The sequence below is a fragment of the Finegoldia sp. BIOML-A4 genome (assembly GCF_009679635.1).
Lineage (GTDB): Bacteria > Bacillota > Clostridia > Tissierellales > Peptoniphilaceae > Finegoldia > Finegoldia magna.
In genome coordinates this window covers 1-57,671 of record NZ_WKZC01000008.1, presented here as the reverse complement: position 1 = coordinate 57,671, position 57,671 = coordinate 1, and the positions used below count along the sequence as shown (strand labels likewise).

57 protein-coding genes, 1 pseudogene and 2 other annotated features (1 of these 60 running past the window's edge) are annotated in these 57,671 nt (G+C 32.2%); of the genes and pseudogenes, 4 read left to right on the top strand and 54 right to left on the bottom strand.

Translation table 11 applies throughout. The features are described 5' to 3' along the window. Positions 1-200 (bottom strand) — a binding site (T-box leader) (it extends 39 nt beyond the left edge of the window). 92 nt (positions 201-292) lie between these two features. The 26 genes from rplL to GKG01_RS06875 all read right to left on the bottom strand — a co-directional run bounded on the left by rplL (position 293) and on the right by GKG01_RS06875 (position 17,972). Further along, positions 293-664 carry a 50S ribosomal protein L7/L12 gene (gene rplL, locus GKG01_RS07000; RefSeq protein WP_094205474.1) on the bottom strand — a complete coding sequence of 124 codons (372 nt, stop codon included), beginning with the start codon at positions 662-664 and terminating at the stop codon, positions 293-295. 29 nt (positions 665-693) lie between these two features. Then, on the bottom strand, positions 694-1,236 hold the full coding sequence (gene rplJ / locus GKG01_RS06995) for a 50S ribosomal protein L10 (protein ID WP_154271924.1): 543 nt from the start codon (positions 1,234-1,236) through the stop codon (positions 694-696). A gap of 20 nt (positions 1,237-1,256) precedes the next feature. Further along, positions 1,257-1,381, bottom strand: a sequence feature (ribosomal protein L10 leader region). 43 nt (positions 1,382-1,424) lie between these two features. Beyond that, positions 1,425-2,570: an AI-2E family transporter gene (locus tag GKG01_RS06990; RefSeq protein WP_094206964.1), complete on the bottom strand. Its 1,146-nt coding sequence runs from the start codon at positions 2,568-2,570 to the stop codon at positions 1,425-1,427. A gap of 59 nt (positions 2,571-2,629) precedes the next feature. Beyond that, a complete protein-coding gene (rplA, locus tag GKG01_RS06985; RefSeq protein ID WP_002838605.1) occupies positions 2,630-3,331 on the bottom strand; it encodes a 50S ribosomal protein L1 in 702 nt (233 codons plus the stop codon). A 38-nt stretch (positions 3,332-3,369) separates the two neighbouring features. Then, entirely contained in the window at positions 3,370-3,795 is a 426-nt protein-coding gene (rplK, locus tag GKG01_RS06980) for a 50S ribosomal protein L11 (RefSeq protein ID WP_002835316.1), read from the bottom strand. Positions 3,796-3,883: 88 nt separating this feature from the next. Beyond that, positions 3,884-4,465, bottom strand: coding sequence for a transcription termination/antitermination protein NusG (gene nusG, locus GKG01_RS06975; protein WP_002838609.1), 582 nt, complete (start codon positions 4,463-4,465; stop codon positions 3,884-3,886). Between the two features lie 18 nt (positions 4,466-4,483). Next, entirely contained in the window at positions 4,484-4,702 is a 219-nt protein-coding gene (secE, locus tag GKG01_RS06970; RefSeq protein ID WP_094205471.1) for a preprotein translocase subunit SecE, read from the bottom strand. A 9-nt stretch (positions 4,703-4,711) separates the two neighbouring features. Next, positions 4,712-4,861, bottom strand: a complete 150-nt coding sequence (gene rpmG / locus GKG01_RS06965; protein WP_002835319.1) for a 50S ribosomal protein L33 — start codon at positions 4,859-4,861, stop codon at positions 4,712-4,714. A 76-nt stretch (positions 4,862-4,937) separates the two neighbouring features. Then, complete coding sequence (gene efp / locus GKG01_RS06960; RefSeq protein WP_094206963.1) at positions 4,938-5,495, bottom strand: elongation factor P; 558 nt, start codon at positions 5,493-5,495, stop codon at positions 4,938-4,940. Positions 5,496-5,552: 57 nt separating this feature from the next. After that, entirely contained in the window at positions 5,553-6,041 is a 489-nt protein-coding gene (locus GKG01_RS06955) for a MogA/MoaB family molybdenum cofactor biosynthesis protein (protein ID WP_002835321.1), read from the bottom strand. 72 nt (positions 6,042-6,113) lie between these two features. Continuing rightward, positions 6,114-6,461, bottom strand: a complete 348-nt coding sequence (locus GKG01_RS06950; RefSeq protein WP_002835322.1) for a YraN family protein — start codon at positions 6,459-6,461, stop codon at positions 6,114-6,116. Further along, complete coding sequence (locus tag GKG01_RS06945; RefSeq protein WP_154271923.1) at positions 6,436-7,059, bottom strand: ribonuclease HII; 624 nt, start codon at positions 7,057-7,059, stop codon at positions 6,436-6,438. The genes GKG01_RS06950 and GKG01_RS06945 overlap by 26 nt, the downstream gene beginning before the upstream one ends. After that, a complete protein-coding gene (ylqF, locus tag GKG01_RS06940) occupies positions 7,046-7,903 on the bottom strand; it encodes a ribosome biogenesis GTPase YlqF (protein ID WP_154271922.1) in 858 nt (285 codons plus the stop codon). The genes GKG01_RS06945 and ylqF overlap by 14 nt, the downstream gene beginning before the upstream one ends. A gap of 51 nt (positions 7,904-7,954) precedes the next feature. Beyond that, positions 7,955-8,302 carry a 50S ribosomal protein L19 gene (gene rplS, locus GKG01_RS06935; protein WP_002835325.1) on the bottom strand — a complete coding sequence of 116 codons (348 nt, stop codon included), beginning with the start codon at positions 8,300-8,302 and terminating at the stop codon, positions 7,955-7,957. Next, positions 8,302-9,003 (bottom strand): tRNA (guanosine(37)-N1)-methyltransferase TrmD, encoded by a 702-nt coding sequence (gene trmD / locus GKG01_RS06930; protein WP_002835326.1) that lies wholly within the window; start codon positions 9,001-9,003, stop codon positions 8,302-8,304. The genes rplS and trmD overlap by 1 nt, the downstream gene beginning before the upstream one ends. Next, a complete protein-coding gene (gene rimM, locus GKG01_RS06925; protein ID WP_154271921.1) occupies positions 9,003-9,491 on the bottom strand; it encodes a ribosome maturation factor RimM in 489 nt (162 codons plus the stop codon). Before rimM ends, trmD begins: the two co-directional genes overlap by 1 nt. After that, positions 9,491-9,721 carry a KH domain-containing protein gene (locus tag GKG01_RS06920; RefSeq protein ID WP_002835328.1) on the bottom strand — a complete coding sequence of 77 codons (231 nt, stop codon included), beginning with the start codon at positions 9,719-9,721 and terminating at the stop codon, positions 9,491-9,493. The genes rimM and GKG01_RS06920 overlap by 1 nt, the downstream gene beginning before the upstream one ends. A 21-nt stretch (positions 9,722-9,742) precedes the next feature. Then, positions 9,743-9,994: a 30S ribosomal protein S16 gene (gene rpsP / locus GKG01_RS06915; protein WP_002835329.1), complete on the bottom strand. Its 252-nt coding sequence runs from the start codon at positions 9,992-9,994 to the stop codon at positions 9,743-9,745. Positions 9,995-10,013: 19 nt separating this feature from the next. Beyond that, a complete protein-coding gene (ffh, locus tag GKG01_RS06910; protein ID WP_154271920.1) occupies positions 10,014-11,354 on the bottom strand; it encodes a signal recognition particle protein in 1,341 nt (446 codons plus the stop codon). Next, complete coding sequence (gene ylxM, locus GKG01_RS06905) at positions 11,344-11,709, bottom strand: YlxM family DNA-binding protein (RefSeq protein WP_002835331.1); 366 nt, start codon at positions 11,707-11,709, stop codon at positions 11,344-11,346. The genes ffh and ylxM overlap by 11 nt, the downstream gene beginning before the upstream one ends. A 115-nt stretch (positions 11,710-11,824) precedes the next feature. After that, the gene (locus tag GKG01_RS06900) at positions 11,825-12,784 is read right to left on the bottom strand and encodes an NAD(P)H-dependent glycerol-3-phosphate dehydrogenase (RefSeq protein WP_154271919.1); all 960 of its coding nucleotides are present in this window, start codon (positions 12,782-12,784) and stop codon (positions 11,825-11,827) included. Between the two features lie 11 nt (positions 12,785-12,795). After that, on the bottom strand, positions 12,796-13,170 hold the full coding sequence (locus GKG01_RS06895; protein WP_154271918.1) for a hypothetical protein: 375 nt from the start codon (positions 13,168-13,170) through the stop codon (positions 12,796-12,798). Positions 13,171-13,294: 124 nt separating this feature from the next. Continuing rightward, on the bottom strand, positions 13,295-14,767 hold the full coding sequence (locus GKG01_RS06890) for an aspartate ammonia-lyase (RefSeq protein WP_154271917.1): 1,473 nt from the start codon (positions 14,765-14,767) through the stop codon (positions 13,295-13,297). 164 nt (positions 14,768-14,931) lie between these two features. After that, positions 14,932-16,224, bottom strand: a complete 1,293-nt coding sequence (locus tag GKG01_RS06885) for an NAD(P)-dependent oxidoreductase (RefSeq protein WP_154271916.1) — start codon at positions 16,222-16,224, stop codon at positions 14,932-14,934. Further along, positions 16,225-17,448 carry an NAD(P)/FAD-dependent oxidoreductase gene (locus GKG01_RS06880; RefSeq protein ID WP_094224523.1) on the bottom strand — a complete coding sequence of 408 codons (1,224 nt, stop codon included), beginning with the start codon at positions 17,446-17,448 and terminating at the stop codon, positions 16,225-16,227. It abuts the gene before it with no gap. A 287-nt stretch (positions 17,449-17,735) separates the two neighbouring features. Further along, positions 17,736-17,972, bottom strand: a complete 237-nt coding sequence (locus GKG01_RS06875; RefSeq protein WP_035109230.1) for a glutathione S-transferase N-terminal domain-containing protein — start codon at positions 17,970-17,972, stop codon at positions 17,736-17,738. A gap of 83 nt (positions 17,973-18,055) precedes the next feature. On the opposite strand from GKG01_RS06875, the gene GKG01_RS06870 reads away from it, so the two are divergent. Next, positions 18,056-18,376, top strand: a complete 321-nt coding sequence (locus GKG01_RS06870) for a hypothetical protein (RefSeq protein ID WP_094206955.1) — start codon at positions 18,056-18,058, stop codon at positions 18,374-18,376. A 14-nt stretch (positions 18,377-18,390) separates the two neighbouring features. After that, on the top strand, positions 18,391-20,478 hold the full coding sequence (locus GKG01_RS06865) for a molybdopterin-dependent oxidoreductase (RefSeq protein WP_154271915.1): 2,088 nt from the start codon (positions 18,391-18,393) through the stop codon (positions 20,476-20,478). Positions 20,479-20,526: 48 nt separating this feature from the next. On the opposite strand, the gene GKG01_RS06860 is transcribed toward GKG01_RS06865, so the two are convergent. The 5 genes from GKG01_RS06860 to dnaX form a co-directional block, all read right to left on the bottom strand. Beyond that, a complete protein-coding gene (locus GKG01_RS06860) occupies positions 20,527-20,829 on the bottom strand; it encodes an AzlD domain-containing protein (RefSeq protein ID WP_002838595.1) in 303 nt (100 codons plus the stop codon). Next, on the bottom strand, positions 20,822-21,514 hold the full coding sequence (locus GKG01_RS06855; RefSeq protein WP_110058348.1) for an AzlC family ABC transporter permease: 693 nt from the start codon (positions 21,512-21,514) through the stop codon (positions 20,822-20,824). The genes GKG01_RS06860 and GKG01_RS06855 overlap by 8 nt, the downstream gene beginning before the upstream one ends. A gap of 78 nt (positions 21,515-21,592) precedes the next feature. Continuing rightward, positions 21,593-22,201, bottom strand: a complete 609-nt coding sequence (recR, locus tag GKG01_RS06850; RefSeq protein WP_094205457.1) for a recombination mediator RecR — start codon at positions 22,199-22,201, stop codon at positions 21,593-21,595. Between the two features lie 16 nt (positions 22,202-22,217). Continuing rightward, on the bottom strand, positions 22,218-22,559 hold the full coding sequence (locus tag GKG01_RS06845) for a YbaB/EbfC family nucleoid-associated protein (RefSeq protein ID WP_002838638.1): 342 nt from the start codon (positions 22,557-22,559) through the stop codon (positions 22,218-22,220). Between the two features lie 8 nt (positions 22,560-22,567). Then, complete coding sequence (gene dnaX, locus GKG01_RS06840) at positions 22,568-24,184, bottom strand: DNA polymerase III subunit gamma/tau (RefSeq protein WP_154271914.1); 1,617 nt, start codon at positions 24,182-24,184, stop codon at positions 22,568-22,570. Between the two features lie 160 nt (positions 24,185-24,344). On the opposite strand from dnaX, the gene GKG01_RS06835 reads away from it, so the two are divergent. Beyond that, positions 24,345-25,121 (top strand): ZIP family metal transporter, encoded by a 777-nt coding sequence (locus GKG01_RS06835; RefSeq protein WP_094206949.1) that lies wholly within the window; start codon positions 24,345-24,347, stop codon positions 25,119-25,121. A 43-nt stretch (positions 25,122-25,164) separates the two neighbouring features. On the opposite strand, the gene GKG01_RS06830 is transcribed toward GKG01_RS06835, so the two are convergent. Further along, positions 25,165-26,502 carry an FAD-dependent oxidoreductase gene (locus GKG01_RS06830; RefSeq protein WP_154271913.1) on the bottom strand — a complete coding sequence of 446 codons (1,338 nt, stop codon included), beginning with the start codon at positions 26,500-26,502 and terminating at the stop codon, positions 25,165-25,167. Between the two features lie 180 nt (positions 26,503-26,682). On the opposite strand from GKG01_RS06830, the gene GKG01_RS06825 reads away from it, so the two are divergent. Continuing rightward, complete coding sequence (locus GKG01_RS06825) at positions 26,683-28,635, top strand: fructose-1,6-bisphosphatase (protein WP_154271912.1); 1,953 nt, start codon at positions 26,683-26,685, stop codon at positions 28,633-28,635. A gap of 46 nt (positions 28,636-28,681) precedes the next feature. Here the strand turns inward: GKG01_RS06825 and lepB are convergent, their stop codons facing one another. The 22 genes and pseudogenes from lepB to GKG01_RS06715 all read right to left on the bottom strand — a co-directional run. Then, a complete protein-coding gene (gene lepB, locus GKG01_RS06820; RefSeq protein ID WP_002835354.1) occupies positions 28,682-29,209 on the bottom strand; it encodes a signal peptidase I in 528 nt (175 codons plus the stop codon). Positions 29,210-29,313: 104 nt separating this feature from the next. Next, positions 29,314-30,600: a dicarboxylate/amino acid:cation symporter gene (locus GKG01_RS06815; RefSeq protein WP_154271911.1), complete on the bottom strand. Its 1,287-nt coding sequence runs from the start codon at positions 30,598-30,600 to the stop codon at positions 29,314-29,316. Between the two features lie 314 nt (positions 30,601-30,914). Further along, the gene (locus GKG01_RS06810; protein ID WP_241684757.1) at positions 30,915-33,188 is read right to left on the bottom strand and encodes a molybdopterin cofactor-binding domain-containing protein; all 2,274 of its coding nucleotides are present in this window, start codon (positions 33,186-33,188) and stop codon (positions 30,915-30,917) included. Then, a complete protein-coding gene (locus GKG01_RS06805; protein ID WP_102164385.1) occupies positions 33,175-33,636 on the bottom strand; it encodes a 2Fe-2S iron-sulfur cluster-binding protein in 462 nt (153 codons plus the stop codon). Before GKG01_RS06805 ends, GKG01_RS06810 begins: the two co-directional genes overlap by 14 nt. Then, positions 33,633-34,406: an FAD binding domain-containing protein gene (locus GKG01_RS06800; RefSeq protein WP_102164384.1), complete on the bottom strand. Its 774-nt coding sequence runs from the start codon at positions 34,404-34,406 to the stop codon at positions 33,633-33,635. Before GKG01_RS06800 ends, GKG01_RS06805 begins: the two co-directional genes overlap by 4 nt. Before the next feature lie 78 nt (positions 34,407-34,484). Next, a complete protein-coding gene (locus tag GKG01_RS06795) occupies positions 34,485-35,702 on the bottom strand; it encodes a glycosyltransferase family 4 protein (protein ID WP_154271909.1) in 1,218 nt (405 codons plus the stop codon). Continuing rightward, positions 35,702-36,796 carry a UDP-N-acetylglucosamine 2-epimerase (non-hydrolyzing) gene (wecB, locus tag GKG01_RS06790; RefSeq protein ID WP_154271908.1) on the bottom strand — a complete coding sequence of 365 codons (1,095 nt, stop codon included), beginning with the start codon at positions 36,794-36,796 and terminating at the stop codon, positions 35,702-35,704. The genes GKG01_RS06795 and wecB overlap by 1 nt, the downstream gene beginning before the upstream one ends. Before the next feature lie 197 nt (positions 36,797-36,993). Continuing rightward, positions 36,994-38,454 carry an amino acid permease gene (locus GKG01_RS06785; RefSeq protein WP_154271907.1) on the bottom strand — a complete coding sequence of 487 codons (1,461 nt, stop codon included), beginning with the start codon at positions 38,452-38,454 and terminating at the stop codon, positions 36,994-36,996. Positions 38,455-38,552: 98 nt separating this feature from the next. Then, the gene (gene pepT, locus GKG01_RS06780) at positions 38,553-39,764 is read right to left on the bottom strand and encodes a peptidase T (RefSeq protein ID WP_154271906.1); all 1,212 of its coding nucleotides are present in this window, start codon (positions 39,762-39,764) and stop codon (positions 38,553-38,555) included. 9 nt (positions 39,765-39,773) lie between these two features. Next, on the bottom strand, positions 39,774-40,946 hold the full coding sequence (locus GKG01_RS06775; protein ID WP_094223311.1) for an NADP-dependent malic enzyme: 1,173 nt from the start codon (positions 40,944-40,946) through the stop codon (positions 39,774-39,776). 129 nt (positions 40,947-41,075) lie between these two features. Beyond that, positions 41,076-42,362, bottom strand: a complete 1,287-nt coding sequence (locus GKG01_RS06770) for a 2-hydroxycarboxylate transporter family protein (protein WP_094205443.1) — start codon at positions 42,360-42,362, stop codon at positions 41,076-41,078. A 63-nt stretch (positions 42,363-42,425) separates the two neighbouring features. After that, complete coding sequence (locus tag GKG01_RS06765; protein ID WP_154271905.1) at positions 42,426-43,343, bottom strand: AEC family transporter; 918 nt, start codon at positions 43,341-43,343, stop codon at positions 42,426-42,428. An 85-nt stretch (positions 43,344-43,428) separates the two neighbouring features. Continuing rightward, positions 43,429-44,247 (bottom strand): ABC transporter ATP-binding protein, encoded by an 819-nt coding sequence (locus GKG01_RS06760; protein ID WP_154271904.1) that lies wholly within the window; start codon positions 44,245-44,247, stop codon positions 43,429-43,431. Next, on the bottom strand, positions 44,240-46,579 hold the full coding sequence (locus tag GKG01_RS06755) for a hypothetical protein (protein WP_154271903.1): 2,340 nt from the start codon (positions 46,577-46,579) through the stop codon (positions 44,240-44,242). The genes GKG01_RS06760 and GKG01_RS06755 overlap by 8 nt, the downstream gene beginning before the upstream one ends. Positions 46,580-46,609: 30 nt before the next feature. After that, positions 46,610-46,903: a hypothetical protein gene (locus GKG01_RS06750; RefSeq protein ID WP_154271902.1), complete on the bottom strand. Its 294-nt coding sequence runs from the start codon at positions 46,901-46,903 to the stop codon at positions 46,610-46,612. Between the two features lie 226 nt (positions 46,904-47,129). Next, the gene (locus GKG01_RS06745; RefSeq protein ID WP_154271901.1) at positions 47,130-47,729 is read right to left on the bottom strand and encodes a class C sortase; all 600 of its coding nucleotides are present in this window, start codon (positions 47,727-47,729) and stop codon (positions 47,130-47,132) included. A gap of 46 nt (positions 47,730-47,775) precedes the next feature. After that, a complete protein-coding gene (locus GKG01_RS06740) occupies positions 47,776-50,823 on the bottom strand; it encodes an SHIRT domain-containing protein (protein ID WP_154274625.1) in 3,048 nt (1,015 codons plus the stop codon). Next, positions 50,784-56,378: an SHIRT domain-containing protein gene (locus tag GKG01_RS06735; RefSeq protein WP_154274624.1), complete on the bottom strand. Its 5,595-nt coding sequence runs from the start codon at positions 56,376-56,378 to the stop codon at positions 50,784-50,786. Before GKG01_RS06735 ends, GKG01_RS06740 begins: the two co-directional genes overlap by 40 nt. Before the next feature lie 349 nt (positions 56,379-56,727). Then, positions 56,728-56,949: an SHIRT domain-containing protein gene (locus tag GKG01_RS09035; RefSeq protein WP_172975106.1), complete on the bottom strand. Its 222-nt coding sequence runs from the start codon at positions 56,947-56,949 to the stop codon at positions 56,728-56,730. 24 nt (positions 56,950-56,973) lie between these two features. Then, positions 56,974-57,366 carry an SHIRT domain-containing protein gene (locus GKG01_RS09115; protein WP_154271900.1) on the bottom strand — a complete coding sequence of 131 codons (393 nt, stop codon included), beginning with the start codon at positions 57,364-57,366 and terminating at the stop codon, positions 56,974-56,976. Beyond that, complete coding sequence (locus tag GKG01_RS06720) at positions 57,329-57,547, bottom strand: MucBP domain-containing protein (RefSeq protein ID WP_154274622.1); 219 nt, start codon at positions 57,545-57,547, stop codon at positions 57,329-57,331. Before GKG01_RS06720 ends, GKG01_RS09115 begins: the two co-directional genes overlap by 38 nt. Before the next feature lie 48 nt (positions 57,548-57,595). Continuing rightward, positions 57,596-57,671 (bottom strand): annotated as a pseudogene (locus tag GKG01_RS06715) (elongation factor Tu); the annotation flags it as partial.

The window sequence follows — 57,671 nt, the reverse complement described above, 5'->3', positions numbered from 1 at the left end:
ATATAAAATATTCTCTCATTGTTTGGCACTTTAATGCCTAGCATTTGATAACGGATGCTCCCGGAAAAATTTAAAAGCATAAGCTATTCAACTTTTCAAACTCAAAGACCATATTCTGCAATAATCTAATATCCTATTCCACCAAACTAAGACTCTCTTTAAAAAAAATTATTACATACTCATCTCATCATAGTCATTTTATCAATATATTAAAATAATATCATAAACAAATGATTTGTCAAGCAATCAAAAAGAGAGGCTATTATACATAACCTCTCCATAAATTTATCGACTATTTTAATTCGATAGTAGCTCCAACTTCTTCAAGTTTAGCTTTTAATTCTTCAGCTTCTTCTTTAGAAGCGCCTTCTTTAATTGCTTTAGGAGCTTCGTCTACGATAGCTTTAGCATCTTTTAATCCTAATCCAGTTAAGTCTTTAACTGCTTTGATAACTTTCATCTTAGCGTCACCAACTGATGCTAAAATTACATCAAATTCTGATTTTTCTTCTGCTGCTGCTCCACCTGCTGCTGGTGCTGCACCTGCTGCTGCTACAGGAGCTGCTGCTGATACTCCAAATTTTTCTTCTGCTTTTTCTACTAATTCATTTAATTCAAGAACAGTTAAGCCTTCAACTGCTTCTAAGATTTCATCTATTGACATTTTTTACCTCCAAATTTTATTTTAATTAATTATTCTTCTACTGTTTCAGTAGTTTCGTTTGATTCAGCTTCTTCTGAACCTTCAGCTTTTGATTTAGCAATAGCATCTGCTAAATATACAAATTTTGATACTGGAGCTTTGAAGCTTCCAAGCATTTTTGTAAGAAGAACTTCTCTTGAAGGGATAGATGCGATTTTCTTCACACCTTCAACATCTAAGAATTTGTCTCCTAAATAACCTGCTTTAATTTCTAAATTTTCGTGATCTGACGCGAATTCTTTAGCTATTCTAGCTGCAGCGATTGGATCATCCATACTGAATGCAACCGCGTTAGGACCAGATAAGTAATCTAAGAATCCATCAAATCCCAATTCTTTAAAAGCAAAATTCATCATTGTGTTTTTGTATACTTTGAATAATACATTTTCATTTCTGAATTTTTCTCTTAATTCTGTTGCTTCGCTAACATCTAATCCTCTATAATCAACGATAACCATTGATTTAGCATCATTAATGTGTCCTTTAATTTCATCAACAACAGCTTTCTTTTGATTTAAAACGTGTTCTTTCATTATTTCACCTCCATGAAAAAGGCTACACTAAAAAAGTCTTTCCATCCAAAGACAGAAAGACTGATAAACTCATATCTTATGCTCCTCTGTAGGATGATTAAACTTTAATAGTCCCTACTGTCTTCGGTAGCCCAAATTAATTACTTAATTATTATATCATATTCTATAAATATGTCAACACTTTTTTATTATTTTTCTTCAATAATACAGATGTTTTTATCTTTCAATTTCTTTTCCTTATATCTGTACAATAATTCATAAATTGTAGCAAATATCGGAACAAAAATAAGCATTCCAACAATACCGCTTAATGCTGCACCTATAGTAACCGCAACTAGTACCCAAATAGATGGTAGCCCTACAGATGATCCCACGATTCTAGGATAAGTTACATTACCATCAAATTGTTGAAGTACAATTATGAAAATCACAAACATAATAGCTTTTGAAAAAGATTCGATTAAGATAATCAAAGCTCCCAATGCAGCTCCTAAAATAGCTCCAACCAATGGAATTAATGCTCCAAAACCAATTAGCACACTAACAGTTGCAGCGTTTGGCATTTTGAGTAGATACATTCCTATAAAGCACATAAATCCAAGCATAAACGCTTCGATAAATTGACCTTTGAAAAAAGAATAAAATTTTTCGTAAGCCACCTTAAAGAAAATTAAAATCTTGTTTGCAGTTTTTCCACTAAAGAAAACATAAGCCAATTCTGTAAATTGTCTTCTCAAAGTTTCTTTTGAAAATAATAAATAAATAGCAAATGTGAACGACACTACAAAACTAAGTACAACAGAAAACACTGTGCTAATTCCAAAAAACACATTGTTCAATATATCCAATCCATTTTTGGTTAAGTAAGGTTTCAATTTTACAACCAAATCATGAGTATTTGTGATAGCGTATGTGTCGTAAATTTTATCTAATTGTTTTGCAACCTCTGGATATTTTCTTAGCTTTTCAACCAATACCGGAATCCCTTGGATTAGTGATTTAATAGCTTCAAAAAAATTAGGAATTATAAGTATCACTACAAATGCTATTATTGCACTAACTATTACTAAACTTATTAACAGGGATATTGCTCTTTTTAGACCCGGTTTCGAAGTCCATTTTTTAAAAACTTTATTCTCAATAAAATTCATAGGCATATTTAGGACAAAAGCTAATGCCGCACCAATAATAAATGGGGATATAATCGCCATAAAAGTGCCCAATGCATTTCCTATAGATTTCCCATTGAACAAAAGATATGCCAAAATAACTGGAACAATTAATATAATTATCCCTATTTGAATTTTCTTTTTATCTTCTTTTAATAATTTCATTTTTCCCTCTGTATTTAAGAAAAGCCACCTTAACGGTGGCTAATAAATTCTTGTTTATATTATTCTTTTGCAAATTGTAATGGATTAACCTTGATTCCAGGGCCCATTGTTGAAGCAATTGTTAAAGATCTAATATATTTACCTTTTGATGAAGCTGGTTTTGCTTTCAATATTGCTTGCATTAACGCATTGATGTTTTCAGCAATTTTTTCTTCTCCGAAAGAAACTTTACCAACTGGAACGTGAATAATATTGCTCTTGTCAGTTCTATATTCAACTTTACCAGCTTTGATTTCTTTGATTGCACTTGTAACATCCATAGTTACTGTACCAGCTTTAGGGTTTGGCATTAAACCTTGAGGTCCTAAGATTCTACCAATTCTACCTACTACACCCATCATGTCTGGAGTAGCTACTGCAACATCAAATCCTAACCAACCTTCTTTTTGAATTTTTTCTGCTAAATCTTCTGCTCCTACAAAATCTGCTCCTGCAGCTTTTGCTTCTTCAGCTTTTTCACCTTTTGCAAATACAGCTACCTTTTGGTCTTTACCTGTACCATGAGGAAGTACGATAGTACCACGAACTTGTTGGTCAGCGTGTCTACTATCTACACCTAATTTTGCGTGTAATTCTACTGATTCGTCAAATTTAGCTTTAGCAGTTTCAACAACTAATTTACTTGCTTCGTCTAATTTATATTCAACTGTTCTATCAATTAATTTTGCACTTTCTTGATATTTTTTACCTTTTTTTGCCATATAATCCTCCTTGTGGTTCTAACGAACTAAATCTCCCACTATTCTTCTACTGTAACTCCCATACTTCTTGCTGTACCTTTAATCATACTCATAGCAGATTCTAAGTTTGCTGCATTTAAGTCAGGCATTTTAATTTCAGCAATTTTCTTAACTTGTTCTTTAGTTAATTGTCCAACTTTAGTTTTATTAGGTTCTCCTGAAGCAGAATTTAATCCTAATTCTTTTTTAATAAGAACTGGTGCTGGTGGAGTTTTTGTTATAAATGTGAATGATCTGTCTTGGTATACAGTCATAACAACTGGAATAATCATTCCCATTTGGTCTTGAGTTTTTGCGTTAAACTCTTTTGTAAATTGCATTATATTAACACCGTGAGGTCCAAGTGCTGTACCTACTGGTGGTGCAGGTGTTGCTTTACCTGCAGGAATTTGTAACTTTACTATTGCTTGTACTTTTTTAGCCATATTAGTTCCTCCTTAAACTATTGTGGTTATCGGGGCTAACCTCCCACATCGATCTATATGAAATTAATTAAATAACTTATATTCAAATTTATATTTTTTCGATATCATCAAAGCTAATTTCAACAGATGTGTCTCTGCCGAACAAGGAAATTAAAACTTTACAGATAGCTTTTTCAGTATTTATTTCTTCAATAATACCTACTTGATCGCTAAATGCTCCAGAAACAATATTCACATTGTCTCCTACATTAACATCAATTTCTTTTTTAGAGTAAGATTGATTTTTAAGAGCGAATTTTTGGATTTCCTTTTCACTAACTGCTACAGGTTTGGATTCTGGTCCTACAAATCCTGTAACACCTCTGGTATTTCTAACTAAATACCATGAGACATCGGTAATTGTCATCTTAACGAAAACATAACCGGGGAAGATCTTTCTTTCTTTTAACTTTTTAGCTCCACCGACCTCTGAAACATATTCTTCAGTAGGTACTACTACTTCAAATATATCGTCGATATAACCACGATTTTCTACCATTTTTTCAATATTAACTTTTACTTTACCTTCGTGTCCAGAGTAAGTATGTACTACATACCATTTTCCCTCTTTGGCACGTTCCTTAAAATCTTCAGTTGCATTTTCAATAAATGTGTTATTTTTTTCGGTCATTGTGGATACTGTTCCTTTCTAAATAAATAGTCCAATTAAACGTTGGAACACAGTATCTAATCCGTATACGATTAATGCAACTATAAAGGAAATTATAACTACTACGATTGAGTATTCTAAAGTTTCCTTTGGTGTCGGCCAGACAATTTTATTCCATTCAGTCTTCACGCCTTTCAAAAATCCTTGATTTTTTTGGGCTGATTTTTGATTAGAATTTTGCGTATTTTTCGCTGCCATAAGCTCCTCCTATCTTGTTTCCTTGTGTAGAGTGTGCTTTTTACAGAATTTACAATACTTGTTAGTTTCCACTCTATCAGGGTGAAGTTTTTTATTCTTTTTAGTAGTGTAATTTCTGCTCTTGCATTCAGTACATTCTAAAATTACTTTATCTCTCATATTAGACCTCCTCTATTAGTATGGACAAAATCCACCGTACTACTTTATCATAAACATGTTGAAAAGTCAATAAATACTAAACTCTTGACAAATATTCTCCAGTTCTTGTATCTATCTTGATTTTATCTCCTTCATTTACAAATAAAGGTACGTTAACTGTAGCGCCTGTTTCTACAGTAGCTGGTTTTGTAGCTCCTGTTGCAGTGTTACCTTTAATACCAGGTTCTGTTTGAGTGATTTCTAACTCAACAAAGTTTGGTGGAGAAACTTGGAATGCTTTACCTTTGTAAAATTTGATTGTTGCCATATCATTTTCCTTTATATAAAGAATAGCTTCTTCAACACTAGCTTTATCAATTGGTAATTGTTCATAAGATTCTGGGTCCATGAAATAATATAAAGTTCCATCGTTGTATAAGTATTGCATTTCTCTTGTTTCAATTCTAGCTTCTTCATATTTTTCGTTAGGATTGAATGTCATGTCTCTGTTTGAACCAGTCATAACTGATCTGATTTTTGTTCTTACAAAAGCTGCACCTTTTCCTGGTTTAACGTGTTGGAAATCTATAATTTGCCATACATCTCCATCCATTTCAAAAGTTGTGCCTTTTCTAAAATCTCCTGCTTGTATCATATATACCTCCTACAATTATCTATCATATATTATACATTACTAATTAATTATGAACAACTATTTTCTCGCACATTCTGATGCATCGCCTTGTAAAATTTTCAAAGCGTGATCTAACGTATCAATTATGTATTCCAAACTTTCTTCAACAGCCTTAGGACTACCCGGCATATTTATTATGAGGGAGTTTTTTCTAATAACTGAAACAGCTCTTGAAAGCATTGCTCTTTTTGTAATCGTCATCGAATAATTTCTAATCGCTTCACTAATTCCCAAACAAAGTTTTTCTGAAACTTCTAATGTAGCCTCAGGAGTTACATCTCTTTTTGAAAATCCTGTTCCACCCGTAGTCAAAATCAACTCAATATTTTCATTGGAATACTCGATTAATTTTTCTTTTATAAGTTCTTTTTCATCTGCTACAATATCATATTTTTCTAATTTATAGCCGTTTTTTTCGATAATTTCTATAATTTTTTTACCACTTAAATCTTCTCTTTTGCCTTGAGAACCCTTGTCTGATACTGTAAGCACTGCTACTTTATACATATTAAAACCTCTTTGTGTCAATATATTTGCTTGACCTTGATATTATATAAAAATACTAGCCCATTGTCAATATTAAAATGCGTCAATATAGTGATTTAATTTGAAATTATCCAAATAAATTTCTATCACATCAAATCTAGGCTGATAATCGTACAAATCATTTTTGTCGATATAAATTTCTGTTGTTTTTCTTATTCTGTCTTGTTTTCCCAAAGTTACAAAATCAGAAGGAGCACCGAACTTGTCATCAGTTCTTGCTTTTACTTCAACTATCACCAAATAATTTTCGTAAGTGCAAACTATGTCTAGTTCCCCAATTCTCTCGGAATAATTTCTGTCAATAATTTCGTAACCTTTTTCTATTAAATATTCACAAGCGTAATCCTCGGCAAATTTACCTCGGTTTTTTTCCATTTTCATATAATTTCCTCAAAAAAGTTTTTCTGTGAAGCGGACATTCTCCATGTTCAAGTATCATTTCTCTGTGAAATTTAGTTCCATATCCCTTGTGTTTTTCAAAACCGTATTGTGGATAAATAGTAGCCATATCCTTCATGTACTCATCTCTTATAACCTTTGCTACAATTGATGCACAAGAAATCGGATATAATTTTTCGTCACCTTTGACAAATGACATTTGTTTAATATCTGTGTCAATAATTTCTGCATCAATTACAATCAAATCAGGTTGTATGAATTTATTGTCCTTTGTTTTCAGACTTTCTACAGCTCTTTTCATAGATAATCTCGTGGCTTGCTTGATGTTAATCTCATCAATCACACTTTGATCCACAAAATTTACACTGCATGCCAAAGCTTGATCCAAAATCATATCCTTGAATTTAATTCTCTTTTTTTCAGAAAGCTTTTTTGAGTCGGTGACTCCTTCTATTATCTCACAATTTTTAGGCATAATAATAGCACAAGTTACAACAGGACCTGCTAATGGTCCTCTTCCAACTTCATCTACGCCACAAATTAATTCTTCCTCAAATTCGTTATAATCAATCGCAAACATCTTCTAATGAAATTCTTCCCAACTTTGTTTTTCTAAATTCATCTATAACTATTGATGAAACTTTAGAATAATCAATATTTTTTCCTCTTAACAAACAGCCACGTCTTATAGCAATATTATCCATAATTTCGATTGTTTCCTTGTTTTGTGTATCAACCGAATATCTTTTTTCTAAAATTTGTGGATCAATACTCATTAGTTTCTCGATGAGTTTGTACGCTAAGTTTTCTTCATCCAAAATTTCATCTTTGATAGCTCCAGTAAATGCCAAATTCAGGCCAATTTCATTATCTTCGAATTTTGGCCACAAAACACCTGGTGTATCCAACAATTCCATCTTGCCTTTTATTCTAATCCACTGATTAGTCCTTGTAACACCTGGAGTGTTCCCTGTTTTAGCAGATTGTCTGTTGGATAATTTGTTGATTATAGTAGATTTTCCAACATTTGGTATACCAACTATCATCATTCTAATAATTTCTGATTTTATGTTTTTGTCTTTTCTATTAGCAAGTACATCTTCTAAAATCTTTTTAGCTGTTGGCTCAATTTTATCCAAATTTTTACCGTTTTTGCTGTCAATTGGAAGTGCTGTTATATTTTTCTTTGCAAAATAATTAATCCAGTTTTGTGTGATTTTAGGATCTGCCATATCCATCTTGTTCAATAAAATCAATTGCGGCTTATCCTTTAAGATATCTTCTATAACCGGATTCATGGATGATCTTACAATTCTGCTATCCACAAGAACCAAAACTATGTCGACAAGTTTCATGTTTTCTTTTATCTTGTCAATAGCTTTTTTCATGTGCCCTGGATACCAGTTTATATTATTAATGTCCATGTTATTTCCTTTCCATCTAAAAAAAGTACTGAGAAAACCTCAGCACTCAATTTAGAATTTTTGTTTTTCTTTAACTTTAGCAGCTTTACCTTCTCTGTGTCTTAAGTAGAATAATTTTGATCTTCTTACTTTACCTTCTCTAACTAATCTTACGTTAGTTACTCTTGGTGAGTTGATTAAGAAAGTTCTTTCTACTCCTACACCGTAAGCTAATCTTCTTACTGTGAAAGTTCTTCTAAGTCCAGTTCCTTGCATTTTAATTACAGTTCCTTCATAAACTTGAACTCTTTCTTTGTTACCTTCTTTGATAAGGTAGTCTACTTTTACAGTATCGCCAACATGAAAGTCGAACTTATTTTCTCTTAATTGTTCATCTTCTAATGTTTTTATAATATCCATTATGATCCTCCTTGGTTTTTTTCTTTCAGATATTTCTGATATATATCTTCTCTTTTAAGTTTAGTGTTGTTTAGTCTTGATTTTTCTCGCCACTGTTCGATTTTTTCGTGATTTCCTGATAATAAAACTTCAGGAACTTCATATCCGTTAAATACTCTGGGTCTTGTGTAGGAATCTTCCTGTAGCAATAAATTGTAGTGCGAATCTGTTTTATAACTTTCATCATTTCCCAAAACATCGTTAATCATTCGGCTTACACAATCTATAAGAACCATAGCTCCTAATTCTCCACCAGTCATCACATAATCTCCAATAGAAATCTCCTCATCACAATAATGATTGATGATTCTACTGTCGACACCTTCGTAATGGCCACAAAGAATGACTATTTCTTTTTCTTTTGAAAGTTCTATACACTTTTGTTGATTAAGAACTTTCCCTTGAGGAGACATAAACACAACTTTTGATTTGTTTTTGTTCACATCTTCCAAGCAGTCATAAATTGGTTGGCAAGTCATAAGCATCCCAGCTCCGCCACCATATATCTCATCGTCTACCTTTTTGTGTTTATTTTTAGTGTAATCTCTAATATTAACCACTTCAAGTTCAATGAGATTGTTTTGGACTGCTTTTCCTATGACGCCGTATGATTTTAAGTAATCAAAACTTTCTGGAAATAATGTGAGAATTATAAATTTCATCACATACCCTCAATTATAACTACATCGATTAATCCATTTTCTAAATCTATTTTTTTAATGAACTCTTTTACAGCAGGTATCATAAATTCTTTTTCATCATTTTTAATTACATATACATCATTACTATAAAAGCTCAAAACTTCAACCAAATCTCCGATGTATTCACCATTACTATAAGCTTTCAAGCCTATCAAATCGTCAATGTAAAAGCTTCCATCTTTCAATTCGTATCTGTCTTTTTCATCTATATATAAAAACTGTTTTTTGAATTCAAGAACTTCATTAATATCGTTAAATTCTTCAAAATCAATGTACAAAAAACCCTTGTACATTCTATAATTTTGAATATTGACCTTAACTTTTTTATCCCCGAGATAATAACAAATATCTTCGTCAAATCTTTCGATATTATCAGTCAACGGTCTCATTTTAAGACATCCTTTAATACCGTGAGTATTGAGCACTTCTGCTACAGCTATATATTCCATTATTGCAAAATATCTACGACAACTTTTTCGCCACTCTTAATAGCCGCTGCCTTAGTAATAGTTCTAATTGCCTTGGCAATCTTCCCTTCTTTTCCTATAATTTTCCCCAAATCTTTGGAATCTGCTTTAATTTCTATAATAACCGTATGTTTGTCTTGTCTTGATGTTACTTCAACTGCTTCTTTGTTATCAACTAACGCAGTAGCAATTGTTTTAACTAATTTTTCCATGACAACTCCCAACTTGTATTATTATTTTGCTTCGTAAACTCCATTATTTTTGAATAATCTGTCTACTGTATCTGTAGGTTTTGCACCGTTTTTAATCCATTGTTGAACTTTTTCGCTGTCAACTTTAACAGTTTTTTCTTCAACTAATGGGTTATAATATCCGATTTCTTCGATGAATTTACCATCACGAGGACATCTTGAATCTGCGACAACTATTCTATAAAATGGTTTCTTCTTTGCTCCCATTCTTTTCAATCTAATTTTTACTGACATAATTTACCTCCATAACTTATTATCTAAAAAAAGGCATTTTCATTTTACCTTTTTTACCAAATTTCTTTTGTAGCGCTCCCATATTTTTCATCATAACTTTCATTTCTTTGAATTGTTTCAAAAGCTTGTTAACCGCTACTTGATCTTGACCGCATCCTTTAGCAATTCTTTTTCTTCTAGATATACTAATGATATCTGGATTTTCTCTTTCTTCTTTGGTCATAGATTTAATAATTGCTTCAATCTTGTCAAATTCTTTGTTATCGAAATTCACTTGTTTAAGCATCTTACTATCCACGCCAGGAATCATTGCAAGAATATCTTGCATAGGTCCCATTTTTTTGATTTGCTGCATTTGGTCAAGAAAATCATTAAAGTCAAAACTTTGAGCTTTAATCTTTTCTTCTAATTCTTTTGCCTTCTTCTCGTCAAATTGATTTTGTGCTTTTTCGATAAGGCTAAGAACATCTCCCATACCCAAGATACGTGATGCCATTCTATCCGGATGGAACGGCTCTAAATCTCCAAGTTTTTCACCTACACCTATAAATTTAATAGGCTTATCAGCTACTTGTCTGATTGATAAAGCAGCACCACCTCTTGCATCACCGTCTAACTTAGTAAGGATAATTCCTGTAATATCCAAATCCTCGTTAAACTTAGCTGCAACATTCACTGCATCTTGTCCAGTCATAGCATCTACAACTAACAAAATATCTGAAGGATTCACTTCTTGTTTAATATTTTTCAGCTCATCCATCAAAGTATCGTCAATATGAAGACGACCGGCAGTATCTATAATTACATAATCAATGTTCTTTTTCTTAGCTTCTTCGATTGCTTTTTTTGAAATTTCAACGGGATTTGTCTGTCCCATTTCAAATACTTCTACCCCTACTTTTCCACCAACAACTTGAAGTTGTTTAATGGCAGCAGGTCTGTAAATATCACACGCTACAAGTAAGACGCTTTTGTTTTTGTTTTTCAACTTCAATGCAAGTTTTCCGGCATGAGTTGTTTTACCTGCCCCTTGCAAACCACAAAGCATAATTACTGTAGGTTTCATTGGTGAAACGTTAAGTTTTTCTTCCTTTTCACCCATCATTTTAGTTAATTCTTCATTAACTATTTTAATAACTTGTTGACCTGGAGTAAGACTTTCTAAAACAGAAGAATCGATAGCACGTTCTTTTACTTGAGATATAAAATCTTTAACAACTTTATAGTTAACGTCCGCTTCCAATAAAGCAAGTTTAACTTCTCTCATTGCAACATCTATATCTTTTTCCGTCAACTTTCCTCTGTTGGTCAATTTTGACAAGGCATTTTGTAATTTATCGGACAAATTTTCAAATATCATTTTCCACATCCTCTAAATCATTTAAGAAATCTTCTATATCTATAATGATATTTTCAATTTCTTTGCTTTTGATTTCTGGTGACAAAGAGAAAAGATCATTTCTGATTTTTCTAAGAAATTGATGACTCTTTTTTGATTTTTCAATTAAGCCAAGTTTTTGTTCGTATTCATAAAGCTTATTTTCAGCTCTTTTCAAACTATCACTTACAGCTTGTTTTGAAATATCACAAATTTGAGCAATTTCATTTAATGACAAATCCTCATTGTAGTATTTGTCAATTACATCGTATTCTCTTTTCGTAAGCAATTTACCATAATAATCAAACATCATGGTAATATTTAATAATTTTTCCATTCAATCACCGTCAACCTTTTTACTTGACTTGTATATTATATAAACTTAAAATCCATTTGTCAAGCATTTTAATCAAAAAAAGAAGTGCTTTTTTGCACTTCTAATTTGTTTTTCATTAATAAAATTCTTTTTTCAAACTTCTACTGAATAATTTGTCGATTTCTTCTTCGCATTTTGAATTTTCGTACAAAACTTTGTACACTGCATTGTTAATCGGTAAATCCAAATTCATTTTGTCCGCTTGTAATTTAATAGCTTTTACAGTGTAGTATCCTTCAGCTAATTTATCGTATTTTTCTGATTTCGCATACATTTCTCCAAACATTCTGTTGTGAGAGTATTGTGAGAACACTGTAGCCTCATAATCTCCCAAGTGACAAAGTCCGTACGCGCTGAGCTCTTTACCTCCCGAAGCTTTAATAAACCTTGCAACTTCTCTACAACCTCTGCTCATTAAAGCTCCCTTCAAAGAACTTATTTTCATTCCATCCAACATTCCCGCAGCAATTCCAATTACGTTTTTGTAAGCTGCGCCGATTTCATTTCCAATCAAATCTTGGCCATAATAAAATCTAATCAAATCTGAACTGTAATTTTCAATCAACAATTCTTTCACATCTTCATCTTCCGAATCAATTACCATACAATTTGGAACATTGCGGTAAAATTCTTGTGGATGACCTGGGCCAATCCAAGCTGCGACTTTGTTAGATCCATCCATAATTTCTTTGCAGACTTCTGATAATCTTTTTCCAGACGAAATCTCAATTCCCTTCATATTAGTAACGATAATTTTATCCTTAATTCCAATTGACTTAAGTTCTTCACACACATTTCTAAAACCTTGTGCATTTATACTAACATGAATAACATCACATTCTTTTGATCTTGTGATATCATCGGTTAATTCCAAATCATCTTGCAAAGTAATAATTCCATTGCTACGACTTTTCTTAAAGTTTTCGAAATCTTCAGTTCCATTCAAACCATACAACAAAACTTCATGACCAATTTTTTTTAAATACCAAGCGATGAAACTTCCCCATCTGCCAGGCCCTATAACCATAATTTTCATTATATACCTCTTTATTTCTTCTTATTAGATTTCTTATTATTTTCTTTATTAATAGCTCTTATTCTAATCATATTCATCCACAAAAGTGTGTTGTAAATTAAAAATGTAAGATATGTTAAGAACACATATACCTTATTAGGATGGTAATAAATCAACATAAAACCTATTAACAAAACGATAAAACTTCCGTATTCGAATTTTGTTCTTTTTCTTTCAAGACTTTTTGGTAAAATCATTTTATTTTGCGACGCATAAACTGCCCACGCAAGTAAAATTAACAACGATATTATGTTGTGGCCTCTAAGCAAAGTAGATACGAAAACCACCATCAAAACATTTGATATCGCCAATATAACATTGTCTGCATTTTTAGTATTATTTTTCATCATATCACCTAAATAAATTATAACATATTAGCAAATTTAAAATAATGTAAATTTTTGTCCGAAATTATAAAAAGCCCATTACCAAAGATTTACTTTGATAACAGACTTTTTTGAAAATTTTAATTTATTTTTTTGCTTTTTGTTCCTTGTCTTCTAGTTTCTTTTTTTCGATGTAAGCTTGTTGTTTTTGTTTAATCAAATATTCTGCTGCAATTCCTGGCATTGTCATTGCAATTGGATCAAGGATTTCTTTTAATTCATCTTCTGTTAAGATTTTTTCGTCCAATACGATATTTCTAACCGTGATTCCTGTACTCAATGCACGTTTTGCGATTTCAGCAGATTTTTTGTATCCGATATGAGGAACAAGTGCTGTAACTATTCCTACAGATTTTTCGACGTCGTTTGAAAGTTTTTGTCTGTTTGGTTTGGTACCAATTATGCAGTTTTCTCTGAATGTTTTCACTGCATTAGTCAATATAGATATAGATTCAAATAAACTATCGAACAAAACCGGCTCGAATGCGTTAAGTTCCAATTGTCCGTGTTCTGCACACATTGTAATTGTATTATCGTTACCAATAATTCTGAATACAACTTGGTTAACAACTTCTGGAATTACAGGATTTACTTTTCCTGGCATAATTGATGAACCGTTTTGTCTTGCTGGAAGTTCAATATCTCCTACCATTGTTTTTGGTCCTGAACTCATTAATCTCAAATCACTTGCCATTTTTGACAAACTTACGGCTGTTGATTTTACTGCTGAAGATATTTCTACAAGACCATCAAGGTTATTAGTTCCATCTATTAAATCTTCTGCTTGATGCAAATCAAATCCAGTTAATTCTGCTAGAATAGGAACTATATTTGTGAAGTAAACTTTGTCTACATTTACTCCCGTACCAATCGCAGTTGCTCCCATATTTATCGATTCAATTTGATCTGATGACCTTCTAATTCTTTTGATATCTCTCTTGATTACTGAATAATAGGCGTGGAATTCTTGTCCCAATCTAATTGGAACTGCATCTTGAAGTTGAGTACGTCCCATTTTAAGTACATCATCAAATTCCACTGATTTATTTAACAAAGAAATCTCTAATTGCTTTAATTCATTTAAAGCTTTTATTAGTAGTCTTAAAGTTGCAATCTTACCAGCAGTTGGAAAAACATCGTTTGTAGATTGGCTCATATTAACGTGATCGTTTGGATGAACATATTCATAAGTTCCCAATCCGCCGCCAAGTTTTTCATTGGCAATGTTTGCAATAACTTCATTTGCATTCATATTTGCAGTTGTACCTGCTCCACCTTGAATTGGATCAGTCAAAAATTGATCGTGATATTCTCCTTGAAGAATTTTGTCGCATGCGTAAACGATTGCGTTTTTGACATCCTCTCTCATGATTCCTGCTCTGTGATTTGCTATAGCACAAGCTTTTTTAACTATTGTCAATCCATAAATTAATTCTTCATGTAAAGTTCTTCCTGTTATTGGGAAATTTTCCATTCCTCTTAAAGATTGCACACCGTAATATGCATCTTTTGGAACTTGCTTTTCACCAACACTATCAGACTCTAATCTGTAATCCATATTAACCCCCAAAAACGTTTATTTATTACATTACAAATTGATATTAACACTTTTGAAATCCATTGTCAAAAATTTATAAATTTTTATTTTCAAAATAAAAACCAGCCGATATTTCAAAGTCTGAAAAACTTTTTATCGACTGATAATAAATTTATTTTTTAATTTTATAATCCCAATTCATCTTGTCTCTTACGAAGTTTTGTAATTATATGATCTTCATCTAAATTTACCATGTCGTAAGTAATCAATGTGTCTTTTGGTATATCAACTTTTGCTGTTGTTTTTTCTGTTATGATTGGCATTGGCAACAAATTATTTTCCATTTGATGTTTGTGAGATGTAATTTTACCGAAACAATCGTGTCCACCAATACCTTCGATTTTTTGACCTTTTTTGATATCTCTTTTTGCAACTGTAATTGTATCGGAAACCTGTCCGTATTTTGGATAAATTGTCGGTTCTTTTTCTACAATTGCATCATAAATTGTAAGAGGAGTTTCCAAACTTGTCAAATGATATGGTCTGTACAAAGTATAGTTAGGTCCTTTACCCATTGACAAATATTCCATTAAATCGTGAACTTCGTTAGTATCGTGAGTTACAATTGCAAAAACTCCTGGCGCAACTCCAAATGCAAAATCAACTATATTGTAATTATTTAAAATTCCGCCTTGTTCTTTTAATTTAAATTCATCTGCGATATCGTGAATATTTGTTGTAATTCCATGACAACCCAAAACATCAGGAGTAAATCCCAACGCATTTGCCACAGCAGTAAGTTCGATCATAGTATTAGTTCCATCTACAAATGATGTCAACATTTTTGGAACCAATCCTTTTGACAAAGCTTCTTCTCTCAAAATATCTTCATTAGTATAATTATCCAATGGATTATTCTTGCCTTTACCTACAGCTAATAATTTAAATCCCAGCCCAAGTGCAAAATCCGACAATTGAATTATAGCTCCTGGCTCATCTCCTGCAGATCCTGTGTATACAACACCTTTTTTCTTCGCCATTTCGTTTAAGATAGGTCCCACAACAGCATCACATTCTACATTTAATAAAATAGTATGCTTTTCGTGTTCAATACTTTCTACTGCAAGTTGTGTTCCAAATGGAGGATTTCCTGTCGCATCGATTATTCCATCAATCATATCTAATTTGTAACTCAAAGTATAATCATCACTTACTACAAAAGAATTATTTTTAATAGCATTTTCTGCAACTTTCAAATCAGTTGTTTTGATAATATCCACATCTTTTACACCTGCTTTTCTCAAAGCATTCACGCACTTGTCGACGTGTCTGTCTATAATAACGGAAGGTCTCATTCCTTTGATTCTACTCAACTGACTCACAAGACCAGATCCCATTTTGCCACAACCAACCAAACCTACTCTAACTTTTTGACCGTGGTTATCTAAGTCAATAAGTTTTCTTTGCATTTTATTCATTTAGTTCTCCTTTTTAATTATAGACATCGCACAAGAATACGCCGACGAAAAAGCCCATTGAAGATTATATCCACCACAATCCCCGTCGACATCCATAATTTCACCAATAATATACAGATTTTTAATTTTTTTTGATTCCATAGTAGAAGGATTGATTTCATCTGTGTCAACTCCTCCGCAAGTTATCTGACCAGAATCTTCATCCTTGTATCCACTAACACTAAATTCCAAATTTTTAAGAGTGTGTGCTAATTTGTAGATTTCTTCCTTACTAAGTTCACACACATTAATATCGTATTCGATATTCGCTTGATTCAAAACTTCTTCAATCAAATTGTCGTTAATCAAACCGACCAACAGCTCATTTATTTTCTTATAATAATTTAAAGATATTATGTAGATTAAATGCTCATACAATTTGTTTTCATCCAAATCTACAGTGTCAATTCTTATTTTGACATCTAATCCCTTGTTTTTAGCTCTGATTGCTTCTCCTGATAATTGCAAAATAGTTGGCCCACTAATTCCATAATCAGTGAACAAAACATCATGATAAAATTCGAAAACTTCCTTCTCATCTACAACTAACTTTGCATTAGCTTTGAATTTGGTGCCGCTCATTTTCTTGAAACTATCTCCATTAAGTCTCAATTGCACAATTCCTGGATGAGTTTTCACGATATTGTGTCCCAATTTCTCCATCAGAATGTATCCATTACCATCGGAGCCACTTTTTTTGTAAGCCTTCGATCCACAAGCTATTATCAAATAATCAAACTTATATAATGAACCGTTGGATTTTACTTCAAATACATCTCCGTTTTTTCTAACGTCATCAACAAAACTATCGAAAATAAATTCTACTTCGAGATGATTTGCCAAGCACATCATTTGTTTCACTATTGATGAAGCTTGCAAACTTTTTGGAAAAATTTTTCCATTTTCAAGCTCAACTTCAGGAATTCCCATATCATTGAAAAATTCTATAACATCGTAATTATCAAACTTTTTAATAGCACTTATTGTGAATTTTGGATTTTCGCCATGATAATTCTTATACGATACATTTCTGTTAGTAAAATTGCACCTACCATTACCAGTTGCATAAATTTTCTTCAAAGCATTGGCGTTTCTTTCAATAACGGTCGTGTCTATGTAATTTTGTTTTAAAATTAATGCCGCAAAAACCCCACTAGCTCCTGCTCCAATAATTCCTACTCTCATATTCCCCTCAATTCCCTAAATCGTAATAAATTTGTAACTTATTAAGTTTAATTCTATGATATTATAATGATAAGAATAAATGGTTGTTCATCCTCCTAATATGAACTTGCCAATGTTATTTAAGTAGCAAATCTATCCCAAAGATTTGCTACTTTTTTTATTACGATATTTATTCTATCACAAATCATGTGAATTTTTAAAAATGACGATTAATTGTAATAATTTTTGATTTTGACAAACAAAAAGCTCCCACAAATGTGAGAGCAAAATTTCTATTGTTCAAAATTTTATTGGAATTTTTCATCCAAGAATTTTATAATATCCATTGATTCATACATTGGTTTGCCATCAATAAAAAGACAAGGTACTTGGTCTTGTCCACCTTTTTCAATAAGGTATTTTTCATTAGCTTCGTCAGCTTTGATGTCTACTAATTCAACATCCTTAATTCCTTTTTTTTCTATAAATCTTAAAACTTTCTTGCAGAATGGGCAAGTTTCTTTGTAATACAATTTTAAATCCATAATAATCTCCTTTTCGTTAAATTCTTTGATAAAATATATATACCCGAACGAAAAATATATAAACATGAACAAAAGGAGTTTTTATGATAACTTATAAAGTAGATGTGTACATACCAGAAGACTACATAGATTTGTTAATAAGAAAACTAGGCGATGAGAAAATTATAACCATAGGAAATTACGATTATTGTTATACAACATCGAAAGTAAAAGGTCATTTTATGCCCAATGATTTAGCAAATAATTTTTCTGGCGAAAAAAATATTATCAACCAAGTTGACGAAATCAAATTAGAATTTCGCACAACAGAAAATAATATCAAAAAATGTATACAAATTATCGAAAATATTCACCCATATGAAGAATGCGTGTATTATATTTTCGAAATAAAAAATTTTAAATAATAATAGGAGATGCAATGGGAAAAATTAAAACTATTTGTGGAATTTGTCCAGGTCAATGCCATGTAGAATGCGACATGGACGCTAGAAGGATAAAATCCATCAAAAAATCAGATGAAAAACCTTCCGCTCTTTGTTTAAGAGGATTGTATTCAGACGAAATATTAAACTCAGAAGACAGATTGACTGATCCTTTGATCAGAACTGGTGAGAAGGGAACACTAGAATTCAAAAAAGCTTCATGGGATGAAGCGATGGAACTTATTAAAGAAAAATGTTCTAAAATAATCGAACAATATGGCGCAAAATCAATTGCAAGCCATTTTGGTAGAGGTGCATTTGATACAACTACGAACGATTTTATTTCAATTCAAATGCCTAACAGTGATAACGGAGGATTTTTGTCTCCAATTGGAAGTCCGAACAACGGATCAGTTGGCTCATTATGTTTTGTATCGTTTGGCATATTTGCTCCTCAAACAGTTTTTGGATTAAGTGCACCAAATCTAGTTTGCGATTTGCAAAACACTGAAATGCTTTGTGTGTGGGGTGCCAATCCTAAAACAGATTCCCCTCCATTTTTCTACAATAATATGGTAAAAAGAAAAAATGAAGGAATGAAAATCATAGCCGTTGACCATTATAATTCAGATATTATCGAATATGCTGATTACAAATACATCGTCAATAGCGGAACTGATATGGTACTAATCCTCGGAATACTAAATTACTTAAAAGATAAACTCGACCAAGATTTTATCGAAAAACACACTTACGGATACGATGAATTCAAAGAATATTTTAAACAATTTGATTTGGAAAAAACATCAGAAATCACAGGACTTGAAGTTGATAAGATAAAAGAGTTGGCAAACTTACTCTTTGACAACACAGTTGCTCTTAAATCATACACAGGACTCGAATATTCACATTGCGGAGTTCAAACAATACGTTCAATGTATATTTTATGGAGCTTATTGGGAAACTTAGATGTCAAGGGCGGACTTTTGATTAATAAGAACAAGCCAATTAAGAGGGTACAAAACCCACCAAACAACGCACAAAATATCGAAAAAATCGGTTCAAAAGAATTCCCTCTTTTTGATAAATTAATCGGTCAACCACAATTTACGAAACTTCCACAAGCAATATTAGAATCCGATCCTTATCCAATAAAAGGTCTAATTAATTTGGGCTCATGTATGTCTGTAAATTATCCTAACAGTCAACTTTATAGAGAAGCGTTAAAAAGTTTGGATTTCTTCGTAACTTGCGACAGATTTATGACTGAAGATGCATACTTTGCAGATGTCATCCTCCCTGCTACAACTTATTACGAAGAAGACCGCTACGCAATATATCCCGACCACATCGAAATCACAGAAAAATTAGTCGAACCTTTGGGCAATTCTCTTCCAAATATTTTTATTTTGAAAAAAATTGCAGATGCATTAGGATTTGGTGAATATTATCCAGAAAATTTCGATGAATTATTAGATAAATCTTTTTATCACACACCAGAAATTTTAAAAGAATTGAAGGAAAATGGTGTATATCATTTCGACAAAAAACCTGAAGTGTCTTATGAAAAATACGATTCATTTAATACAGAAACCGGGAAAATCGAAATCCACTCAAAACTTTTAGAAAAGTATGGATTTTCACCTATTCCTGTTTATGAAGACGGATTTGAAAATGAGCAAGAAAAATCAGATAAATTATCCAAATATCCATTTACTATGAACACAGGCGCAAGAATTCATACGACATTTAGAACACAACACTTAAACATCGATGGATTATTGAAACACCAAGAATATCCACAAGTTATAATGAATGAAGATGATGCGAAAGAATTGGGAATTGAAAATAAGGATTTAGTTGAAGTCTACAACGATAGAGCAAGTGTAATCCTCCAAGCAGTTACTAATAATATGTCAAATCGTCACGATTTGGAAATAAATGTCGGCGGTGGTTCATTTATTCAAGATGACAAATGGAAAGATGCGAATATTAATATGTTAATCGACAACGAAATCTTTGATCCAATTTCGGGATTCCCAGTTTTCAAAAGACAACATTGCAATATAAGAAAAGTAAAATAAAAACAAAAACCTTCTGCGGCTCGAATTTGAGCTACAGAAGGTATTTTTTTAGAAAAATTTCAAACAAACAAATGCTGTTAGAACTGCTAATATAATTGTTAGACCAACATTTTCTTTCAAATAAGCTATAATAATCGCTACGATTGAAGCTACAATTGTAGGAATTAACATTTCACTTGAAGCTGTCAGAATTCCTCTTATAACCATAATACTTAATGATGTATATGGTATTATGTTTAAAAATTCAGCGGTTTGTCTAGAAAGTTGTTTTCCTTTTAAATATTTAAGAGGTATTATCTTAGGAACAGCTGTAACTAAGCTACATAATAAAATTAAAATTATATTATACATTTTGACCTCTTTTCATAATTACTTTCAACCCGATGTATGATGATAATAAAATTGCTAAGATTATATCCCATCCAGATGGTATAAATTTCAAATAAAAAATAATTGCATAAGTTACAACGCCTATCAAACTAACTACCAAACCATTGGAACTTTTCTTAATAGATGGTACTACAAGTGCGATAAACATCGCAGTAAGTCCTACTTCTAATGATGTTTGGACTGATTTTGGCATTAATTGTCCTATCAAATATCCAACTGGCGTAAATATTCCCCAAGCCAAATAAGGTCCTAATTCTACGGCCAACGCAAATTCTGTGTTGAGCTTTTCTTTATTAAAACTCATTACCGAAAATGCTTCATCTGTCAACATAAATCCTATTACAGGAAGTGCTTTCGGATTTATTTTTTGTGTATGAATTCCCAAAGATGTCGACATTATGAACAATCTCAAATTTAATAAAAATACCGACAACACGATGGAAAACATACCTACTCCAGCACCCAATAATTCAACTGCCATGAATTGTGCTGCTCCAGAATAGAAAACAAAAGAAAACAAAGTCGAATCCAACATGCTAATGTTTTGACCTTTGCACAACAAACCAAAAGCCATCGCTATAGGAATATATCCCAACATAATTGGAGACGAAAATTTGATTGCTTCTTTAATTCTATTTGAATCCATTAAATTTTCCTCCATTCCATTTTTATTACAAACATTTAAACGTAAGAAATCATAATCTACAAGAATTGCAGATTATGATTATTTTATTTCTCTTCTATCCAAAATAGCTTTGTACAAGCTCATTTCGTCATAATATTCCAAATTAGCTCCCAATGGTACTCCCATCGCAATTCTAGAAACTTTTACGTTATATTCTTCATTTTTAAGAACCTCTATTATGAAGTTAGTTGTCAAATCTCCGTTAGTTGTTGGTGATAATGCTAGGATAACTTCCTTTACATAATCTTTTTTACATCTCAAAAACAAATTTTCCAAATTCAAATCCTGCGGAGCAATATTATCTCTTGGAGATAATAATCCTCCTAATACGTGATATTTCCCATTGTATTCGCCAGTTTTTTCAATTGATATTACATTCATTGAATCTTCAACTACAGTTATGACACTGTTATCTCTTTTTTGATCGGAACAAATATCACACAATTTTTTATCAGTAAGATTTCCACAATTAGCACATGGTCTAATATTAGTCTTCACATTTACAATACTTTCTACAAGCTCATCGACTTTCTTCGGATCCATATCTATAATTCTATAAGCTAATCTTTTCGCACTTTTTCTGCCAATAGTTGGCAAATTAGACAAGTTTTTAATCAATTCGTCCATTGCTTTAGGGTATAGTGACAAAATTATCCCCCCTTATTTAGAATCCTGGAATATTAATTCCTCCAGTGATTTTACCAAGTTCAGACTCACTCATGTCCAATACTTTTTTGATAGCGTCATTAACAGCTACCATAACCATATCTTGAAGCATTTCAACATCGCCATCTTTTACCAAATCTTCATCTATTTTAATAGAAACTATTTCTTTTTTTCCGTTTGCTACAACTTCAATAGCTCCGCCACCACTAGTTGCAGTAACTTCAGTTTCTTCTAATCTTTTTTGAGTTTCTTCCATTTGTCTTTGCATTTTTTGCATTTGTTTCATCATGTTACCCATGTTTCCCATACCAGGCATTCCGCCTCTAAATTTATTTCCCATAATTCCTCCTATTTTTCGATTATTTGGAAATTATTTCCAAACAAATTTTGTAATTTTTTAACATTTTCATTTGCTTTTTTCTCTGCTTCATCATCAATTTGTAAATCTAAAACCTTGAAATCGTAATGAGGTTTTAGTAATTGTTCGATAACTTTTTTGTGAGGAAGCAAAGTGTACATATACAACTGGTTAGTTTTCAAAATCAACTTATCATTATCCAAACTAGCTTTAATATCATTAGCTAGTTCTTTTGGAATTTTGTCGAAGTCTCTTAAAACTTCTCTTAGTTTTACAAATGAATCCTCATTTTCGACAATTTCGTCTTCATCCGTGTCGTCGATTTTTTCATCAGTCTTTATTATATCATTTTTATTGGATAATTCATCTGATTTTTCTACTTTTTCTGAAGATTTTTGTGAAATTTCTATGTTTTTATCGATTTTTTCATCAAATTCGACTAATTTTTGTGAAGAATTGATTTTTATCCCATTTTGTTCAATATTTTTGAGCTTATCTTCCAAAGTATTCACTCTGGCAATCAAATCATCGTAATCAATGTAATCTATTAGGCGCATTACCAAAATTTCAAGCAGAGCTTTTTGATTGTCTGCCTGTTTAAGTTTTTTCTGATGCTCTATTATAATCGACATACTTTCGACTATTTGCCTATTCGTAATCAATTCAGATTGCGCATTATACTCAACATTGTATTGAGTGTTGTTCTGTCTGATATTGTCAAGGCCATTTTTTGATAGCAACAAGTTTCTAAAATGATTTAACAATTCATCCATAACATTTTCTACAGGCTTGTTGTGTGATATTGTATACAAATTATCCAAAACTTCTGTTGCATCTTTTTTTATGATACTATTTACAAGCTTGAAAATTCCTGTATTGTCGACAATACCAAGTATATCATTTATATCTTGTTTTGTTATATTTTCTTTTTCAATGCTTAAGACTTGATCTAAAATAGATAATGCATCTCTCATTGCACCATCAGCTTTGTTTGCAATGAGTTCTATCGCATCGTCGTCCATTTTTCTGTTCAAATCATTCAGAATATATTTGATATTGTCTGAAATATCCTTAGCATTAATCATCTTGAACTCATAGCGTTGACATCTTGATAAAATTGTTTGAGGAATTTTATCGATTTCTGTCGTAGCTAATATGAACACCAAATGTTTTGGTGGCTCTTCCATGATTTTAAGTAAAGCGTTAAATCCTTCATTAGTAATCATGTGTGCTTCGTCTATAATATAAACTTTGTACTTTAATTTTGTAGGTGGATAAATTACTTTATCTCGCAGTTCTCTAATATCGTCAATTCTTCTGTTACTAGCAGCATCCATTTCTACGATATCTAATGTGGATTCTTCCAAAGAACTCATACAATTCTCACATTTATTGCAAGGATTTCCATCTTGTAAATTCAAACAGTTGATAGCTCTTGCAAAGATTTTCGCACAACTAGTTTTACCTGTTCCTCTTGAACCAGAAAAAATATACGCGTGAGAAATATTTTTCGTTTCGATTTGATTTTTTAAAATATCAGTTATATGTTTTTGACCGTAAACTTTATCAAAAGTATCTGGTCTATATTTTCTGTAAATAGCTTGCATAAATACCTCGTTTCATTTTTCAAACTACGAGTAATTTTTTGAAATTTTTCATTCAAAAATATCCTAAATCTTTTAATATTATATCATATTTGATATTTCTTGAATTCATAGTAAAATAGTATTAGAAATTTTATTTTTAAAATTTTTGAAGGGGGATTTAATGATGAAAAATATTGACCCATTTTTATTGACAATGTTAGGGTTAATAGTTCCTGGTCTTCTAACCGGAGTAGGAGCAATCCCTGTTTTTTTCACAAGAAATGTAAGTCAAGGTAAGTTAGATGTATTTTTAGGGGCAGCTGCAGGTGTCATGCTTTCTGCAACTTGTTTTTCTCTGATTTTACCTAGTATTGAAGAAAACGGTGGAGGCTTTAGAGGGGTTATAATCTCTTCACTAGGAATTTTAGCGGGAGCTGTGTTTTTGGATATAATCGACAAATACTCTCCGCATGAGCATTTATTAGACAAAAGAGTTGAAGGAAATCCTTCAGATTCTTTGAAAAAAATATGGTTGTTTGTAATTGCGATTACAATTCACAATTTCCCAGAAGGTATGGCAACTGGAGTTGGCTTTGGTGGAGATTCAGTGGCAAATGGTCTTCCAATCGCAATAGGAATTGGTTTACAAAATATGCCTGAAGGTTTGGCTGTAGCTTTGTCTTTGGTTAGAGAAAATTACACAGTCAAAAAAGCATTCTTAATTGCATTATTTACAGGATTAGTAGAACCAATCGGTGCGTTTTTGGGTTACGGACTTGTAACTTGGTTCTCACCTATTCTAGGATTTATTTTGGCTTTTGCCGGAGGCGCAATGCTTTTTGTAATTAGCGACGAAATCATTCCTGAAACTCACAGCAACGGCTATGAACGCCAAGCAACTTATGGAATTGTAATTGGATTTATTATAATGATGATTTTGGATGTTGCTCTTGGCTAAATAAAAAAGCGGCTACTAATTAAAGTAGTCGCTAAATTTTTTATTATAACGCTTGAATAGCTGCCATAGTTACATAGTTGTATGGTTGGTTGTAATGTGGCAAGAAGAATATATCAGTTAGAGCTAGTTTGTCGATTGTAACGTGTTCTTGAATTGCCAAGCTGAACATGTGAATCATCATTGAAATATCATATTCACTCATTATTTGACATCCTTTGATTTCGCGTGAATTTTTGTCGTAAACAATTCTGATAGTAACTTCTTTGTTATTTTCTTCCATAAATGGTGGCTTTTGTAAATCTGTGAAATCAGTGTATTCAACTTCCATTCCCAATTTTTCAGCATTTCTAACTGTCAAACCTGTTGATACCATGCACAAATTGTAAATCTTAATTCCGTTTGAACCTTGCACACCGTTTGATTCTAATTTTGTTCCACAAACATTGTGACCAGCTACTATACCACTTCTTACAGCGTTTGTAGCTAATGCAACGTATTCAAATTTTCCTGTTGCGTTGTTGAAAATAACTGTTGAATCTCCAACTGCAAATACATTTTCATCAGAAGTTTGTTGATGTTTGTCAGTGATTATTGCTTTTTTATCGTTTAATTTCAAATGATCTTGTGCAAGTGAACTGTTTGGTTTGAAACCAATTGACATTATTACCATGTCACAATCGTATTCACCTTTATCAGTTATAACCTTATTTACTTTTCCATCAGTTCCTTCTAGTTTTACAACTTCTTCATTAAATACTAAATTAACGCCGTGATCTCTTAGATTATCTTCCATTTTTTTGCAGAATTTATCATCGTAATAACCTCTTAACACTGTATCTCCGTGTTCAACCAATGTAGATTCTTTTCCTAATCTCTTGAAAGCTTCTGCAAGTTCAGTACCTATGTAGCCAGCTCCTACCACTACAACTTTTTTGATTTCTTCGTGATTTATCTTGTCAATGACTGATTGTGCATCTTGGAAAATTTTAACTTTTTGAACATTTTCCAAATCAATTCCTTCTATGTCTGGTAAAATTGGTTGAGATCCTGTAGCTAACACCAATTTGTCGTAAGATTCTTGAATTTCTTTTCCGTCTTTGTCCTTTGCATAAACAATTTTTTTGTCGTAGTCAATGTTGTCTACTTTTGTTTCCATGTGAACCGTAGCACCTTTTTGTTCGAAAACTTCTTTGCTACAATAAAATAATTTTTCTGGACCTTTAATTTGTTTTCCAATCCACAATGCCATTCCACAACCTAAGAAAGAAATATTGGAATTTTGATCAAAAATTACTAATTCTTCATCTTTGTAGTTATCCAATATTGTGTTCGCACAAGCTGTACCTGCATGATTAGCTCCAATTAAAACTATTTTACTCATTATGTTTCCTCCTTTTTTATTTCCTACTAATATTGTAGGATTAATAAGTAAAAAAATATTTGTTTGTTATTTAACAAATCTTTACGCTTATAATTATATCAAATTTGTAATCATTTTTCAATAGGCAAACTATTTCTTTTTTCCAAAGTTCATATATAATAGTATTATGGAGGTAGAAAATTGAACAATTTAAAATACTTGAAATTACTTGCAAAAGAATTTCCTACGATTGAACAGGCTGCTAACAAAATAATAAGTTTGACTTCTTTGTCTGTGTTGCCAAAAGGTACAGAGTACTTTTTATCTGATTTACATGGACAATACGATAGTTTCAATAGAATTATTAAGAGTGCTTCTGGTAATACCAGAATTAAAATTGACCTTGAATTCAAAGACAAATTATCTGAATCAAGAAAAAATCAGTTGGCCAATTTAATTTACGATCCTAAAACAATAATCAATATTACAAAGGAAAACGATGAATATACAGAAACATGGATTAGAGATACTATTTTTTATCTGATAAGAATAGCAAAAAGGGTTGCCAGTAAATATTCTAGACAAAAAGTCAGAAATCAAACTCCCTTTTACTACAGAGATTTGATAGATGAAATGCTCAACATTCAATACGAATCTTTGAATAAAAAAGAATATTTTAATCAACTTTTAGATAGCATCATTAAAATAGAAGTTAGTGAAGATTTTATAATAACTTTGTGTGAATTAATTCAAGATTTGAATATCGACTGGCTGCACATCGTCGGTGATATTTTTGACAGAGGAAAAAGGCCGGACATTATTATGGATACTCTTATTGCTAAAAAAGATGTGGATATTCAATACGGTAACCACGATGTTACATGGATTGGAGCGTATCTTGGTAGTTATGTGAATGCGTGTAACGTAGTTAGAAATGCAATAAGTTACAATAATTTTCAATCTTTGGAAGATGGTTACGGAATTAATTTGAGATTATTGTCGACATTGGCAGATGAATCATATTACGATGATCCATGTGAAAGATTCAAAGTTAGAATCTTAGATGATAACAAACACTCAGAAACTGACTTGCTTCACGCAGCAAGAATGCACAAGGCAATTTCTGTAATTCAATTCAAATTAGAAAACCAACTTTTTAAGAGAAATCCAGAATTTGAACAATTAGACAGATTATATCTTGAAAGAATTGATTTTAAAAATGGAATTTACAAAGATGCAAATGGCAAGCCTCATGCGCTCTTGGATATTAAATTCCCTACAATTGATCCTGAAAATCCTCTCGAATTAACACCAAGTGAACAAGAAGTTATCGAATGCATTTCAAAATCATTCAGAACAAGTCACAGATTAAAAGAGCATATGGATTTTTTGTTCTCGTACGGTTCAGTGTACAAAATCGCAAACAGCAATTTGCTTTTCCATGGATGTATCCCTATGAATAAGGACGGTAGTTTCGAAGAATTCACATATCAATCCAATACGTACAGTGGTAAATCACTTTTGGATTTCTTCGAAGGAATTATAAATTCAGCGAAAAACATGGATGATAATGACCCAGACAGACAAACAGCGTTGGACTTTTTCTGGTATATGTGGTGTGGCCCAAAATCTCCTATGTTTGGAAAAAGTAAAATATCAACATTTGAAAACTTCTTCATTACTGACAAAGATGTTAGAAAGGAAGTAAGTAATCCTTATTTTAATTTAAGTAAGATGGAAAAATATGCCGACAAAATATTTGAAGAATTCAATATGAATCCCGAAACATCTCATATAATTAACGGACACGTTCCTGTTAAAAGCATCAATGGAGAAAAACCAGTATCAGCTAATGGAAAAACTTATGTAATAGATGGCGGAATTTCAGAAGCTTACCAAAAGAAAACAGGTATTGCCGGCTATACGTTGACATTTAACTCGCATCACTTAGCAATAGCAAAACACAAGAATTTCAAAGTTATGGAATCAGTTCACGGCGCATACACTCCAGAAGTTACAATAACAGAAGAATTTCCAAAAAGAATGCTCATAAAAGATACAGACGAAGGAGAAGAAATCCTAGAACTTATCGAAGATTTGGAAAGTTTAATTGAAGCGTACAGAAGTGGTACAATTCAGCAAAATTCAAACTAATACCAATTGAAAAAACTAATCTTGGAAAATCCAAGATTAGTTTTTCTTATAATACACCGAATTTATTAAATGGAAAATATCTCAAAAAAGCTCTACCAACTATCGCCTTTTTCTTTATCGGTCCGAATATTCTGCTATCGTTTGATTCTCGAGGGAGTCTGTTATCCCCCAATACAAAATACTCATCTTCTCCTAATTCCCATTTTGTTTCATTTCCTGAAACAAGAGTCGTTTGACTACTTGTATAATTTTCATTCAATTGTTCATTATTAACGTATACTTTATTGTTTTTTAATTCAACAGTATCTCCTGGTAATGCTACAATTCTTTTGATATAGTCACGACCAGATTTATCCGGTGCGTGAAGTTCTATAATATTACCTCGTTTTAATTTGTTCTTAAAAATCCCCATTCTGTTGACGAAAATTCGATCTCCATTCTCAATTGTAGGATTCATGCTATTTCCTTCAACATGAGTTGTACTAATTACAAAATTTCTAAGCAATAATGCCAACACAATGGCAATTCCTATTACAAATAACCACTCAAAAAAAGATTTTGCTTTTTCTGTCATATTTACAATTCCCTTTCTAATATTTACTAATTTGATTATAATACTAATCAGTAAATGTGTAAAGGTTGCTAATTTATTATCGTATTATAAATTATTTGTAAAAATTATGAATTAAAAACTTCTCTGTCTAATTCTCCCTCGCTTGCTGCAACTATAACTGCTGAAGAACCTGCTGCGGTAACATTTGTAGCAGTTCTACCCATATCTGCAAGCATTGATATAGGGCTCATCAATACAACCATTTCAACAGGAAGACCCATTGCTGCGAATACTGCTGTAGTAGTAATTGTTGCAGTTCCTGGAACTCCAACTGTACCCAATGATACTGCCAACGCTACTAATATTAGCATTACGTATTGTCCGAATGAGTAGTGAATTCCCATAACATTAATTGTCAAAATCGCAGATAACACAGGCCAAAATCCTGCACAACCTGGCATACCAACAGTTGAACCGGTTGATGCAACAAATGTTGCTATCTTTTCAGAAACACCTAATTTATCTTTTAAGTTATCAGTATTCGCTGGAATACATCCTACAGAAGATTGTGTAGAGAATGCAATCAATTGAACTGGCCAGAATTTTTTGAAAAATTTGATAGGATTTACCTTTGCAAAAATCGCTAAAAGTGCACCAGTTGTTATATATGAGTGAAAAATTGATGCAACATAAGTCAATATCAGCACAACAATCAAAGGCATCATGCTAGCCATATCTGTCCTACTAACAGCGTTCGCCATCAAAGCTAATACAGCATATGGAGTGAAGTCTATAATCATTCCTGTAAATCTAAAAATAACTGCTGCAGCTGAGTCGATAAAACTTAAAAATGGTTTTGCCTTTTCTCCTTCTCCTCTTTCTTCTAATTGTAAAATCGCTAATCCTAAAAGGACAGAGAAAATAATTATAGGTACAACTTTTGCTTCTGCTGCATTTCCCAAAACATTATCTGGGAAGAAATTTACAAAAGTTTCTGCAAAAGTTGGAACTTCCTTGGCTTTCGCACCTGCAGCCAAAGTTAACGAACTTCCTTGTCCAATTTTAAATGCTACCCCTAAAATCAAACCTATAAGTGACCCTAAAACATTGTGTAAACTTAAAATTCCAATTGTTTTTGATCCGATTTTTTTCATTTTTTCTATACTTTCCAAAGAAACTACAGTACTAACAATTGATGTAAACAATAATGGAATTACAATTGCAAATAATAAATTAGCATAGATAGATCCAAATACTTTTACATATTCTGTGTTTCCTTTAAAAATAAATCCTACTATAATACCTAGAATTGCAGCTACAATTGTTCTTGTTCCGAAGTTCATTTTCTTCTTAGCCATGAACATCAATAAAGCAAACAATACTAAATTAACTGCTAATGCTACAAATTTCATGTAAACACCCCTTTTTTATTTTATAGTTATATATTATAGTATATTGAGTACAATTTTCAAATTTAATTTTAAATTTTGCAAATTTTATTTACTTAATTCTGCACATTATTCAGTAATTTTGATTTTTCTTACGATTTTTTTACGAAAAAATTTTTATATGAGAAAGTACATATCCCTAATACTACTAATGAAAATCGTTTGATATTTTGTGAAAATAATGCTTATTTTATCTACCACTGTTATATATATGAATGATTTAATTTTTGAAATATTTTCAATAAAAAATCAGAGGCTATTAACCTCTGACTTAAAATCTATTCATACATTTTTAATAAAACATCTTCAGCTTTTATCGGAAGAGTATCAAATGTGCATCCAAGTGCATTTAATATTGCTCCATTAATGGCTGGTGCGGGTGTGTTCGAAACTATTTCTCCAATTGATTTTGCACCAAATGGACCTGTAGGCTCATAACTTTCACAAAAATCAACGTGAATATTTCCGATATCTTTTCTTGAAGGTAAATTATACGAAATAAATGAATGTTCTTTTAATCTTCCTTCATCATCCCACAATGAATCTTCATACAAAGCATATCCTATCGATTGACCAATTCCGCCTTCGACTTGAACCGTCGCTAATTTTGTATTCATAACAGTTCCGCAATCGACAACCGCTGCGTAATCTTCTACTTTGATTTCTCCTGTTAATTTATCGATACTTATTTTTGCAAATCCCGCCATATATGGTGGTGGTGATGTTTTTGAATCGAAGTTTCCTACGCCAATTAATTGCATACCGTTTGGTCCAGTTGATAAATCTCTAGCCAAATCTTTGATTGCAATTAATTTCTTATTTTGCAAATAAACTGCTTGATCTCTGATTTCTAACCATTCAACAGATGTTTCAAATCTCATAGCAACACGCTTTTTGATTTTGTTTAATAAATTTTCACACGCACGTACAACTGCACTTCCTGTTATATACACACCACTTGATGCGTAACTTCCTGGATCAAATGGAGTTATATCAGTGTCTGCAATTATTGGAATAATATTGTCCATTCCGCATTGCAACACTTCATTTGCCAAATTCACCATGATTGAATCAGTTCCTTGTCCAACATCTGTAGGACTCATCAACAATGTATAATCACCTTGTTCATTTAATCTAACTTCAACTGTTGAAGTATCAACGTTTTGAATTCCACTTCCTTGTTGTGCAATAGCCATTCCAACTGAAATTATTTTGTCTTTTTCTTCTTTGAAAGGATAATATTTATCCCATTCAATCATTTCTCTTGCCTTTTCAATGCATTCATTTAATTTGCAACTTTTGACATCTATTCCGTAAGCCAGAGTTTTTTCTCCTTCACGAACAGTGTTTTTAAGTCTTAGTTCAACTGGATCCATATTTAATTCTTTGGCTAATTTGTTTACCATAGATTCTAATGCAAATGTACCTTGAACTGCACCATAACCACGAAATGCTCCACCAGGAAGTTTATTTGTATATACAACTTGTCCGAAAAATCTAGCAGCCCTCATTCTACTGTACAATGGAAGTGTTTTGTTTCCAACCAAGTTCAAAGTGGTAAATGCGTGATACCCATAAGCGCCTTGATCGGATAACGCATAAATGTCACACGCTTCAATCGTACCGTCTTTTTTGGCACCTATTTTAACTTTCACTTTCATTTGGTGACGTGAGTTTGAAGCTTCAAAAGTTTCTTCTCTGTCAAATACAAGTATCGATGGTTTTCCTGTTTTTAAAGTTACAAATCCTGGATAAATTTCTGTGACACTTGTTTGTTTTCCACCGAATCCCCCGCCTACTCTTGGTTTTATAATTCTTATTCTTGAATCACTTATTCCCAAAGCAACGGATAATTGTCTTTTGATGTGAAATGGAACTTGTGTAGATGAAATGCAACACAATCTATCGAATTGATCCATGTAGCAATACGATCTGTAAGTTTCCATCATACAATGCGCTTGTGCCTTTGTTGTAAAAGTATCCTCCAATACGACATCACATTCACTCATTACCTTGTCGACATCTTCGCCCCAAGATTCTTTCTTTTCACCAACTAGATTTCTTTTTGTATCGTAACCAAAAACTTTCGTTGGCCCATTAAAAAATACATCTTCTTCATGTACAACAATTTCGTTGTCGATAGCTTTTGTGTAATCAAGTAATGGTTCTTTAACATCGTACTTGATTTTAATTCTCTTCATAGCCTGATTACACACTTTTTCGTTAACTCCAACTACGATTGCTACAGGCTCTCTCATATATCTAATTTCTTTTGACAAAATCGACATATCATAAGGGCTAGGTTCTGGATAAGATTGTCCTGCCAAAGTGAATTTATTGTCGAAAACATCTTCATAAGTGTACACTGCCACAATTCCATCCATCGCTTCTGCTCTTGATTTGTCTATTTCTAATATTTCGCATCTTGCATACGGACTTCTCATCAGCTTAATTATCAGCGCATTAGGATCTTTCAAATCCTCTGTATAGACAGGTTTTCCAGTAACTAATGAGCTTGAATCTATTTTTTTGAAATCTTTATTTATCTTCATCATCAATCTCCAAATATTTCTTAATAGCTCTCATTTGAGAAGCATAACCTGTACATCTGCATAAATTACCCATCAAATAATCTTCGATTTCTTCATCTGTAGGATTTTTGATAGTTTTCTTCAAACTCAAAACATTCATAATGAACCCCGGTGAACAAAAACCGCATTGTTCCCCACCTTCTTCAGTCAAAAGTTCTCCGAATTTTCTTTGGCTATCAGATATTCCTTCCAAAGTTGTAATCTTTTTTCCTTCACATCTTAATGCCAAAACAGAACAAGAAAGTACTGGAACATCGTCCATCCACACAGTACAAAGACCACAATTTGATGTTGTACAACCACACTTCACCGATTTATAACCCAAATCGCGAAGCACATTGTATAAAGTAGTATCGCTATCAACACTAGCTATATGGTTTTTATTATTAACATTTAATTCTATAATCATTGCAATTCACCTAACGCTTTTTCCAATAATCCAACAAATAAAAGTTTTCTGTATTTTTTCTTCGCTTTATTATTTGACCCTATATACTCATCAATTAATTCCAATGTCTTTTCCCTATCAAAACCATTAGCATTAATCTCATCAGAAACATCTTTCATAATCATTGCTTTTTGAGGTCTCGCTCCAAATACCACCTTGTATTTATCATCGATTTTAGAAATACTTACAATAGCAATTGGAAAATCCTTACAGCAAAGTCTTTGAACAATTTGAGTGCAGTGGACATCTTTGTTAGGAATCATGACTTCAACTAATAAGTCCTTCTTTATATCAGAATTCAAAAATTCTTCAACACTCATTACACCATTATTGTACAATCTAACCTTAGCATCTAGTAATAATAAAATAGGCAAAAAATCAGAAAATGCATATCTTGAAAACACACTTGCTCCAACTTGGGCAGTGTTTCTTAGTTGAGTTGACACAATTCTTTTCAAAGATTTAGGAATAATTCCATCACAAAATTTTTTTAAGAAATCATTGTATTCCAAATCTCTGTATGTAGTAGTTGCTCCGATTTTTATTTCATCGTCTTCAACATTTATGTAATTTAAATCCAATTTTGACAAATCAATCCCAACATTGTAAGAACGACATCCTGCTTTAAGAAAATGACATCCACCCAAAATTTTATTCATTTTTGATTTCATCAATAACTCATAAGCTTCATCCAATGTTTCTGGACTTTTGAAATCTCTTAATGTAAACATAACCACTCCTTAATTTTAATCAGTCTATATTATATCACAAAAATAGTCGGCTATCTTTTGACAACCGACTAGCACATGTTATTCCAATCCTTTTAAAAACTTTTCTGCTAATTTGTGATAAGTGAAGTTTTCTTCAATGGCTCTTCTACCATTTTTTCCCATTTGATTTAATGTTTCTTCATCTAAATCCACAAACTTTTCTATTCCTTTTTTCAATTCTTCCAAGTTTTCAGACTCAACATTTATCCCACAATTATAATCTACAATATAATTATTAGGAGCATTAATTGCATAGATAATTGGCTTTGCACCCATCATGGAGTCAAATAATTTGTTCATACATACTCCGTATCTGAACATATCATTATCCATCGCAGCAACATAAGTGGCATCAATGTAATTGAACAAATCTGGAATTGATGTCTTAGGTATGGAATCCAAGAAATAAATACTATCTTCGTATTTGGAGTATTTTTCCATCAATTCTTTCTTATAAATTCCCCCACCTATGAACACTGCTGCCACGTTCTCATTGTCTATAGCAGCTTTTGCCAAATTATCTAAACAATATGATTTTGTGTGACTTCCAAAAAAGCATATAACTTTCTTGCCTTCACTGTGGATTTTGTCGAAAATTTTGACATAATCTTCTGGAATTTTATCGTAATTTTCCCATTCAGATTCCACTATACCATTAGAAACATGGAAAAATTTTTCAGCCTTCATTCCATGCTTAATCAAATAGTCCTTTGCTGCTGGTAGCAATGAGCACACATAATCTGAGTTCTTGCAAAAAGAATTCTCTCCTATTTGCATCATCACTACAAACGGATGATATTTTGGCATATTCCCTACTTCTATCAATGTTATTGGCCACATATCGTGAATTTCATGTACCAATTTGATATCTTTTTTAATTTTTTTCATCTTTTGACCAGCAAATGTATCCAATGGATAAGTTGAAGAAGTTATTACCACATCAGGATTTTCATTTTCGATAATTTCTTTAGCATTTTTTTTGAGTGTAGACACGAATCTGAACATACTCATAGCTCTTTTTACGCCATTTCCATCGTATTCTCCAGTTTTTATCCACATGTATTTTATCCCGTCGATAATTTCTGTTTGAAAATCTTCTGTAACTTCAGGATTTTTTCTTCTCAAATGCGAATAATCTCCCGCGATTATTGTCACATTATGACCCATTTTTACCCATTCATTAGCCAAATAATATGTTCTAAACTCCATCCCCATTTCTGGAGAACCAGCATAATGGTTAATATATAAAATATTCATTAATTTTCCTCTGATTGATTAAAGTAATTTTTGATACATTCGATAATTTTTCTGCTAGAATGACCATCGCCAAAAGGATAATCGTAGTTTTCAAAATCAACTTTTTCATTTAACAATTTCAAAATCTCATCCTTATTCGGTTTGGATAATTGATTTCTCTTTTCAGTCATAGTTTCTGGCCACACAATATGATCAAAAATAGTCACACATTGTTTTCTCGCAAAGTAAGCTTCTCTTTGTAATCCACCAGAATCAGTCACAATTTTCTTCGCGTGATTAACCAAGTACACACTCATCATGTATCCCACTGGTTTGCAAAAAATTATATTTGTATATTTGTGTTTTTTAGAAAGCTCTTGTACCATTTTTTGGTTTCTAGGATGAACTGGATATATACATTTTTCATCCAATTCTTCCATAGCAGCAAGTATTTCTGACAAAGGCTTTATAGATGCAGTATTTTCTGCTCTATGACAAGTTAAGTAGTAAAAACTTTCTGGAAGATCTACTTCTTCTCCATCCAAATCAATCATTTTTTCAGGAATTTCATCGCCAACTTGATTAGAATATTCCAAGAAAGCATCGTACATTGGATCTCCAACTAAAGTAGCTCTGTCTGCCAATCCTTCTTTTTTCAAAAAATCAAGTGCAGATTCAGTACAACAGCACAAAACTTTAGAAGAATGATCAGTCATAATTCTGTTCACTTCTTCTGGATTATCAAGTGTACCCAATCTATTACCAGCCTCAACATGGCAAATCGGAATATGAAGCTTGACAGCTGCCAATGCCCCTGCCAATGTTGAATTCGTATCTCCGTATAATAAAACCATATCTGGTTGTTCTTTAATCAATATTTTTTCGATTTCAATCAACATTTTACCAGTCATTTCGCCGTGAGTTCCCCCAGAAATTCCAAGATTATAATCTGGATAAGGAATATTCATTTCTTCAAAGAAAACTTCGGACATATTATAGTCAAAATGTTGACCAGTATGTATCATTACTTCATCAAAATTTTTTCTTAATTCTTTGGATACCATAGCCGCTTTTATAAATTGTGGCCTAGCACCAACTACTGTAACAATTTTCAATTTTTTCTCCTATTTTTATTTTTATATTTATTAGTCTAAAATCTTTAAATTTAAACATTTAATCTACTTCTAACAATTAATTATATCATATGTAATTTGTCAATTTCAATTGAGAAAATTTCTGACAACTTAACAATAAAAAAGCCTCATTTAAAATTTTAAATGAAGCTATTTCTAGTTAGATTATAAAAATATTTTTAAATATTTTTAGCTTGTTCTTTTTTAGCAATTGATGGCAATATTAGTCCCAATCCCAATAATACAACTGGAGTCAAGATGTTAAGCATCAATTTGAAATTCCATTGACTTGTGAATGGTTCTCCTTCTTTTGGAATCATACCTAATATACATGCAAATGCTGTGAATACAAAACACCAACCAGCGATAAATTTACCGAATGATTTTGATTTTGTAAATCTATATTCTACACCTTGTTTTTCATGCAAGTAGTGCTTTAATGCAAAATATGCTGCAAAAACCCACATATAACGCATTGGCATTACTATAGAGTTCAAATCCAACAACCAGTTGTACAATTCATTTGAGTTTCCAATTCCCAAAGCTGGAATAATTATCAAAATACTAACCAAAATGGTAGTTAGTTTGTATCCACCAACTGGAACTTTTTTGTCGTTGATTTTTCTCAAGAAGTTTGGAACGTATTTTGCATCTGCTTCACTCAATAAAAGTTTAAGCGGTGCATCGATACTCATAACCAAAGCTGCAGCTTGTCCAGCAAAATTTGTCAACGCGTAAATAATAACAAGTGATGAACCTATTCCATAATATTGTCCCAATTTTTCAAATGCATAATAAGCACCATTCATTTTTAAGTCGTTTGCAACATTTGTTGTATCGAACATCATCCCCATTGCAACTGAACCTAAAATCGCAGATACAGTTACCATTAAAGCCATAATTAACATAGCTTTTGGGAAATTTTTACCTGCATCTTGTGTATCATTTACATAAGGTGAGATTTTTTCACAACCACCTACGGCAAACACTAACATGGATATTGTCGTCAAATAATGCAAATTAAAATTAGGTAGATAAGTCTTTATGCTCGTCATATTTGGAGATGCAACTTCTACTCCTCTTAATGCAGGAGCTGCCAACATTAATAAAATAAATAAAATACCCATCACAAAACTTGCAGTACCGGCAATTGAACCTAAAACTTTTATAGATTTAATTCCATTTGCAGCTAAAAGCACAAATAATAAAAATATTATTAGTACCAATGATTGTAGAACAATTGGATTTAAAGATTTTACTATTTTAGGATTTCTAAAAATTGCCCATGAACCTGCAACCATTAAGTTTTGTGGTTTTTGTGCTAAATATGGGATATGTACTACCCAATAAGTCCAGCCGGACAAATAAGCTAGTAATGGTCCCATTGTTTGTTTTATCCAATAGCTAAGTCCTGATTGTCCTTCTTTGAAAGTTGAACCAAGTTCTCCAACCATCAATGAATAAGGAATAAAATACAAAGCCATTATGAATATCCAACTTGTAATAACTGTCAAGCCTTGGTTAGCATAGTTATTAACAACATTTCCAAAACCCCATACAACTGTGAATCCCATCCAAATTAGATTGGTAACTGTAAGAGATTTTTTCTTTTGATCGTCAATTAAAACATCGTTTTTCATATTTCCCTCCTAATTAGATTATAGCAAAATTTATTTTCATTTAAAACATTTTTCAATAAAAAAATAGCTTCCAGATTTACCAGAAGCTACTTGATATTTTATTTTGAATAATTTTCTATTATTTTCAAAACCAAATCCGATGCTTTTTTCATTTGGTCGATAGATAATAATTCGTGCTTTCCGTGGAATGCATATCCACCAGTGAAAATGTTCGGACAAGGAAGTCCTTTGTAGGATAATTGTGCTCCATCAGTACCACCTCTGATTGGTTGAACTAATGGTTTTATTCCCAAATCTTCCATTGATTTATAAGCCAAATCCACAATTTCCATTACAGGTTCTATTTTTTCTTTCATGTTGTAATAGCTATCTTTCATGTCAAGTTCGATAGCGTTGTTGTATTTCACATTCAAGAATTCTACTAATTTTTCCAAATAAGATTTCTTTTCTTCGAATTTTTTCTTGTCGTGATCTCTTATTATGAATTTCATAACAGTATTTTCAACAGATCCTTCGAATGATGTCAACAAATAAAATCCTTCGTAATGTTCAGTGTGTTCTGGTCTTTGAGCAACAGGAAGTTCATTAAATAATTCCATACCAATTAATTGTGAATTAATCATAGTATTTTTTGCGCTACCAGGATGAACATTTTTGCCGTGAATAGTTATTGTCGCACCTGCTGCATTGAAGTTTTCGTATTCCAATTCTCCAATTGGGCCACCATCCAAAGTATATGCAAAATCAGCGCCGAATTTTTCTACATCGAACAAATCAGCTCCTCTTCCTATTTCTTCATCAGGAGTAAATCCAATTTTAATTGTTGGATGTTTAATATCTTTGTTTTCGCATAATTTATTCACAGCATCCATTATAATTGCAATACCAGATTTATCGTCAGCACCCAAAAGTGTAGTTCCATCTGTATGAATTAAAGTTTGTCCTTCCAAATCTTTTAAAAATGGAAAATCTTCCACAGTAGTAGTTACAGAATCGGATAATTTGATGTCTCCACCTTTGTATTCTAAGATTTGTGGTTTTACATTTTCTCCTGACATATCTGGAGCAGTGTCCATATGAGAAATGAAACCGATAGATTTTGATTCTCTATCCAAGTTTGATTCTAACGATGCATACACATATCCATTTTCGTCCATGTGAGCATTGTCAATTCCCATTTCTTTTAATTGCTTAACCAAAAGATTACCCAAATCTTTTTGTCTAGCTGTTGATGGACAAGTTTCGCTTGATTCATCACTTGTAGTATAAATCTTCGCGTATTCAATAAATCTATCAACTATATCTATCATAAATTTCTCCTATTTAATAACTTTCTTTTCTTCCCAAGATTTTTTAACTGCGTTTGCAACATTTCTTGCAACATCTTTGTTAAATGCTTCTGGTAAAATTCTATCTTCTACTGGTTGTTCAACCATGTGAGCTATTGCATAAGCTGCTGATAATTTCATATCGTCAGTAATTCTGTCTGCTTTTGCATCCAATGCTCCTCTGAATATTCCAGGGAATACCAATACATTGTTAACTTGATTAGGATAATCACTTCTACCTGTTCCAACAACTCTTGCTCCTGCTTCTTTTGCTTCGTCAGGATATATTTCTGGAACTGGGTTCGCCATTGCTAAAACAATAGCATCGTGGTTCATTGAAGATACCATTTCTTTTGTTAAAATTCCAGGAGCAGAAACACCGATGAAAATATCTGCATTTTCCATAGCAGTTTTCAAATCTCCTTTAACTTTATTAGGGTTAGTAGTTCTAGCGATTTCTCTTCTAGCTTCGTCAAGTTTTTCATCATCAGGATCGATAATTCCACGGCTGTTTAAGATTAAATTATTCTTAGCACCTGCCAATGTTAACAAGTTAGAAATTGCAATACCAGCTGCCCCTGCACCACTGATTACGATTTTGACATCAGAAATATCTTTCTTAACGATTCTCAAAGCATTGATAACTGCAGATAATACAATAACAGCTGTACCGTGTTGGTCATCGTGGAATACTGGAATATCTAATTCTTCAATTAATCTTTTTTCGATTTCAAAACATCTTGGAGCTGCAATATCTTCAAGATTAATTCCACCAAATGAAGGAGAAATTGCTTTTACAGTGCTGATAATTTCTTCAGTGTCTTGTGTGTTCAAGCAAATTGGGAATGCATCAACATTACCGAATTCTTTGAATAAAACTGATTTACCTTCCATAACAGGCATACCAGCAATTCCACCAATATTTCCCAAACCTAAAACTGCAGAACCATCAGTTACAACAGCTACCATATTTCCTTTATTTGTATATTTATATGCAAGTTCATTGTCTTCGTGAATTTTCTTACAAGGCTCAGCAACACCAGGAGTGTAAGCCAACGCCAAATCCATAGCGTCATTAACTTTTACTTTAGATACTACTTCTAATTTCCCTTGATTTTTTTCGTGAAGTTCAAGAGCTTTTTGTTTAATTTCTTCGATATTCATTTTTCACCTCATAAATTTTCATATAACTTTCAACAAAATTGTTGAATTACATTATTACAATATAATTTTAACACTAAAAGCTAACTATTCCAAACAAAAAGAGGTATTATTTAAAATACCTCAATTGATTTAGAAAAATATTGGAACCAAAACAGATGCCAATAAAATTATTAACGCTCCTCCCAAACGAGAAGATATTTGCGCAAATGGCATCAATTCCATTCTATCTGCAGCTGTAAGAACTGCAACATCACCAGTACCACCCATGTTAGCCATGCATAACCCTGCTGTAAGAGCTGTTTCTATTGGATAGAATCCTACGAAATATCCTACGATACCAGCGCCAATGATAGCTCCTATAATAACCGCAAGAACAAGAATTACATAGCTTGGTGTAAATGCTTCAAAAATTTGTCCCAAATTAGTGTAAGCCATACCAATACCAAGCATAAGTGCTGCAGTGAAGTTTTTGGCAACGAAATTGTACCAACCTTCAGCAACATGTTCGATTTTTTCAGGAACAATTCCTGCTGCTTTAACGATAACTACAGAAATAATCATCCAAGCATATGAGTGAATTTTTATACCGATTTTTTCGAATAAAAATGCTAATATTGCTCCAAATGTGAAAAATGTTGTTGCAATTACTATACCAGCGCCATAATCTTTAACATCTTCAAGAACGATATTTTCTTTCTTATCAGCTTTCAAACTATCATCGTTGCTTCTAACTAATTGACCATTACCAGTTAAGCTTGGTCTTACTTTTCCTAATCTATTTAAAAGACCACCTGCAACTATTGCCATAGCATTACCTAACGCAACAGCTGGAACAAGTTTACTCAAAATAGTTTCGGATGGAATATTCAACGCTGATTCGAAAACTTTTGATATAGGTACAGCACCTGCTCCCATTCCACCACCCATAATTGGGATACCGATGTATGCGATAGATTCACCTACACTCTTTCCGAACAACAAACCTACACCACCTACTAAAAGTAGTGCAACAATTACAGATCCCAAAATACAAGGTAAATATCTAATAGCTGCTTTGATAAGCAATTTTCTATTCATACCAAGAATTGATCCTGTGATCAAAGCTGCGATGTAGAAATCAAGGAATCCTCCTTTAGTCATAAAAGTATTTATACTTTTGATAGAATCAGCTGGTAACCATTTATAATAAGTTATAGCAGCTCCCAAAAATATAGATACAATAGCTCCACCGCCCAAATATGTTTTAATAATTGGTGTGTGATTTCCGATAAGGTTTAATAATTCGCCAAATACAATCAAAAATAAAAATGCCCCAACCATACCATTTGGTAGAACATCAAATATGAATGAAATAACGATTATTACACAAGCGATTATAAAATACGGAATTTTTAAACCTGCAATCTTTTTATCCATAATTTTCCTCCTTATTTAGTTTTTACATCTTTTATTATCTCATTTAAAAAAACAAAAAGCAATCTAAATCAGCTTAATTAAAAGTAATAAAGTGAATAAATACAAAATTGTAGTACTCACAACATAGTAACCAGCCAATGAATCATCTTGCTTATATCTTTTAGCGAAAACATAAGTATTAACAGCCGTAGGAGCACCAAATAAAATCAGCGCTACAACCTTTTGAATTTCAGACAAACCGAAAATTTTTCCAATAAATAATCCTGTCAAAGGAAGAACCAAAAGTTTTACAATGGAAACCTTCACAATTGATTTAATTTCTTTGAAATCTATTCTAAAATTCAAACCGTATCCCATAGTCACCAAAGCTAAGGTCCCTGCAATATCTCCCAAGCTTCTCAAAGGAGTTTCCAAGAAAAACAAATTAACCTTAGTTACATACAAAAAAATTCCTACGAAAAGCCCAATCATCAAAGGTGTCTTCACTACATTTATGAACAACTTTTTCTTAGAATTATTCTCACCTACCAACCCTTCGTACAGGCTTACAGTGTAGAAATTATAGAAAAACTGGCTAATTCCTGTGATAGCTCCAGCCATAACAATCCCTTCATCCCCAAACAAAACACTTAATATTGGAAATGACATTATAATGAAATTGCCTCTACTCATAGCATTGGCTTCTAGTACAACATAAGATTTGTCCTTATTGGTAATTTTCGCCAAAAAATAAGTAAGAAAAATGTGAAATACAAACACCACATTCAAATATACAAAATATTTTACACTGAGATTTTGCCCAAAATCCACCTTGTAAAAACTCATCATAATTTTTAGAGGAAAAAACACATTAAAAATCAGCTTGTTAAGTCCCGTCATAGTATTATCGTCTACAATGTTGAACTTTCTTATCAAAAAACCAATAAAAATCAAACAAAACAAATTGATTATCGTTAAGTACAACTGCGAATAATTTACCAAAAAACCACCTTTTTTCACATAAAAATATAGGTAAATGAAACCACTTACCTATACAACAATACTATTTATTTGTCAAAAAATCAAATTATTTTGTGTACAATTCAATGTATCTGTCCTCTGTAGTGTAATCTGATTTTTCTATCGAATCGATGATTAAACCATCAGATATGAATTTCTTCAAAGAATCGTCCAAATCATTCTTAGCCACAATATTGACAACCCTTTGGTTTTCACTATCGGATGTTACAACCTTGTATTGTTCCTTTGAAATCTCAGACAAATTCTCAAACGCTATTTTTTTATCCACCAGAAACATTACATCGTCTGTTAACTTGTCCACCTCTGATAAAGTATGAGAGGACAACACAACTATCTTACCATCATCTTTTAATTTCAGAAGATAATTCCTAAGCAAAATAACGCTAGTAGGATCCAATCCCGTTACAGGCTCGTCCATAATGTAGATATCATAATCCCCCATGAAAAAATACGTCAACAACGTTTTTTGCTTTTGACCCAAAGAATAAGTACTAACTTTCCTCTTCATAAAATTATGAACCTTAAAAATATTCAACACTTCTTCAAACTTTTCATCAGAAACATGGCGTGAGTTCTTTGCGAAAATAAAATGATCCAACCCTGTCAAGTTATCATACAGCATATCCAAGCTTCTTGCATAAGATAAATACTTGAAAATCTCCGGATTTTTATTATCTATATCATTAACCTTAATCTCACCTGAATCGTACTTCGTCAAATCAGAAATTATATCCATAAGAGTAGTCTTACCAATACCATTTGGTCCAACTAACGCGTAAATCCCTGGTTTATCTAATTTCAAATTCAAATCGTTTAACACTTCGTTTTCACCGTAAGATTTGTTTAGACCTTTAATCTCAAGCATTAATATCCCCCTTCATCCTTTTCATTGATATCAAATTAAACACTATAATATAAAATACAATCATTATCACATTATATATCGGATTAGAAAAACTAAACTCATTCAAATAATTGTATCCGCCTTTCAAAATCATCAAACTATCTAACGAACTAAATGGATTTAATAGGAAAAACTTACCCAAAGTTCCAAAATAGCTAATAATTATTCCCAAAATAATCAAGAAAGTTGTAGCAATTATATTCACAGTTTCATTCTTGATGAATGTGGTCATCATATTTGAAAAACTAACCACAAGTAAAATTATCAAAATATTTATCAAAATCATTGGCAAAATGAAACCACTAGATGCCCTGAACACACCCTCTACCACACCGTTATAACTGTAATCGTAGCAGAACACTGGATACAACTTCTCACCAAGTCCACCGTTAAATAATCCAATTATCATACTAATTGCCAAAATCACAATATACATTCCGGCAGATAATACAAACGAATTAATCTGCTTTGATCTCCAGACATCTTTTTTCCATTCATTCACAAAAGCCAACTTCAAAGTTCCATTGGACCTTTCCTTTTTAAACTCAAGAGTAAACATCAAGCAAATAATCAACGTAACAGCTGGAATAATCCCATTTTCATACATAGATATAACATTTCCTATAAGTCCTCTTTGTTCAGTAGGATCATGTTGTTTTGTTTTATACAAGCTTAGCTTTTTATTAGATAATAAACTTTGTTCAATCTCATTGCTAACAAGTTCATAACTTGAATCGGGCTTTAAATTGTTGTCAATAAAATAATTCACCCTGTTCTCATTAGTTCGAGAAGTACTGGGATCTATTCCTTCTACATCAAATCGCAATTTAGAATTCAAGTAAACTAACATATTATTGAAATATTCTGCTGGATCATTTGCTCTGTTAACATAAGATTTTTTGAAATTTTCCAAATTAATTAGTGTTTGCTTGAATCCTTTGTCTTTTGGATTGTTGTTCACATTAATCTGTGCAGCTTCAATATCAATATCGATAGTTTGCAAATCATCCCTTGATTTTATGTTTTTGTATTTTATCGTATTGAAGCAGAATAACACAACTACCACCACAGTTAGTACCCCAAAATACTTATATAATTTGCTTCTCATGATTTTTGCAAAATCCAATTGCAAGATATTTTTGATATCGATTTTGGAGTATGTTTTAGAAAAATTATAATAAATAAGCTTGTATCTGTTATTGTTAACTAGTATTAAACATATAATCAATAATGCTAATACAATTGGAACAGCTATTGAAACATTACCAAGATTATGAAAACTATTTAAACTAAACGATAGATTATATTTTCTTGAAATCAAAGAAATTATCCAGTAAATCGATAAAACTACAATAATTGATAGATTTTGTTTCATGTATCTTCTGAAAATCTCATACAAAATCATCGCAATGCTGTAAATTAAAAACCCCGTACCGAAGTATTTTAAAGCAAGTATCACTGAGTTTACATTCATAGTCATAGGCGAATCGGTCTTTAGGTTTGTTACAGTTTTCAATATCATATCGTTCGCGCTTCCCATTGGAAATCCATTGACCATAGAGTAAATAATATTGCCCACAATCATGGATAAGATTACAACCACAAAGAATACGACATACTTTACAAGCCTTGCATATACTAATTTTCTGGAACTCATTGAAATCATGTCTAATTTAAGATTTTTGAAATTCATCTCATTAGTAAATACAGCTACCAGAAAAATCACACACAAGAAAATATCACTCATGATATTTTCCATTAGGAAACCAAATGATTTAAAAAAACTAAAATTGTTGGAGGTTGTGTAGAACCCATATCTGTTAATTTCATCACGAACCAAATTAAAATAAGAATCTAATTCGTTATACATTCCATAACTAGGCAACTTGTTTAAGTTGTTTTGCCTTTTGAACGATTCTATCTCATCATATTGGCTCAATAATTCATTGTAGAAATTATGCTCTGTCTTTGAAGAATACTTTGCAGATTTTGTTTCTTCCATCAACATACTCACATCGTATTCCAAAGGTTTTATGTACTGTAAAGAATTAAAATTCATCTTGCTAAAATCTAAATATTTCTGCTGTTCTTCTTTGTTTTCCGAAGACTTTGAGAATGCAAAAGACTCCATCATTGTATTTTCAAAATTATTTCTAGTTTGTATAAAATATTTATAGTCTTGATCAGTATATTCATATTTTATACTGTTTAATGTTACAAAAGTATACACACAAAAAATAATAACTACAACAGGAAAAATTAATGACTTGTAAAGTTTTTTCAGTTCAAACATATTGTCTCCCTTCATTGAATTTAGAAAATATTATTTGCTAATTTCTCCCGAATAATACCAAGTCTCAGTATTATTGGTTACATCAATAGTAATTAATCTCTGTCTGTAAAGTTTCCCACTGTAACCGTCATTATACACATCTTCATACTTCAAATGTACAGGTGATTTTCCCCTCTCAAAAGTAAAGTTCTCACCGTATTCATCTTTTTCAACATTTTCTAATTCATAATAACTTGCCGAACTAACCGCAGATGAAACGTTTGCATTAATTGAGCAAATAACCATCACACACGCTAACATAATTACTAAAAAATATTTTTTCATTTTTAAGTCTCCTCTCGTATTATTCTTATTTAATACATACCCTATTTTTTATTTTTTAATCTATTTTTCTAAAATTTTAATTTGTTTATTTTTTTGTGTTTTATATAAATTTAAAAGAAATTATTTTCTCATTTAATGCAAAAAAAATCTTCCACACTGTTTAGTGCAGAAGACTTTTCGCAATTATTTGTAGCTTAAATGAACAAATAGTAGTTAGGAAATAAATTTAATCATTTGAAACGCTTTTTATTAACTTAGATTTAATTAACAGTCGCTGAGAATCGTATGGATATGGATGACAAGACATTAAATACAGCTTTGATTTATCAGGTTCTTTAATAAATTTACTCCAATCATCTGGTTCTATAATTTCGTATCCATATACTTCGTAATACAAAATTTGAGTCTTTGTTGTAATTTTAATTACTGAACCATTCTTTAGTTCATTTATTTTTTTAAATGTAAAATCTTCGTTTCTACCACCTCTATGAGCTGCTAAAACAGTCATTGTATTGTTCTTATTTGATGGCATGTCTGTATCTGTCACAATTCCACATCCATTTGATAATGCTTTTCTTGAAGTATTCATATAAATAGGCAAAATTAGTTTTATATCATCTACTCTGAGCACTCCTATAGCCTTATCATCAGTAATTTTATCGCCTGTTTCATTTTTTGTTTTTTCTTTTTTTATTTCTTTACTTAATTTGTTTTTTTCATTTTTTGTGTTATTATTTTGAAATTCATTTTCCAAATTTATAGCACTGTTTTTTTTGGATTCTAATCTGTTAAAGTTTATAAAAAGAAGTGCTAATGAAATAATCATTAGCACTCCTCCTAAACTAATCAGAAAGCCTGATTTCTTCAATACTCTAAGCCTCTTTCTTCTTTTTTCTAATACCAATAGCTGTCAAAACTCCTCCAATAGCTAACATAATTATAGCATATGTTGATGCATTAACTCCGTCTCCAGTATTTACTAGAGTGCCTTTTTTATTTGGAGAGCTTGAATTTATTGTATTATTGCCTTGAGTTATAAGGCGAGTATTAGTTTTCTTCTTGTAGATGTGTTTTGTATTACCTTTTTCATCAGTTTTAGTTTCTACAAATTCATAGCCAGGAATATCTTTTTTGTCTTTTGTTCCATTTACCTTAGGAGCAATAGTTTTACCATTTTCATCCACGTATTCTGTTACTACATCTGTAGTAGGAGTAGTAGTTTTCTTCTTGTAGATGTGTTTTGTATTACCCTTTTCATCAGTTTCGGTTTTTACAAATTCGTATCCATCAATGTCTTTATTGGTTTGTTTTCCATTTTCCTTAGGAGAAATTGTATTACCTTTTTCATCCACGAATTCAGTAACTACATCTGTAGTAGGAGTAGTAGCTTTCTTCTTGTAAATGTGTTTTGTATTGCCTTTTTCATCAGTTTCGGTTTTTACAAATTCATAGCCATCAATGTCTTTATTTGTTTGTTTACCATTTTCCTTAGGAGCAATAGTCTTACCATTTTCATCCACGTATTCTGTTACTACATCTGTAGTAGGAGTAGTAGCTTTCTTCTTGTAGATGTGTTTTGTATTACCCTTATCATCAGTTTCGGTTTTTACAAATTCATAGCCATCAATGTCTTTATTAGTTTGTTTACCATTTTCCTTAGGAGCAATAGTTTTACCATTTTCATCCACGTATTCTGTTACTACATCTGTAGTAGGAGTAGTAGCTTTCTTCTTGTAGATGTGTTTTGTATTACCTTTTTCATCAGTTTCGGTTTTTACAAATTCGTAGCCTTCTATAGTTTCTTGAGCTTGTGTTCCTTCTTTTGGAAGAAGTAATTGATTTCCATTTACATCAACATATCTAGTTTCAACTTTTGGAGCAGGTGCGATTTTTTTATAAACATGGATCGTATTACCATTTTCGTCTTTGCCTGTTCTTACTAATTGATATCCTTCTATAGTTGATGGATCATGGGTACCAGTTTTGTCAGCTAGTATTTGATTACCTTCTGTGTCTACAAATCTTGTTTCTACACCTTCAAAAGGAGTTTTGCTGTAAGTGTGAATGGTGTTACCATCATTATCTTTACTTGTTCTTATATATTTGTAACCATCTATAGCTACTGAACCTTGTTCTCCTTCTTTTGGAGGAAGTAGTTGATTTCCATTTTCATCAACATATCTTGTCTCAACTTTTGGAGCAGGTGCGATTTTTTTATAAACATGGATTGTATTACCATTTTCGTCTTTGTCTGTTCTTACTAATTGATATCCTTCTATAGTTGATGGATCATGGGTACCCGCTTTATCAGCTAGTATTTGATTACCTTCTGTGTCTACATATCTTGTTTCTACAGTTGGACTAGGTGTTGTTTTCTTCTTGTAGATATGTTTTGTATTACCCTTATCATCAGTTTCTGTTTTTACAAATTCATAGCCATCAATGTCTTTATTAGTTTGTTTACCATTTACCTTAGGAGCAATAGTATTACCATTTTCATCGACAAATTCTGTTACTACTTCTGTAGGAGTAGTTTTTGGTGTGAATTCCCATGTTCCTGTGAATTCTACATCCTTGTTATCAACAGTTTCTTTGTCTTTGTCGTAACTTACAAATTTCCATGTTCCATCTTTAACTTTTACTTCTTTTGTTTTTGGCTCTGTTGGTTTTACTTCATCGCCTTTAACTTTTCCAGTTTGATTTGCTGGTATAAGATCAAGTACTTCTTTTGGAAGTTGTTTGTTTGGATCTTTACTTACAAATTTGTGGATTACTTTGTGTTTTTCTGGTTCTGGATTTTGATTAGGTGTGAATTCCCATGTTCCTGTGAATTCTACATCTTTATCTTCTACAGTTTTGCTATCTTTGTCGTAACTTACAAATTTCCATGTTCCATCTTTAACTTTTACTTCTTTTGTTTCTGGCTCTGTTGGTTTTACTTCATCGCCTTTAACTTTTCCAGTTTGATTTGCTGGTATAAGATCAAGTACTTCTTTTGGAAGTTGTTTGTTTGGATCTTTACTTACATATTCGTATGTTACTTTGTGTTCGTTAGGTGTGAATTTCCATTTTCCTTCGAATGTGACATCAGATTTATCAATAGTTTTGCTATCTTTATCATAGCCTTCGAATGTCCATGTTCCATCGTTTTCTGTATCTTCTACACTTGTTTGTTTTGGAGCAGTAGGAGTTACAGTGCTACCGTCTTTCTTACCAGTTTGTTGGTCTGGTATTAAATCTGTAACAGCTTTTGGAAGGTCTTTGCCTTCTGTTACGGATACAAATTTATGATTTACATTGTAATCAGTAGGAGTAGTTTTTGGAGTAAATTCCCATGTTCCTTTAAACTCAACATCCTTGTTATCGACAGTATCTTTGGTTTTGTCATAACTTACAAAAGTCCAAGTTCCATCTTCAACATTCACTGTCTTTGTTGTAGGCTCTGTTGGTTTTACTTCATCGCCCTTAACTTTTCCAGTTTGATTTTCTGGTAGAAGATCAAGTACTTCTTTTGGAAGTTGTTTGTTTGGATCTTTACTTACATATTCGTATGTTACTTTGTGTTCGTTAGGTGTGAATTTCCATTTTCCTTCGAATGTGACATCAGATTTATCAATAGTTTTGCTATCTTTATCATAGCCTTCGAATGTCCATGTTCCATCGTTTTCTGTATCTTCTACACTTGTTTGTTTTGGAGCAGTAGGAGTTACAGTGCTACCGTCTTTCTTACCAGTTTGTTGATCTGGTATTAAATCTGTAACAGCTTTTGGAAGGTCTTTGCCTTCTGTTACGGATACAAATTTATGATTTACATTGTAATCAGTAGGAGTAGTTTTTGGTGTAAATTCCCATGTTCCTGTGAATTCTACATCTTTATCTTCTACAGTTTTTTGATTTTGTCGTAACTTACAAAAGTCCAAGTTCCATCTTCAACATTAACTGTTTTTGTTTGTGGTTCTGTTGGTTTTACTACATCACCTTTAACTTTTCCGGTTTGTTGAGCTGGTGTTAAATCTGTAACAGCTTTTGGAAGTTCTTTGTTTGGATCTTTACTTACAAATTTGTAGGTTACGTTGTGTTTTTCTGGTTCTGTATCTGGTGTGAATTCCCATGTTCCTTTTACGTTTTCGTCTTTGTTAGTGATTTCTACTTCATTCTTATCGTATGATTTAAATGTCCAAGTTCCCTTGTTTGTTTCATCTCTAAATGTAGCGTCATCGCCTGTTGGAACTGGGGATGTTACTGTTTCACCTTTTACTTTGCCTGTTACTTCGTCTGGAGCTTTTGCCTTTAATGCTTCTGGTAATTCTTTACCTTCTGTTCCGCTTACGTATTCGTAAGTTACTTTGTGTTCGTTTGGGGTAAATTCCCAGCTTCCTTCAAACATTACATCAGCACCATCAACCTTAGCATCTACGTCATCAGTAGTTGTATCTAGGTCTTTGTAGCCTTTAAAGTTCCATGTTCCATCGTTCTCTGTATCTTTTACTTCTGTTTGTGTTGGAGCAGTTGGAGTTACAACGCTTCCATCTTCTTTGCCTGTTTGTTGAGCAGGAAGTTGATCTTTTACTGCTTGTGGAAGGTCTTTTCCTTCTGTTGCTGACTTAAACTGATGGTTTACATTGTAGGTTACAGGATCAGGTTTTGGAGAGAATTTCCATTTACCTATAAATTCTACATCTTTATCGCCAACAGTTTTGCTTTCTTCGTCATAACCAACAAAGGTCCATACACCATCTTGGGTTGTTATTTCTTCTGGAATTGGTTTTGTTGGTGTTACTTTATCACCCTTAACCTTTCCTTTTTCTGGATCAGGAAGTAGAGCTGTCACTTCTTTAGGAAGAGGTTTTGTTGAATCTTCACTTTCAAACTTGTAAGTTACTTTGTGTTCGTTTGGTGTGAATTTCCATGCGCCTTCGAATGTTACATCTGCTCCGTTTACTTTTGCATCAACATCTGTTGTATCTGGATCTTGGTCTTTGAATCCTTCAAATTTCCAAACTCCGTCATTTGTTTTATCTTCTACGTCTTTTGGTTCTTTTAATTCTCCTGGAGTTGCATTCGTACCATTTACTGCTGTTTTATCTTCAGGAAGTTGAGCATCGACAGATTTTTTAACATCAGCAGGCATTTCTTTTACTGGAGAATCTTCGGCAACCTTAAATTCGTGTGTTACGTTGTATTTTCCTGGTTCTGTATCTGGGGTGAATTCCCATGTTCCTTTTACGTTTTCGTCTTTGTTAGTAATTTCTACCGAATCTTTGTCGTATGATTTGAATTTCCAAGTTCCTTTGTTTGCTTCATCTCTAAATGTAGCTTCATCGCCTGTTGGAATTGGGGATGTTACTTTATCACCTTTGACTTTTCCAGTTACTTCTTTTGGTGCTTTATTTTTTAATGCTTCTGGTAATTCTTTACCTTCTGTTCCACTTACATATTCGTATGTTACTTTGTGTTCGTTTGGTTTGAATTTCCATGTTCCTTCAAACATTACATCAGCACCGTCAACCTTAGCATCTACGTCATCAGTAGTTGTATCTAGGTCTTTGTAGCCTTCGAATGTCCATGTTCCATCGTTTTCTGTATCTTTTACTTCTGTTTGTGTTGGAGCTGTTGGTTTAACAACGCTTCCATCTTCTTTGCCTGTTTGTTGATCAGGAAGTTGATCTTTTACTGATTGTGGAAGGTCTTTTCCTTCTGTTGCTGACTTAAACTGATGGTTTACATTGTAGGTTACAGGATCAGGTTTTGGAGAGAATTTCCAAGTTCCTGTAAATACAAGATCTTTATTATCAACAGTTTCACTTTCTTTGTCATACTTAACAAAGGTCCATACTCCATCTTTAGTTGTGATTGATTCTGGAACAGGTTTTGTTGGTGTTACTTTATCACCCTTAACCTTTCCTTTTTCTGGATTTGGAAGTAGATTTTTCACTTCATCAGGAAGAGGTTTTGTTGGATCTTCACTTTCAAACTTGTAAGTTACTTTATGTTCGTTTGGTGTGAATTTCCATGCGCCTTCGAATGTTACATCTGCTCCATTTACTTTTGCGTCTACTTCATCTGTAGTTTTATCTTGATCTTTGAAGCCTTCAAATTTCCAAACTCCGTCATTTGTTTTGTCTTCTACGTCTTTTGGATCTTTTAATTCTCCTGGGGTTGTTGTTTTGCCATCTTCTGCTGTTTTATTTTCTGGAAGTTGGCTATCAACTGCTGATTTTACATCAGCTGGCATTTCTTTCACTGGAGAATCTTCTGCAACTTTAAATTCGTGTGTTACTTTAAATTCATCTTTTACAAAATTAGCTTTAAATGTAAGTGGTTCTGTGATTACTGCTTGTTTTAATTGTTCTTCAGTAATTTTTTCTCCAGCTTTTATTTCTGTTCCATCTGATAATTTAATATTTTTATCAGCTGTCCAGTGGCTAAATTTATATCCTTCTTTTGCTTCTGTTCCTGTACCCTTTGGATTTGTTTTAAGTTCAACTTCTTCTTTTGTATTATCTACAAAGTTTTGGCCTTCCTTAACTTGTCCATTTCCATCAGTTGTGTAGTTGATGATAGGGGCCCAGATAGCATAGATATAATTATTTGTATCTTCTTTTTCACTATTTACAGTAACTTCATCGTCTTTTTGGAATTTGGCTGTTGTTGCGTTTTTATCTATATTCCATCCCTTAAATACATATCCTTCACGGGTGAAATTAATTTCTTCGCCTTCGCCGTTTCCTAAGACTTTATGCAAATCATTTGTAATAATCTCTTCAACTACATATTGGTCGCCTACTCCACCGTTTGCATCATAGGTTACTTTGGTAGTTGCTAGATCTGGAAATTCTTTCCATTGAGCGTAAAGAGTTTTATTTTTATCCATTAGGATAGTTTCGCTTGGTAGAATTAGTCCGCTAGAACCATCTTTTGTTTCACTCCAACCTACGAAAACTTTTTTGCCACCATTTACTTTAACATCTCCCACATCTGTTGCTAACGCTTTGGCATCTCGGATATAAGAGTTTGAATCTGTTGGAGCAGTTCCTTCAACTTTGTCAGTAGCTGGCAAGTTCAAATCGTATTTTAATTCTAAATAATCATATTTCCACTTAGCATATAAGTGAGTATCATTATTTTTAATTGGTTTGTGAAGATTTGCTTTTACATATCTTCCATATTGATTTTTTTCATACCATCCCAGAAATTTTGTTGCGCCTTTTGGTTCAATTGGTTGAGGGAAATTCTCTTTGCTAACTTTTTCATCTTTATATTTTCCATCATAAAGAGTGTCATCTTCAGGAATTTCACTTATTTTTTCTATATTATTTTCATAGTCATCTTGGTTGGTGTGGAAGGTCACTTCGTATTGACGAGAATCCCATTTTGCATAGACTGTAATGTCATGAGCAGGCATTTTTGCTCCATCTTCATGTTTGTGTTCTACGCTAAATGTTGAGTCTTCATACCAACCCATAAATACTTTATTAGGATTTTTTGGATGTGTGGTTACTCCTTTTTCATAGCCAAGTCCAAAATCGCTTGTATCAGCCTCGTATTTGTATGGTTTTGATGCTAATCTTGTACTACCAGAGTAATAATTTATATTATAAGTTTTGCGTTCGTAGAATAGGAAACCTACATAAGAACCATCTTCTATATATGGTGTTCCTGTATAGTTATAATATCCATTCCATCCGCGTGGAGTAAACATATAATCTCTAAAGGCTGGATTATTTACATTTGATGATTGTAATCCTGTCATATCACCTTTTTTAGGTTGGAATCCTTCTATATCATCTACATGGTCAGTCTTATCTACCCAAGAATATGTGTCTTGTTTATAATTTCCGTTGTATGGTTCAAAGACTCTATATTGGTATCCATTCCAGTTCATGTACCACTCTGAGTTTTGGAAGCTTACTCTTTCACCAATTTCTTTCATGGTACCAAGGGTAGATTTCATTGTTGCAAGGTCTGATCCGTTTATTTGTGCGTTAAATTTACTTGGATCCCATTCAACAAAGCGGAGTTGGTATTTTGTACCCTTAGCAAAAACTCTATACATGTAGATGTCTTTATCACCCATTGCTGGTGCTCTAGTATAGAAAGATCCTATGCTTTTATCCATGTAATAAATATAATCTTTATTTAACTTGTCAAACCATGTTTCAGAACTTTGACCGTAACGCAAATCTACGTGAATATTTCCATTTTCATCTGTTGCATTGACCCAATTAGCTGGATAATAACTAATTGCACTTTTATTTTTATAGACCCATATAGTATGAACATTTCTATCCATATAGACAGGCACAACTGTGCTGCCATCAGCTTCTATTGTTTCAAAAGCTTGTTTTGTTTTTTCTTCGTTTAAATGGAAGCCTAAATAATCTAGGGTTTGAGGATTGGTATAGGTGTGATCCATTTTTCCATTTTCATCTTTACTATTGTAGCCATCGCTAAAGCGGCCATCTTTTTCTGTAAGATTATTAATATCTTCAACTATTGGACCAGATGGAGCAACTTTTGGATCTGGATTTTCACTTCCTTTAAAAGGTAGGCTTGTTTTTTCTCCATTTAGTCCTCTTGCTGATATTATTTCATGGAAAGTGTAGCCATCATCATTTATATTTTGGACCATAACCTTAAATTTATAGTCAACTACAACTGGTTTCCATACAGCATAGACATCAATATCTTCGTTTAATTTTAAAGTAGCAAGATCGACAGGATTTCCATCTTCTGTCAAAGACCAATGGCTAAATTCATAGCCTTCTCTTGTAGGATTTTCTGGGGTTTTGTCAAGATTGCCACCATCGTTTGCAAGTATTTGTTCTTGGAAACTTGCTCCGTCTCCTGTTATAAATGTTGCCTTGTGTTTAAACTCTGTAATAGCATAAAGTTTAATGTCAGTTTTTCCTGCTTCAATATCTTTTTTCAATGAATTCTCATCATAAACACCCGATGAGCCGTCTTTTGATGTTGACCAATTTACGAAGTATTTATTAGCATCGTAAATTGTAGGATCTACTGGTAGTTTATAAGAACTAGCATCAGTGATGGTGTCAGTCATATAAACTCTATCATTTTTACTGCCACTTATGTAGTAAGTTATTACTACTTGGTTTTTGAAAACTGGGTAAACATTAATTATTTTTTTGTCGTTACCTGTAATTTCTATTGGCGTATCAAATTTAATATCGTTACCTTTTTCATCTTGCCATTTTAATAAAACTTTATCTTTGTCTTTAAATACATGGCCAGGATCAGATATTGTTCCTTTATCTGTAATTACCTGTTTTTGTATTTCTTTAGCTGAATCTTTGTTTTCTATTGTATCATTATAGAAATGATATTCATTGATTCCTTGTTTTGGACTTAGTATGTTAGCATAGATTGGCTTTATACCAGCAAAAACAATAAAAGCGACAGCTAATAATACTGAAAACAAAATTTTTCCAAAGTGCTTGTTTTTCTCTTTCATATTTCCTCCTTTTTTTCATAGTCTAACATGGGTGTTGAAAACATTATCTACCAGTTAGAATCAATAGTTCTTGTTGAAATAATTTACATTCAACATAATAACTAACAAGCAATTAACTACTTAGAGAATAGCAGGTGAACCCTAGTTTTATATTGAGTGAATTTGTAAAATCGACTCTTATATGAAAACGGTGTCTTTTCATATGAAATTCTCATATTTTCGTTTATCATTATTATATCACTTTTGCTTGAAAATAGAAATATTTAGTGGATATATAATTATAATGTAATGATAATTGATGTTTATTAGATGAAGTAATTTTTACATAATAGAAGTTTAATTTTTTAAATTATTCTAAATTAATTTCCTTTTTCATTTTTTCAAGATCTCCTTTAATTAAATTATCAATGGATTTTTCAAAAACTTCACTAACATTCACTTTTTTTGTAGTAGGCTCTGTTGGTGCTACTTCATCACCCTTAACTTTACCAGTTTGATTTGTTGGTAGAAGGTCAGTTACTTCTTTAGGAAGTTCTTTGTTTGGATCTTTACTTACAAATTTATGAATCACTTCGTGTTTGTTTGGTGTGAATTTCTATTTTACTTCGAATGTTACATCAGATTTATTAATATTTTTGTTATTTTCATCATAACCTTCGAAAGTCCATGTTCCATCAGCTGTTTCTACTTTTATTGAGTTTTGTTCTGTTGGTATTACTGTATTGCCATCTACTTTTCCTGGTTGGACTTTTGGCAATAATTTTAAGACTTCTTCTGGTAATTCTTTTCCTTCTGTTCCTGATTTGAATTCGTGAGTTACTTTGTGTCCTTCCCCTACAGGTGGTTTTATTTCTTTTTTCTTGTATACGTAGGTTACTTGTGGAACGCCTTCTTGTACTGTTCCATTTTCTAGGGCTGAATTTTTTGCCAATTCAACAAATTCATAACCGTCAAATGTTTTTTTGTTCTGTTGTATATTTTGTTCCAACTTTTGCGTTTATTAGAACTTCGCTTTCTTCTTCAATCACTGTTCCGTCTTCTGTTACGTATTTTACATATACATTTTCTTTTACACTATCTATTTTTTGAATTTTGTCGTTAATTATTAAACTATAATTTCGCAAAGATTTTTGATTTTTATTTTCCAAATTTATTCTTAAAATTTGCAATAAAAAAGCCCTCACCTAAGTGAGAGCTAAATAGTCTTAGTATATTAATTATTCTATAATTTTAGAAACAACGCCAGCTCCTACTGTTCTTCCGCCTTCTCTGATGGCAAATCTTAATCCTTCT

Coding starts and splice junctions, on each gene's coding strand:
- GKG01_RS06750 (WP_154271902.1), bottom strand. CDS start 46,903: ATGAAAAAATATTTTTTAGTAATTATGTTAGCGTGTGTGATGGTTATT.
- GKG01_RS06885 (WP_154271916.1), bottom strand. CDS start 16,224: ATGAATAAAATGCAAAGAAAACTTATTGACTTAGATAACCACGGTCAA.
- GKG01_RS06870 (WP_094206955.1), top strand. CDS start 18,056: ATGATAACTTATAAAGTAGATGTGTACATACCAGAAGACTACATAGAT.
- GKG01_RS06860 (WP_002838595.1), bottom strand. CDS start 20,829: ATGTATAATATAATTTTAATTTTATTATGTAGCTTAGTTACAGCTGTT.
- GKG01_RS06830 (WP_154271913.1), bottom strand. CDS start 26,502: ATGAGTAAAATAGTTTTAATTGGAGCTAATCATGCAGGTACAGCTTGT.
- rplS (WP_002835325.1), bottom strand. CDS start 8,302: ATGGATATTATAAAAACATTAGAAGATGAACAATTAAGAGAAAATAAG.
- GKG01_RS06895 (WP_154271918.1), bottom strand. CDS start 13,170: ATGAAAAATAATACTAAAAATGCAGACAATGTTATATTGGCGATATCA.
- rplK (WP_002835316.1), bottom strand. CDS start 3,795: ATGGCTAAAAAAGTACAAGCAATAGTAAAGTTACAAATTCCTGCAGGT.
- GKG01_RS06880 (WP_094224523.1), bottom strand. CDS start 17,448: ATGAGAGTAGGAATTATTGGAGCAGGAGCTAGTGGGGTTTTTGCGGCA.
- GKG01_RS06855 (WP_110058348.1), bottom strand. CDS start 21,514: ATGGATTCAAATAGAATTAAAGAAGCAATCAAATTTTCGTCTCCAATT.
- secE (WP_094205471.1), bottom strand. CDS start 4,702: ATGGCAGCGAAAAATACGCAAAATTCTAATCAAAAATCAGCCCAAAAA.
- GKG01_RS06920 (WP_002835328.1), bottom strand. CDS start 9,721: ATGGAAAAATTAGTTAAAACAATTGCTACTGCGTTAGTTGATAACAAA.
- GKG01_RS06875 (WP_035109230.1), bottom strand. CDS start 17,972: ATGGATTTAAAATTGTATTACAAAGAAACTTGCCCATTCTGCAAGAAA.
- GKG01_RS06800 (WP_102164384.1), bottom strand. CDS start 34,406: ATGTTTACATTAAGAGATTTCAAAAGTCCAGAAACATTGGATGAAGCT.
- GKG01_RS06755 (WP_154271903.1), bottom strand. CDS start 46,579: ATGTTTGAACTGAAAAAACTTTACAAGTCATTAATTTTTCCTGTTGTA.
- GKG01_RS06785 (WP_154271907.1), bottom strand. CDS start 38,454: ATGAAAAACGATGTTTTAATTGACGATCAAAAGAAAAAATCTCTTACA.
- GKG01_RS06795 (WP_154271909.1), bottom strand. CDS start 35,702: ATGAATATTTTATATATTAACCATTATGCTGGTTCTCCAGAAATGGGG.
- GKG01_RS06760 (WP_154271904.1), bottom strand. CDS start 44,247: ATGCTTGAGATTAAAGGTCTAAACAAATCTTACGGTGAAAACGAAGTG.
- GKG01_RS06890 (WP_154271917.1), bottom strand. CDS start 14,767: ATGGATTACAGATTAGAGTCTGATAGTGTTGGTGAAAAGCAAGTTCCA.
- GKG01_RS06865 (WP_154271915.1), top strand. CDS start 18,391: ATGGGAAAAATTAAAACTATTTGTGGAATTTGTCCAGGTCAATGCCAT.
- GKG01_RS06835 (WP_094206949.1), top strand. CDS start 24,345: ATGATGAAAAATATTGACCCATTTTTATTGACAATGTTAGGGTTAATA.
- GKG01_RS06990 (WP_094206964.1), bottom strand. CDS start 2,570: ATGAAATTATTAAAAGAAGATAAAAAGAAAATTCAAATAGGGATAATT.
- rpmG (WP_002835319.1), bottom strand. CDS start 4,861: ATGAGAGATAAAGTAATTTTAGAATGTACTGAATGCAAGAGCAGAAAT.
- GKG01_RS06775 (WP_094223311.1), bottom strand. CDS start 40,946: ATGAATATCGAAGAAATTAAACAAAAAGCTCTTGAACTTCACGAAAAA.
- GKG01_RS06900 (WP_154271919.1), bottom strand. CDS start 12,784: ATGAAAATTATGGTTATAGGGCCTGGCAGATGGGGAAGTTTCATCGCT.
- trmD (WP_002835326.1), bottom strand. CDS start 9,003: ATGAAATTTATAATTCTCACATTATTTCCAGAAAGTTTTGATTACTTA.
- GKG01_RS06735 (WP_154274624.1), bottom strand. CDS start 56,378: ATGAAAGAGAAAAACAAGCACTTTGGAAAAATTTTGTTTTCAGTATTA.
- lepB (WP_002835354.1), bottom strand. CDS start 29,209: ATGACAGAAAAAGCAAAATCTTTTTTTGAGTGGTTATTTGTAATAGGA.
- GKG01_RS06815 (WP_154271911.1), bottom strand. CDS start 30,600: ATGAAATTTGTAGCATTAGCAGTTAATTTAGTATTGTTTGCTTTATTG.
- GKG01_RS06955 (WP_002835321.1), bottom strand. CDS start 6,041: ATGTATAAAGTAGCAGTGCTTACAGTATCAGACAAGGGTTCTCAAGGC.
- rplA (WP_002838605.1), bottom strand. CDS start 3,331: ATGGCAAAAAAAGGTAAAAAATATCAAGAAAGTGCAAAATTAATTGAT.
- rimM (WP_154271921.1), bottom strand. CDS start 9,491: ATGGAATATATAGCTGTAGCAGAAGTGCTCAATACTCACGGTATTAAA.
- rplJ (WP_154271924.1), bottom strand. CDS start 1,236: ATGAAAGAACACGTTTTAAATCAAAAGAAAGCTGTTGTTGATGAAATT.
- rpsP (WP_002835329.1), bottom strand. CDS start 9,994: ATGTCAGTAAAAATTAGATTGAAAAGAATGGGAGCAAAGAAGAAACCA.
- ffh (WP_154271920.1), bottom strand. CDS start 11,354: ATGATATTTGAAAATTTGTCCGATAAATTACAAAATGCCTTGTCAAAA.
- GKG01_RS06950 (WP_002835322.1), bottom strand. CDS start 6,461: ATGAAAATGGAAAAAAACCGAGGTAAATTTGCCGAGGATTACGCTTGT.
- pepT (WP_154271906.1), bottom strand. CDS start 39,764: ATGATAGATATAGTTGATAGATTTATTGAATACGCGAAGATTTATACT.
- GKG01_RS06745 (WP_154271901.1), bottom strand. CDS start 47,729: ATGATTATTTCATTAGCACTTCTTTTTATAAACTTTAACAGATTAGAA.
- ylxM (WP_002835331.1), bottom strand. CDS start 11,709: ATGGAAAAATTATTAAATATTACCATGATGTTTGATTATTATGGTAAA.
- GKG01_RS06845 (WP_002838638.1), bottom strand. CDS start 22,559: ATGGGAAATAAATTTAGAGGCGGAATGCCTGGTATGGGAAACATGGGT.
- GKG01_RS06945 (WP_154271923.1), bottom strand. CDS start 7,059: ATGTTTGCGATTGATTATAACGAATTTGAGGAAGAATTAATTTGTGGC.
- efp (WP_094206963.1), bottom strand. CDS start 5,495: ATGATACAAGCAGGAGATTTTAGAAAAGGCACAACTTTTGAAATGGAT.
- GKG01_RS06805 (WP_102164385.1), bottom strand. CDS start 33,636: ATGATTATAGAATTAAATGTTAATAATAAAAACCATATAGCTAGTGTT.
- dnaX (WP_154271914.1), bottom strand. CDS start 24,184: ATGCAAGCTATTTACAGAAAATATAGACCAGATACTTTTGATAAAGTT.
- ylqF (WP_154271922.1), bottom strand. CDS start 7,903: ATGGACATTAATAATATAAACTGGTATCCAGGGCACATGAAAAAAGCT.
- GKG01_RS06770 (WP_094205443.1), bottom strand. CDS start 42,362: ATGGATAAAAAGATTGCAGGTTTAAAAATTCCGTATTTTATAATCGCT.
- nusG (WP_002838609.1), bottom strand. CDS start 4,465: ATGACCGAAAAAAATAACACATTTATTGAAAATGCAACTGAAGATTTT.
- GKG01_RS06810 (WP_241684757.1), bottom strand. CDS start 33,188: ATGAAGATAAATAAAGATTTCAAAAAAATAGATTCAAGCTCATTAGTT.
- rplL (WP_094205474.1), bottom strand. CDS start 664: ATGTCAATAGATGAAATCTTAGAAGCAGTTGAAGGCTTAACTGTTCTT.